Below are 54,758 nucleotides of genomic sequence, written 5' to 3'. Positions count from 1 at the left end.
GTGGAGCAGGGATCCCTGCAGGCGGCAGCCGACTGGTATGGGCGGGTGCTGGGCTGGCGGCGGCTGTACCGCTACAGCATCGGCACCGCCACCTCCGGCCTGGAAAGCGTGGTGGTGGGGGATCCGGAAGCGGGGATCCAATGGGCCATCAACGAGCCCACCTGTGCCGCTTCCCAGATTCAGGAGTTTTTGCATGCCCATGGCGGCCCGGGCATTCAGCACGCGGCGCTGCACAGCTCAGACATTGTTGCCAGCCTGCGCCGGTTGCGGCAGGGGGGAGTGGACTTTTTGCAAGTGGCGCCGCAGTACTACACCAGCCTGGAAAGGGAGCTGGGGTTGGCGCTCCGTTCTGCCCTTGGGCAGGCCATCTCCTGGCAAGACCTGGTGGAGCAGCAGATCCTTCTGGATGCTACCCTGCCCGCTTCTGATGGCCAGGATCGCCCCCTTCTGCTGCAGACCTTTACCCAGCCCCTCTTTGGTCGGCCCACCTTTTTCTTTGAAGTCATTCAACGGCTAGGCGGGGCCACGGGCTTTGGCGAGGCCAATTTTCAGGCTTTGTTCGAGGCCCTGGAACGGCAACAGCGACAGCGACACCAGGCGCTGACCCCTTAGCTACAGCCGGCAGGGATCCGGAAAACTTTTCTCGGTTCCCTGGAAGTTTTATCCCAATAGTAAATGGCTATAGCTAAGAGTTCAGAGCAGTTGGGCGGCGATTGCTCTCAACAGGTGATTTTGGTCGATGGGCTTGGTTAAGTAGGCATTAGAGCCAAGCCGCAGCCCTTCTTCCATGTCTTCTCGGCTGGTTTTCGAGGAGAGAAAGACAAAGGGGATGTGGGCAGTGGACCGATCCCATCTCACGGCATCTAACACTCCATAGCCGTTCAGCTTGGGCATGACCACATCGCACAACACCAAATCCGGCAGGAGAGCGTGCACCATCTGTAATCCTTCCTCCCCATCGCTGGCCGCGACAGTGTCGTACCCAGCTCGTTGCAACACTTTCTGCAAATAGGTGCGGATGGCGGGTTCGTCTTCAATCACCAAGATGCGTTTGGACATGTGGCTTCGTAAAAAAGCAAACAAGAAACCCCCAATCCCTTGGGCTGGCCGTCGGCTTCCTGGAACAACCGAGAGCCGAGTTGATGCGGGAACGAACAGGGAAGCTACAGAGACAGCATAGAAAAACTCTGGGGAAAAAAGCTCCGCCAAATGGCTCATTCTGGTACCCTAACCCTCTGCAAAAATCCTGATACGGTGCAGAACCCCTTTCCTCATCCGCGGATTTGCGGCTATGGTCATTTCAAATAGCAATGCAACGTTTATCCCTAACTCCCCTCTCCCAGAGGGAGAGGGGCAGGGGGGTGAGGGTCTTATTCCGAGGTGAGTTGTCGCTCCATCAGCCTGGCCAGGGCAGCAGTGGGGGTGGTCTGTCCTTGCAACAACCGATGCACCTCCTGGGTGATAGGCACCCGGATGTTGTGTTGGGCGGCGATCTTGACCACGACAGGAGCGGTGTAAACTCCTTCGGCAGTGCCCTCGATTTCAGCCAGAACCTGGGACAAAGGCCTACCTTGGCCCAACCCGTAGCCCACCTGGTAGTTGCGGCTCAGAGGACTGTGACAGGTGGCCAGCAGATCCCCCAGGCCTGAGAGGCCGTTGAAGGTCTCAGGCCGCGCCCCTAAGCGGGATCCCACCCGGATCATCTCTGCCAAGCCGCGGGTAACCAGGGCAGCCCGAGCATTGGTGCCCAGGTGCAGCGCATCACACACCCCCACGGCGATGGCGATAACATTTTTCAGGATGCCTCCCAGCTCCACCCCCAGCGGATCGCTGCTGGTGTAGAGGCGAAAGCGCTCTGAAGCCAGGGCATGCTGCACCTGCACGGCTGCCCAGAGATCCCGGCTGGCTACCACTGCTGCTGCCGGCAAACCCTGGCGGATCTCGGCGGAAAGGTTAGGCCCGGAGAGCACCACCAACGGCTGGGTGGGGAAGGCAGCCCCCCAGATTTGGGCAGGAGTCAAAAGTTGGAGCGGATCCAGTCCCTTAGTGGCTGAGACCAAAATAACCTGCGGTGGGATCCCCACCTGGCGCACAACCTCGGCCACGGGGCGCACCCCTGCCATCGAGACTGCCGAGATGAGGATTTGGGATCCCTGGAGCACCTCTTTGAGATCCAGATCTTTGCGCCGGTCCCAAACCTGCACTCGGTGCCCCTGGGCCTGGGCCAGCAGAGCCAGCGTACTTCCCCAGGCTCCCGCCCCTAGAATGGCGATCTTCTGGGGGGATGTTGTGTTAGTTTTCATCTGACCTTTGCAGCCGCAGCTTCTCTCCCAGGATGCCTTAAACTCCCCGTTAGCAAGAGAGCGACAAAGGTTAGTATGGTTGGATACCAAATCATGGGTTCGGCCAAAGAGCAGACGAGATGACAGAAGCAGGGATCCGACGCCTTCCTGCTGAGGTAGCCGCCAAGATGGGGAGCTGGCGGCACGGCTATGCCCTCACCAATGGTATTCAACTGCACTACGTCACCCAGGGGGAAGGGGAGCTGGCCATCTTGCTGCATGGTTTCCCGGAGTTTTGGTACTCCTGGCGGCACCAGATCCCGGTGTTGGCGCAGCGGTTTTGCGTGGTGGCCCCCGATCTACGCGGCTACAACGATTCCGACAAGCCGGATCACGGCTACGACCTAGATACCCTCACGGCGGATGTCCGCGGCCTCCTGGATCACTTTGGGGCCAAGAGGGCGGTAGTGGTGGCCCACGACTGGGGAGGAGCCATTGCCTGGCACTGGGCGCAATTTTTCCCCGACGAGATCCGCAAGCTGGCCGTGCTCAACTCTCCTCACCCAGCTTGCTTTCGCCGGGAGTTCCTGACCAATTTGGACCAGATGCGCCGCAGTTGGTACTTGTTTTTCTTCCAGTTGCCCTGGCTGCCGGAGTGGGTGCTCCAGTGGAACTTGGGCGATTGGGTGCAGCGCATCTTCCGAGAGACCTCGGTGCGCAAGAGTGCCTTCACCCGACACGACCTGAAGATCTACCAAGAGGCTCTCGCCAAACCCAAGGTGCTCACCTCTGCCCTTAACTACTACCGCCACCTGTTTAGCCTGCCCACTCTGCAGAACCTGTTTTTACAGCCCCTGCGGCAGATCCTCGCCCCCACCCTGCTCATTTGGGGAGAGGAAGACTTTGCCCTCAGCCGCGAGCTGACCGAGGGAATGGATCCCTTTTTCCCCAACGGCATTCGCAAAGAATACATCCCCGAGTGCGGCCACTGGGCGCAGCAGGAGGCGCCGCAAACCGTGAATCGGCTGCTGATGGAGTTCCTCTAGGTGTCAAGTTGGGAGAGCTTTACCAGCCCCAGGGGTTCACCCTAGAATAATCCACTGAATTCTAGCAGGGGAAACGGCATGGCCCTGGAGTATCCGCCCCATCTGCGCTATGTGGACACCCACGAGTACATCCGCGTTGAGGATGACATTGCGGTGATTGGGATCACGGCTTATGCCGTCGATCAGCTCGGGGATATTGTCTTTGTCGGCCTGCCCGAGGAAGGAACAGAGATTGAAAAGGGCGAAAGCTTTGGCTCGGTGGAATCCGTTAAGGCGGTCGAGGATCTCTATGCCCCTGTTTCGGGGGAAGTGGTGGCGGTAAACAAAGCGGTGGTGGACAGCCCAGAGAGCATTGCCGACGATCCCTATGGCGATGGCTGGCTGATCAAGGTGCGCATGACCAACCCGGAAGATCTCGACGACACGATGAGCGCCGAGGCCTACGCCAGCTTGGTAGAAGGATCCTAAGCCCTACAGCAACACTTCCCGGTTGCCCCCTTGCATCTTGGCCCGGTAGAGGGCTTGGTCGGCTGCCTCTAGAAAGCTTTGGACGGAAGTTTCTGCTGAAAGGCTGAGCAAAGAGGCGACGCCAATGCTACAGGTGAGGTGGATAACTTCCGCTCCCACCTGCAGAGGGAGGGATTGGACGGCCTGCCGCAGGCGCCCGGCCAACTGCAGGATCTGAGAGTCTGGGATCCCGCGCACCAGGAGAGCAAATTCGTCGCCCCCCATGCGGGCCAGCAGATCCTCTTGGCGAACCTGGTCCTGCAGTTGGCGGGCCACCTGGATCAGGGCTTGATCCCCGGCCAAATGCCCCCAGCGGTCGTTGATGAGCTTGAAGTTGTCCAAGTCCAGGTAAAGCAGGTGGAGGGGAAGGCGATGGCGCAGGGCAAAGGGGATCTCCCACTCCAGCTGTTCTAGAAAAAAACGGCGGTTGTGGAGGCCGGTGAGGGGGTCATAGAGGGCAGCGGCGGCCATCTGGGAAAAGAAAGCCTCCGCCAGCCGGTCATAGTAGGCAAACTGCAGCAGGCTATTTCCCACCTGGATGCGATCCCTATCGGCCAAGGGAAGGCGAGTTACCCTCTGCCAGTTGACATAGGTACCGTTGAGGCTGCCTAGGTCGGTGAGGATGTAGGTTCCCCCTTCTCTCTCCAGCCGACAGTGCTGCCGAGAAACGGCGTGATCCCAGAGCTGAATGTCAGCCTGGGAGCTGCGCCCCACTACCGCTGTTTCCCCCAAGGGAAAGGTCATGCCCATATTGGCCCCCCAGAGCACGGTCAAAAAGGCGCCCACAGGCTCTCTCTCCACTCCCAGCCCATAGCACTCCAGGGAGATGCAGGTGGTCGGCTCTTCGAGAGACAAAGGGTAAGTATCCAAAGTTACAGGGATCCCACCTAGGCAGAGGTTATGGAAGGCTTAAGACGGCCTCTCTCCGTATTATGACGGTTTTGTCGAGCTCTGCCCACCCTCCTGCCTGCCCCGCCAGGACAAGAGGGATCCTCTACTCCAGGCCCAGCCGGCGGCGAAAGTAGGGGATAGTCAGCTCCAGGCCAAGCTGCAGAGGAATCTGGGGATCCCAGCCCAGCAGGGCGCGGGCCTTGCCGATATCGGGCCGGCGCTGCTTGGGATCATCTGTGGGCAGAGGCCGGTGGACGATGGGAGAAGAGCTGCCGGTGAGGGCCAAAATCTGCCGAGCCAACTCTAGAATGGTGACCTCCTGCGGGTTGCCCAGGTTAAAGGGGCCGGGATAAGGGCTGTTCATCAGGCGCACCAGGCCCTCGATGAGGTCGGAGATGTAGCAGAAGCTACGGGTCTGGGAGCCATCTCCATAGACGGTGAGGGGATTCCCGCGCAGCGCCTGGACGATGAAGTTGCTGACCACACGACCATCGTCTTCCCGCATGGCCGGGCCATAGGTGTTGAAGATGCGGGCCACGCGGATCTCGGTTTGGTGTTGCCGCTGCCAGTCAAAGGTTAGGGTTTCGGCCAGGCGCTTGGACTCGTCGTAGCAGGCCCGCGGGCCGATGGGGTTGACATGGCCCCAGTAGTCCTCCGGCTGGGGATGCACCTGGGGATCCCCGTACACTTCCGAAGTGGAGGCTAGGAGGAAGCGGGCCCCCGTCTTTTGGGCCAGCTCCAGCAGGTGGTAGGTGCCCCAGACGCCGGTGCGGATGGTGCGGATGGGATCCGCCTGGTAGTGGGGCGGCGAGGCGGGACAGGCCAGGTGGTAGATTTGCTCAATTCCCGCTTTCTCCAGCTCCGGCGGCAGCGGCTCGGCCACGTCGTGCCACAGCAAGGTCAAGGCAGGGTTGTTGCAGTGGGCCTGCAGGTTCTCCTCCCGCCCCGTGTAGCCGTTGTCGAGGCAGATCACCGTGTGGCCCTCCTGCAGCAGACGGCTGACCAGATGGGAGCCGATAAACCCCAAACCACCCGTAACCAGGATCTTCACCAGCCCACTCCAATCAGGGTAATGCCCGCCTGCTGAACGGCCTGCCGGTCAAGGCAGTTGCGGCCGTCGAGGATGAGGGGCCGCCGCATCAGCTCGGCAAGGCGCCGGTAATCCAGCGACAAAAACTCCGGCCACTCGGTCACCAGCACCAGGGCGTCGCAATCCTGGGCCAGGCGGAACACGTCCGTTTCCACCACCACGTGGGCCAGGCCCTCCCGCATCCCCGAAGCCGACACAATGGGATCATAGGCTTTTACCTTGGCCCCCAGGCGGTGGAGCTGCTCGATGAGGGTCAGGGACGGCGCATCCCGCAGGTCGTCGGTGTGGGGCTTGAAGGTGAGGCCCAGAAGGCCGATGGTCTTGCCCTTGAGCACCTTGAGGGCCTGCTGCAGCTTTTCCAGCAGGCGCTGCCGCTGCTCGCGGTTGACCTCGACGGTGGCCCGCAACAGCTTGGCCTCGTAGCCGTAGTCAGCCGCCGTCTGGATCAAAGCGGCCAGATCCTTGGGAAAGCAGCTCCCTCCCCAGCCTAGACCAGCGTTGAGGAAGGCGCGGCCAATGCGCTTATCGAGGCCAATCCCTTCGGCCACCTGGGTGATGTCGGCGCCAGTGCGCTCGCAGATGTTGGCGATCTCGTTGATGAAGCTGATCTTGGTGGCCAGGAAGGCGTTGGCCGCATATTTGATCATCTCGGCCGAGGCCAGGTCGGTGACCAGCAAGGGCACGGGATCCCCGCCCAAGCCCTGCTGGCGGCTGAGGATGGGCTCGTAAAGCTGCCGCAGGATCTCGACGGCGCGGGGGCTGCTGGAGCCAATCACAATGCGATCCGGGTAGAAGGTATCCTGGATGGCGCTGCCCTCCCGCAAAAACTCGGGGTTGCTGACCACGTCGAAGGGCGGCACCCAGGGAGACTTGTCCAGGGTGGCCAGGGAGGAGGGGGTGGGATCCCCCCCAGCCAGGGCCATCTGTTGGCTGCTTAGGCGCTGCTGGACAGCCTCGGCGGCGCCGTCGAGGATGAGCATGCGCACCCAGTCGCCGGAGCCGATGGGCACGGTGGACTTGTTGACGATGACGCGGTAGCGGTTGTCCAGGTGCTGGCCGATCCCTCGCGCCACGGCCTCTACGTAGCGCAGGTCTGGCTCGCCGCTGGGCAAAGCCGGGGTGCCCACGGCAATGAAGATCACTTCGCTGGCCTTCACCCCCAGGCCCAGGTCGGTGGTAAAGTGCAGCCGGCCAGCCTCGGCGCCTTCCCGCACCAGCTCTTCCAGGCCGGGCTCGTAGATGGGCAGACGACCTCGCTGCAGGTTTTCGATTTTGACAGGGTTGTTGTCTATACAAATAACGCTGTGGCCCAGGTGGGCCAGACAGGCGCCGGTTACCAACCCCACATAGCCAGCTCCCACGACCGCCATGTCCATGGCCGCCTCCCCCTCGCGTCGGTGCTTGGTTCTAAAATACCCCGCCGGCCCGCATTTCCTATCCCCTCGAAGAAGGTCGGCCCCTAGGGGGAGTCGGTGGCAAAATAAAGCTGAACCGGCTTGGTCTGAGGCTCCCCAGCGGTGAGCTTCCCCGATTCTGCTGCCATAGCCAGCCGCCGTCAGCGCCAGGTGCAGAGGGTGCTCTATGTCACCCTGGGGCTCAATCTTTTGGTGTTTTCGGTCAAGTTGATCCTGGGATTGGCGACGGGATCCCTCAGCTTGGTGGCCGATGCCCTGCACAGTGTTACCGACAGCGCCAGCAACATTCTTGCCCTGCTGGCAGCCCGCTTTTCCTCGCCAGAGCCGGACGAAGACCATCCCTATGGCCGCAGCAAGTTTGAGGCCATTGGAGCGCTGGGGATCGCCGCCTTTTTGGGAGTGGCCAGCTTCGAGATCCTCAGCGCAGCGGTGGGGCGGTTTTTTGCACCCCAGCCGCCGCAGCTCCGGATCGAGGGGTTGACCTTGACGCTGATGCTGGGCGTGCTGGGGATCAACCTCTTCGTGGCCGTCTATGAACGTTTCTGGGGCAGGGCGCTGGCCAGCTCGCTGCTCTTGGCCGATGCCCGCCATACCCTCAGCGATGTCTGGGTAACCCTGACGGTATTGCTGGGTCTGGCCGGGATCCACTTCTGGGGGATCCCTTGGCTGGACCAGGTGCTGGCGGTGCCGGTGGGGCTGCTGGTGTTCTGGAGCGGCTGGGAAGTGCTGCGGGAAAACGTTCCCTTCTTAACCGACCGGGTGGCTATCCCCCCCAAAACCTTGCGGGAGCTGGTTCTCAGCCTGCCCGGGATCCTCGACTGCCACGACATCACCTCCCGCGGCATCCCGGGGCAGATGATCTTTATCGAAATGCACATGGTGGTGGAGCCGCTGGATGTGGAGTCGGCCCATCGCCTTACCGAAGCGGTGGAGCAACTGCTGCAGCAGCGCTACGGGCCGGTGCGGGTCACCATCCACCTGGAGCCCTACTCCCACATCGAGGGATCCCGTTCCTAGCCACAATGGGCCTTGCATTCCTTGCTCTGCGTGGGTTTAATGGGGGTAGATTTCCCCCTTCGGGGGGGTTCCTAGAAAGTGGAAAGAAAGTGGAAAGAAAGTGGAAAGCCCGTCCTCATAGCCAAAAGCTCGGTAGTAGCGGGGAAACTCTGCCAATGCCTCGGGCTGGGGCACGTCGTGGTTGCCGGGCACCACAAAAGCCGGAAAAGGTAAACGGGCCAGCCGCTCTGCCAACCAAGCGTGGTTTTCTGGCTCCCCGTGCTGGGTCAGATCCCTCGGCAGCAGCAAAAAATCCAAGAGCAACTGCATCCGGTGTTGCAAAACCTGCTCCAGAGCCGGGATGCTTAGCTTCACCAAATGAAACCGGTTGAGATGATCCCAAAGGACAGATCCGGCGCAAGGCCCGATTGCCCCTGGGGGGATTCCGGTCTTTTGGCAGAGGATCTCCGGGATAACCTCGGCAAGGCCACCTTACAGGTGACGGCTGGGGAGGCCGACGGGGAGCAAATCGAGCTGAAAAAGCCCAATCTCTAACTCTGATTACCAACTTCGGCCGCGAGCCGGAGCAGCCTCAGCAGCCGAAGCCCACCCTGCCTGGGATTAGGGCCGGCTCTAACAGCAAGGGCTAGAAAGTGCCTCGGGATCTCGATCCACCACGTCGGGATCCTGTTGTGCTGAGCCGGCAGAGGGAAGGGAACCCGAGGTTTTACCGGAGTGAAGTGGGCTACCTCGCCTCTAAAGCTGTGTTAAGATTTTGCGTAACTTCAAGAGAGCTGGCGCCTTTCAGATCCGGTAGGGGATTTCGTCAGCGGTGCGTAGCACTATGGGCAAGGTTTTGGTTTTAAATGCCTCCTACGAGCCGCTCAACATCACCAGTTGGCGCAGAGCTGTTGTCCTTTTGCTCAAGGGCAAGGCCGAGCAAATCGAGCACAATGGCAAAGTAGTCTACGGCAACATCCCTCTGCCCACCGTCATCCGCCTGCGCCACTACGTTCACGTTCCCCACAAGGAGATCCCCCTGACGCGGCGCAATGTCCTCTACCGCGATGGGCACCGCTGCCAGTACTGCGGCTGTTACGGCGAAGACCTAACCCTGGATCACGTGATCCCGCGCTCCCGCGGCGGTGAAGATACCTGGGAGAATGTAGTCAGCGCCTGTGTGCGCTGCAACGTGAAAAAAGGGAATCGCACCCCTTGGGAGGCCGGCATGCCCTTGCTCCGCCAGCCCCGCCGCCCCCACAGCACCCTTTACTTTGAAATCTCCAAAGCCGTCGGCAGCGGATCCCATCGGGAATGGCTGAAGTACGCCATCGGCCTGGAAGGGGATCCGCCGCCGGAGCTGGCAGTCAAGCCCGCCTAGCTCCCAAGGCTAAGGATGCAGGTCTGAGACCGGCGCTGCTTTGGAAAGGGGAGGAGAGGTGGTGGCCGGGATCCCCAGCTCGATCCAGCGATGGATCAGGGCGTTGACCTCTTCGGGGCGCTCATCGTGAGGGCAGTGGCCGGCCTCCAGGAAGTATTCCACCGCCTGAGGGTAGTGAGCCCGGTAGAGCTTAGAGCGCTCGCGGACCCGCATCCAGGGATCCCGTTCGCCCCAAATCAACAACAGGGGGCGCACCAAGCTGCGCAGCAGCTCGTCCACATAGCGCCCCTTCTGCCCGCCCCGCATCAGGGCCACGAACACATCGGCAGCCCCCGGATCCCGCGTGGGGCGATGAATGTCTTCCACCAGTTGATCCGTCACTGCCGCCGGGTCGTAATAGACCTGCTTCAGCTTGGAGCGAATCACCCGCGGCTGCCGCAAATACTGAAACAATAGGTAAGACACCAGGCGCTGGCGCAGGCCCCAGCCTACCAGGCCACCCAGCCATTGCCGCCAGCCAGATGGGGATCCCTTAACCGTGGAAAAGCCGCCTGCCCCGTTAAGCAGCACCACCCCCCGCACCCACTCCGGCCACTCTGCCGCCAGGCTGAGCACCACATAGCCGCCCAGGGAGTTGCCAATGGCCACCACAGGCCGCCGGATCACCTGTTGACAGAAATCCCGCAGTTGATCCCGCCAGATCTCGGCGCGATAGTCCCAGTTGGGCTTGGCCGAACGGCCAAAGCCGAGCAAATCGATGGCATAGACCTGGTAGTGTTGAGCCAATTCGGGAATGTTTTTACGCCAGTGGTCGGTGGAAGCCCCAAAGCCGTGCACCAAAAGCAAAGGCTGCCCCTGCTCGCCCTGTTTGACGTAATGGACGGATTGCCCCCGCCAAATCCAGCGTGCCGAGATAGGAGTGGCCGATGCCGATGTTGAAGCCATAGAGGTCGCTTGTAAGCTTTTGTTATTTCTTATTCTAGATTCTTTTAGATTCTGCTCGGCCGACTCTGGAGCTGTAGGCGAGCAGCGTATCCTAAACACGGATTGGACTCGCAGCATGATCGCGTTTTTGAGCGGCCACCTCGTCGCCATCGAATGGGGAGAGCGCAGTAGCCTCACCGTTGAGGTGCAGGGGATCGGCTATCGGGTCAAGGCCCCGGCGCGTTTTCTCAAGCAACTGCCCCCCATCGGAGAGCCCGTGCGGGTGTTTACCCACTTGGTGGTGCGAGAGACCGAGCTGGTGTTGTACGGGTTTGGCTCGCCAGCCGAGCGCGATGTGTTTGTGGAGCTCATCAAAGTTTCGGGGGTGGGGCCGGCTTTGGGCTTGGCTCTGCTGAATACCTTCGGCCTGCCGGAGCTGGTTCAGGCAGTGGTGACCGAAAACGTGCGCCTACTTTCCCTCACGCCAGGGGTAGGGCACAAAACGGCCCAACGGCTAGCCTTGGAGCTGAAAACCAAGCTGGCCCACTGGCGACAAGGCCTGGAGAACGCCGATCGCCCCCTGGCCGGCGGGCCGCCTCCGGCCATCCGGGAAGAGGTGGAAATGGCCTTGCTGGCCCTCGGCTACAGCCTCCAAGAAATTCAAGCGGCCCTGCAAGCTTTGCCCTCCCAACCCCGCCCAACGGAAGAGTGGCTGCGGGATGCCATCACCTACCTCAGCCGGCAGCCATGAGCCCTCCGGATCCCCAGCAGCGCCGCATTGGCATTCTGGGCGGCACCTTCAACCCCGTCCACCACGGCCATCTGATCATGGCGGAGCAGGCCCTCTGGCAGTTCAACCTGGATCAGGTGCTGTGGATGCCGGCAGGGGATCCTCCCCACAAGCCCTTGGCCGCCGGCGCCAGCAAAGCCGATCGCCTGGCCATGGTGAAGCTGGCCATTGCCGACCACGAGCGCTTTGCCTGCTCCGACCTGGAGATCCGCCGTCCCGGCCCCTCCTACACCATCGAGACGCTGCGCAGCCTGATGCAAGAGCAGCCGGATACCCAGTGGTATTGGATTATCGGCGTGGATGCCCTGCGGGATCTGCCCCAGTGGTACCAGGCGGAAGAATTGGCCCGCCTCTGCCATTGGATTGTTGCCCCCCGTATCGATGCCGGCGACGCCGCCCAAGTGCTGCGGTCGGTGGCCGCAAAGCTGCCCATCCGGGCAGCAATCCTGGACGCCCCCACCCTAACGCTCTCTTCCACCTACCTGCGCCAGCAAATCCAAAAGGGGGGATCCATCCGCTACCTGGTGCCCCCTGCTGTGGAGCACTACATTCGCCAACACCGGCTCTACCTCAACCCTTGAAGAAAAAAAGAGGAGGGATCCCTCCTCTCCGATAAACCCGTTCACTAGAGCAACAGCCCGCCCAACTTTTTCCCAGCCAGGAGGGGCTGAAGAGAGGCTGTTTCGCTGAAAGTAGGAAGGCTTGTCTCAAATGAAAATTGCAACCCAACCTGCCGATGGCTTAGTAAGCCAAGCCCATGCTGCGGGTGGTTTCGGGGCCAAGGTAGACGCGGATGCTCAAGAAGTCCGTGGGGCAGGCAGTCTCACAGCGTTTGCAGCCAACACAGTCTTCGGTGCGGGGGGCTGCGGCAATCATGCCGGCCTTGTTGTTCCCCTTCCAGGGCACCATTTCCAACACATCAGTAGGGCAGGCCCGCACACACTGAGTACAGCCGATGCAGGTGTCGTAGATCTTGACCGTGTGAGCCATTAGCGTTCTCCAGTCGAGCTGTTTGAAAGATTAAAAAAAGGTTTACCGAAGGGCGTGGCAGCAACACCACTGCACGGGTGCCTTCAGTGTACTGTAGTCCTGCCAAACCACCCCGAACTGCGATCCAAATGTTCAGACAAATTTACATCCCCAGGGATCCCTTGCCGCGCCGACGGGAAGGTCGCCCTCGCGGTTGGGCTAGGATTGCCTGAGGAAGGACAGGGCAAGGATCCTACGAATGGGACGCTCGCTGCGGAATTGGAGAAGGCAAACTCGAAGCCAAATGCACCGCCTGGGGCCCGTTTTGGCCGGCATTCTCCAGGAAATCTATGCGGAGAACATACCTCGCCTGCGCCGCTGGGATCGGCAGCTCACCGACTGGGTGTACAGGCGTGGCTGGAGGGTGGATCCTTCCTTGCCCAAGGTGGCCATCTACGTGTTGGGCGCAGTGGTGATCCTGGCGATTCCAATTCTCACCTTGGCAGTTTTAGTGGCTCTCGCGGCCTTTCTTGCCATCCAAATAGCCCAAAAGTGGCCCCAGGAAGCCCGCCGTTATCTTCCCAGCGCCGACGAGGAAGACGACTCCGATCCCCGCCAAGGGGACTGGGACTATTGACAGGCTAGCCGTCCCTGCCCTAAAGCGGGGCATCGCCCTCGGGCGGACGGGGCGAGTCTTTTTGGCTGCTAAGGCGCTGCTTCATCCGTCTGACCAGCTTTTGCTGGGAGTGGCTTTCCAGCCTGTTGAGGCCGAGGGCGCCGGCCAGGATCCCTAACTGTAAGGCCAAGCTGGGCAGGGTGGTCTCCAGATCCCGCCCTGCCAAGGCTCGAAAGAAAAATACAAATGCCCCGATGGTGGCCGAAAAACCCACCGCCAGGTAGACAAAGCGCCGCAGACTGCGGTAAGGGGCGGCCAGTTCCGTGAGCAGCCTCACCCGATCTGCCGCTGGATCCCGACCTGGGGGCAGGGGCGAGCCAGGTTTTGGGGAAGGTTTGGGCTCCGATGTTGCCACGGCTACACCTCCTCGGGCAATAGTAGGGGATCCCGGCCAGAAATCGCCGCCAAGCTTTCCTCGGCAGCCCGACAGGCAGCCAGAATATCTTGCTCTTCCCCGCCCAAGTAGACGCGGCCAAAGCTGCCAAAGGGCATCACTTCGAGGATGTTGATGCGGGCCGATTTTTCTGCCTCGTTGGCGGCCAGGGGGGCATAGCCTGCCGGCTGCACCTCCAGGATGTAGAGGGTTTGGCCGGCTAGGAGCATCTGGCCGCGGCGGAAACGGTTGATCAACTGGGTTTGGTGGGGATCGATGTTGCGAATGATCTGGCTGGAGATGATGCGCGGCCTGAGGCGCTCCTTTTCGCTCACCCCCAAAGCCGCCAGGATGGCCCGACCGGCAGTGCGGGTATCCCCCTGGTTGCTGGAGTGTACCTCCAAAAGGCCGTAGAGGCGCTCCACCACCTGCAGCCCCGGCCTTACCGAGGTGGCTTTGAGGGCGATGTCCATAACGCGGTTGATCTCGATGCCGGGGGAAATCTCGACCCAGAGGGAAGTATCCCCTGGCAGAGGCAAAAAGCCCTGGGCCACCGTGCCCAGATAAGCAGCGTACTGGGGCTGGAGCCGATCCAAAAACACGTAACTGCGCAGGTCAATCCCCAAAGGAGTTCTCCCCCCTGTCTGTTGGGCTGGGTTGGACGTCGGACGACGGGGCCGGCATTCCTCCCTTTCTAGTCTCACGCCATCTCTTGGCTTTTGGGGAGAACAGCAGTTCGGTATCCCAACTTTCCCCTGCTACAGGTCACCCTGAGCCACTACCTTCACCGTTGTCAAGGCTTCCAGGTCGATGGGCCCGCGCACGTGCAGCCGCTGGGTGGAAATGCCCAAAGACAGGTCGCGAAACGCTCCCAAGGTGGGGATCCCGGCTCCCCGGCCTGCCGAGAGGGGAGAGGTGTTGATGTGGATCAGGGCGGCATCCACCTCCTGGAGAAAGCGCTGGGCTGCCGATTGGCTGTCGGTGAGGATCGTCTCCGATTGACGACAGCCATTTTTGTTGATCCAGGCGATCGCCTCCGTCAGGTCGGCAACGGGCTGGAGGCGCAGATGAGGCCGTTCTGTGGAGTCAAAGCCTTCCCCCAGCGGCTGAAGCTGGGGGAATCGCTCCAGAATGGGGGCTGCTGCCTGTATATCGATCCCTTGACCCAGCAAGTCTTCAATCAGGGCGGTCAGATGATGGGCGGCCCAATCGGTGTGGATCAGCAGCCAAAGGGTGAGGGGCTGATAGATCGGGATCCCTTCTGGGCCATAGCGAGCCAAGGGATCCAACAAAACCGACTTCACCAAAGGCCAAGGAGCGGTGCGATCCACATAGATGTGGCCGTACCCCAGATGCGTGACCAGAGTCGGCACTTTGCTGGCCTGCAACAGGAACTCCACCCAGCCGGGGCGACCGCAGGGGATCACCAGATCCACATAGCGGGTTTGCTGCAACAACAGCAACAGTGGGGAATCGGCCTGGGGATCGGTCGCTTGGTCTTGGGCGGGGAGGGTTTGAATGGCCCCTTCCGGGATCCCGTGCTCGTAGGCGGTCTCTGCCAACAGGTTGACCAGGGCCTGATGGGTTTTCTGGATGGGGCCGCTGCCGGCCAAGATCACGCCATTGCTCGTCTTGAGACACATGCCAATGCCATTCAAGGCAAACTCGGGGTAGATCTCGTAGACCAAGGCGATCAGCCCCAAAGGGACGCGGTAGCGGCCAATAAACAGCCCGTTGTCCTGACGGCACCCCCTCTCCAGGCTCCCGATGGGATCCGGCTGTTGGGCCAGGAGAGCAAGCAACTGGGCGGATCGCTGCAGGCGCTCGGGGGTAAGCTTGAGGCCGTTGAGGATCCACTCCGGCAGGGTTTGCTCGCGGCAGCTTTCCAGGTCGAGGGTATTGGCCTCCAACAGCAGATCGGAGCGCTCCAGCAAACGGCGCGAGAGAGCCAGCAGGGCCTGGCGTTTGGTTTCGCCGCTCAAGCGCTGGAGCTGAGGCAGCAAGCGGCGCACCTGGCGCAGGGTGGTGCTGAGGTCAAAGGCTGAACCAAAATCGGTCACTCGCTTCCCTCCTGCCCGGCTGACCGACGACAGACCTGCTCCTGACCACTGCTAACAAGAAATGGCTAGATCCACAAGGGCTGAAACTAGGGATCCCTGGCAACGATCCCAAGCATCTCAAGGCCGCCGCAGCAGCAGGATCGCCGTCACCATCAACAGCGTCAGCAACAGGCAAAGAATCAGGAACCAACTGAGCAACTGGGCTTGGCTGGGGAAGAGCAACACGCCCAGAAACCCCACCGCCAAAGCAACCCCCAGGCTGAGGGTGAGGCCCAAGAGCGCAGATCCCTGGAAAGTGCTTTGCCGGTGCAACACCCACTGATGGCCGTTCCAGAACCAGATTTTACGGTAGGGGTAGGAGACGGCCAGTTGCTCAATGTGCAAACGGTCGGGGGTGATGGCGAAAATATGCTGGCAACGGCTGCAGCCAAAAGCCTCAGTCAGGGTAATCAGGCGCAACTGACCTTGGTGGCAACAGGGGCAGGGGTAAATTTTGGTGGGCTCGATGGGCTGAGCCACTCGCAGGGACGATTTCTGCCGAGGCCACTTGTGGGGAGAGGAAAACGCCACAGCTCTCAGTCGGTGAGAAGTCGGGATCCCTCACATCCTATCCTCAAGAAAGCAGGGTCAAGCCACCCAGAGATGGTGGACGTAGCGCCAGGTCAAGATCTGGTTGAGGACGAGGAAGATCAGGCCCAGAAGCCCATAGCCCAGCTTGAGAACTCTGCTTAGGTGGGGGCGCGCCCACAGGGGAAGGAAGCCGAAATCTGTGTGCTTGGCCCAGTGCAGGAGGGCCAGCACTTGCACGAGGTGAACCGGTAGGCAGTAGCGAATCATGCTTCGCTGGCCTAGGGGACTCATGCCGGCTACAGCGATGTAGAACATAGCCCAGGCAGCTAGGTGAAACCCCAGCCGCTCCTGCCAGCGCCGGCTCTTACCGGCCACGACACTCAAACCATCCAGCAAGCCTGTAACAACTAGGGATCCCAGCGTAACAGACACAAACAGTTGGCTGAGAGCATCAGACCACAGGCCAGGATCCTGCAGCGGTGCAGAAGGAGAGAGCAAGACCTGCCATCGCTCAGGGGAAAGAACATAGGTATGAGCCTGGAAAAGGGCTTGGTAATTGGCCTGGACGCCGGTAAAGTAGCGCTGCATCTCCATGTAGAGATCCCAGCGACCGAAGCGGAGCTGACAGTAGAGGAAAAAACTCAGCCCCCCCAACAAGGCCAAAACAACGGCGCCTGCCGTCCAAAACCAACGGCGGGATAGCCGCAGCAGGGGAACCAGCGCCACCGGCAAACCCACAATGCGGGTGGCACTCATCGCAAAACCGTGGATCCCGGCCAGGAGCCCTGCCTTCATCGAATTCAAGCAGGCCAACCAGTAGAAAAAACCCAACAAGCTGGCCATGAAGAGGGATTCGCTGTAGCCCACGACAAGGTAAAAACTGCTGGGATAGACCAAGATAATCAGACTTGCCAAAACTTGCCAAAGAGTGGGGATCTGCCAGCGGCGGTAAAACAGGAAAAGGTAAATCCACATCAGCCAGCAAAAGAGCTGGGCAGTGAGATAAAGCCCCAGTTCAGGGTCAACTCCCAACAGGCGGCTCATGGCGGCCACCGCCAGGGGATAGCCTGGAAAGAAGGCCACATTGCTCTGCTCGTAGGCAATCTTGTCAAAGCCCACAAACTGATACCCCCGCTCCACAATGCTCAGGTACCAGTAGCTATCGCGCTGGGTTAAACCCTTGAAGATGGAAGCATAGTCATCCTCCTGGCTCCAAAAGGAGATCAAGAAAATCTGCAGCAGCGTCAAAGCCACAGCGGGAAGCAAAACTTGGACGGCAAAAGAGACCAGATGCTGCCGGCTGTGCTGCAAGAGGTGGCTAGGAGGGAAGCTCATTGTCGCACCTTTGCGGGTGGGGATGGCACTTTAATCTCCTCTTGGTAATCGTCATCGGAGTTCACCTGCCAGAGATCGTGGCTGCCGGGTTGGAGAATGTTCTCAGCAGCCAGCAGGCCCATCAGCAAACTGTGATCTTGGTTGTTATACTTAAACGAGCCGTAGCGGCCTACCAGTTGCAGATTTTCAAACTCGCCAAGATACCTCTGCAAAATGGCCAAGTCTTCTTTGTAGCTGCCGGCGTAGATGGGATAGGTGCGGGGCAGGCGCACCACAAAGCCACCGCAGATCTTCTGATCCTGGAGCAGGCCAATTTGGCGCAGCTCCCTCTCAGCCAAAGCCAGCAATTCCTCCTCAGGGGCTTGCCACAAGGGATCCTCAAAGTTGCACCAATACTCACAGCACAAGGGGGTTTGTTCTCGGTTGGGGAGCATAGCCGGCGACCAATTGGCAAAATTGGTTACCCGACCAACTTGTACTGTTGGTTCATTGATATACAGCCAGTTATCGGGGAAAAGCTGGGATCCCTGCACAATCAAGTAAACCAAAACGGTGTTGCGAAACTTGAGCTTGCGAGCTGCCTGCAGCACTTGGGGGGGAGGCAGTTCCCGCAGGCTCTGCACCAACACTGTCAAAGGGATGGAAGAAATGACGTGGGAGGGGGAGACCCAAGTTTCCCTTCCATCCTGGAGATGGCGCAATTGCAGCTCGACAATCCGGGATCCCTGATGTCTAAGGGCGATGACTTCTGTATTTAGCCAAACCTTTTGACCCTCAGCCAGCAAAAACTCCTGCATTTTTTCGTAGAGCTGTCCGGATCCCAGGCGGGGAAACTGAAACTGGTCGATCAGGGATTTGACCGAACCGCGCTTCCAGCCCAAGGCCTTGCGGATGGCTTGCCCAAGGCTGAGACCTTTGATGCGCTGGGCAGCCCAATCGGCGCTGATTTCGGTACAAGGGATCCCCCAGAGCTTTTCCGTGTAGCTCTTGAAGAACATCTGAAAAAGCCGGCTACCAAATTTTCCCTTGACCCAGTCGGCAAAGTTCTGGGGAGCTGGGTGCGGGATAAGTTGGGCCCAGAGGTAGGAAAGAACAATGAGCAGGCTTTCCCACCAGCCAACTTTGCGCAGGACTTCCCAGGCTTGAATGGGGTACTGAAAATAGTGCTTGCGGTAGTAGATGCGGGTAAGCCGCCGGACAGTCACTTGTTCGGATCCCAAAACCTGGTTCCACAGCTCCAGCACCGCTGGGATCTTGGTAAAAAAGCGGTGCGGGCCATAGTCGAGAATGAACCCCCGGTAGCAAATGCTTTTGGCCAAGCCCCCAACCCTGTCTTCCCGTTCCACTACCACCACAGGGAAGCCCAGTTGGGTCAAGCGGTAGGCAGCCGCCATGCCCGCCGGCCCTGCTCCCAGAATGTAGATGGGATCCCGCACGCCGCCCCTTCCCCACGATCGTCTTCAAGCGTTGCCGACATTGTACGGTAGTGCGAGAAACCCTTTCCTACACAACCCTGGGAAAATGGGTAGAGGTTAGACTGAGGAGGCTGCGGCTGGAGGCTGGCCTGTGCTGTTGACCAAGGGCTTTGAGGTAGAGATGTACACCGGCACCGCCGCCGGAGAAGTGGTGGGGTTGTCGGATCGCATCTGCCAGGCTTTGCCGGGGTTTGTGCGAGAACCAGATCGGCGCAACGTCGAGTACATCACTCCGCCCCTTCGCCGCTACGAGGATCTGCTCTGTGCCCTGCTGCGGCCTCGGCTGCAACTGCGGCAATTTTTGCGCCGCCTTGGCCCCTACACCCTGTTGCCGGGGAGCACGCTGGCTTTGGGCGGCAGCGACCACTTTGAGCGCTCGGATCCGGACAACCCCTACCACGACTACATCGAGCGCACCTACGGCACGCGGGTGGTGACCGCCAGCATTCACATCAATGTTGGCCTGCCGGATAGCGAGGCCATTTTTCTTGCCTGCCGTTTGCTGCGGGCGGAAGCTCCCCTGTACTTGGCCCTGAGCGCTTCTTCTCCGTTTCTGGACGGCCAGGTGACAGGCTACCATTCCAGCCGTTGGCAGGTGTTTCCCAAAACGCCGGCCCAGGTGCCCTTCTTCCGGGATCACGCCCATTACATCGCCTGGATGCGGGAGCAACTGGCCCTGGGCACGATGCAGAATGTGCGCCACCTCTGGGCCTCTGTGCGGCCCAACGGCCCAGAGCGGCCCTACCATCTCAACCGGGTGGAGCTGCGCATCTGCGACCTGGTGGCAGATCCGGTGATGACCCTGGCCATCACTGCCTTGGTAGAGGCCCGTCTCTGGCAGTTGCTGGCCCAGCCAGAAGCGCTGGATCCCTTGCGGGGGCCTTTGACACCGACGGAGCTGGAGAGCCTTTGCGAGGCCAACGAGCAGGCCGCTGCTCGCGAGTCCTTGCGAGCCCGTCTGGTCGATTGGCGCACGGGCCGAGAACGGGTGGCCCAGGAGTGGATTGAAGAGCTGCTGACCGAAGCGTGGCGCCTCGGCCAACCCCAGGGCCTGGGCTGCTTTTTGGCTCCCCTGCAAACTCTGCTCCAACAGGGCAACGAGGCCCAGCGCTGGCTGAAGCAGGTCGACCAGGGATCCACACCCGCCCAGGTGTACCAACGGGCCATTCAGGAGCTGGCCGAACAAGACCGAGAAAGACAAGAGACCCTCTGCCAGCTTGTTGGCTAAGCCTTTGCCCAACGGTGGGCGCTTCTCAGTCCGGTGCCTGCCCCCCACCAGATCCCCAGTTCAAACCTGACTTAGATTCGCCTAGACAGGCTCCACCACTTCCCCTAGGGCTTGCCGAGCCACACAAAAGGATAGTTTGGTAGCCCCGCACTTGAGTGCGCGCCGGAAAAGCCCGCTAGCGACTTTGGTCGCTTACCCATGATGGGGGTCGTTGATATAGTTTCATAGCTCAAACAACCTCTTCCTGACTTCTCCTACCAAGACCTCTTTCCTTCTCTTTAGCCAAAAAATAAGATAAACAACCGCTAGCCCCACACCATGGTTGTAGTGATTGTACCGTTGACTTTCCTCTCGCACTATCGCTTGCCCATGTCAGACTGCGGTTGTCATGCCGCTTGCCAACAATGATGGAGTACGGCTGTCAGCAGGTTATAGTCAGGAACAGAGAGCTAGTCCCCCTATTAGTGTGTCAACAGTCTAATAAGCAACTGTGCTTTGTACTATGCGAGACAAGTCTATTTCAAAACGAAGCGATGGGCAAGCTATGGTGAGCTTTGCGCTGAGATGGGGAGAACCCAAAGCAAGCACTTCATCGCAATGTATGTTTCCGCCGCGCAACAGACCTGCAAGTCTGTAGCTGAAGTGGGTCTATGCCAAGCCTGCTCGACCTCAATCGCTGGATCCGAGAAAAGCTTTAGCAATTGACCACGGAGTCAACAACTGGCTTACGTGCGTTAGCAACTTAGGACATAGCTTCATCATTGACGGCCGCAAAGTCAAGTCCTTTAACCAGGGGTACAACAAGGAGCTGGCTAGGCTCAAGACTCACAAACTGCCGGGGTTTTGATTGCAAAAGCTTGGTCGAATTACGGAAAAAAGAAACCGGCGGATGCGGGATGCAATCCACAAAGCTGCGCGCAAGGTCATTGACTTCTGTTTACACCACTCAATTGGGAGAATCGTCTTTGGTTGGAACAAAGAACAAAAACAAGAATGCGGCTTTAACCAAAACTTTGTTTTCATTCCAACAGGTCGGTTCAAGGAGCGTATTGCGCAATTATGTCAGCATTATGGCATGGAGTTTATTGAGGTAGAGGAGGCGTACAGCTCGCAGGCAAGCTTCCTAGATGGAGATGAGCTACCTAATTATGGTGAAAAACCCGACGGGTGGAGACCCTCTAGGCTGAGGCGAATGCTGCCACCAACCTACTTAAGAAAGTCAGCAGAACCTTGGGGCTTTGCGTGAAGGAACTGTCTAGAGGCGCTTTGACAACGCCGTTACGGGTTCTTTTGTGGACTGCGTAAGAATCCCCCGCCTTTAGGCGGTGGGAGTGTCAATTCTGGCTTTCCCGAACTCCTCTTCTTCCACCAAAATCACCGGGATGGGGCTGGTCTCCAACACCGCTTGCGAAGTGGATCCCAGCAATACTTGCTCCCAGCCGCGCTGGCCCCGCTTGCCCATGACTATATCGGTAACCTGACGCTCCTGGGCTAGGCCCACGATGGTCTCTGCCAAAGGCCCGGAGGCCAGGCAAAATTCGTGGCGAATGTCGGCCAAGAGGCGCTGGGCCAGCTGCCGCAACTGTTCTACTCTCTTCCCCTGCGGCTCGTCGGTAACATGGAGCACAATCACTTCCCCGTCCAGCCGCCGCGCCAGATCCGCTGCCTTGCGCAGCACTGCCTCGGCCAAGGGAGAAGTATCGACGGCTGCCAAGAAGCTCACCTTGCCCTGGCTGCCCACCTTGGTGGGATCCACCTCCCCTTTTTCCAGCAGGCGAGGGGCAAAGACCTGGGTCAGCCAAGCCCCTAGGGGTGCTGTGGCCAGAATCGACAAGGCCGCTATGGCCAGGATGGTCTCTCCGCCAGGGATCCCTTGGGCCAAGGGGATGCCGCCGATGGCCGCCTGCACCGTGGCCTTGGCCATGTTGCCCGGCAGCAAAAAGAGCCGCTCCCGCCAGTTCCAGTTGCTCCCTACCGTGGAAAGCCACCAGCCCAGGCCCCGGCCCAACAGCAGGCTCAGGGTCAAAAGCAGCAAGCCGGGCAAGAGCAGGGATCCCAGTACCTGCAGATCCAAAGAGGCCCCCAGCAGGACAAACAGCACGATCTCCGCCACCGTCCAGAGGGCGTCGAACCCAAGCCGCAGCCGCCGCGCCAGCGGCCCATCCAGTTGGACGAGAAAAAACCCCAGGGCCATCACCGCCGGGTAGCCGGAAAAATAGGGCCACACCTGCGACGCCAACACCAGGCCCAGCGCCAGGCAGGCTGCCAGCAACACCTCTTGCGTGCTGTTGCGCGTCCAGTTCTGCTGCACCAGGAGCGCCACCAAAAGCCGCGCCCCCAGGTAGCCGATGGCCACCCCCAGCAGGATCTCCATCCCCACCTGGAACGGCAGCCACTGCAGCGGCGACAGCTCCAGGCCGAACAGGCGAAGGCCCTCTGGAGATCCCTGCCCCAAAAAGCTCAGCAACAGGCTAAAGCCCAACAGCAGCAGCACGTCGGAAAGGGCGCTGCCGGTCAAAATGGCGTCCGGGATCCCTTTGGCCACCCCCCAGCCCAAGCTCTTGAGGCGCAACATCCCCGGCACGATCACCGCCGGCGACTCCGCCCCGATTACACAGCCCAAAAGCAGCCCCGTCGCCCAGTCCAACCCCAGGATCCAGCGGCTCAAGAGCGCCACCGCCAGCGCCTCACAGGCTGCCGGCAAAAACCCCAGCCGCAGCGCCACGGATCCCTGCTGGGCCAGCTTTTCCCGATCCAGCCCCAGCCCGGCCTTCATCAGGATAATCGTGACGGCCACCAAGCGCAGATCCCCGGCTGCCGCCAACAGCTCTGGGGACAAGACCTCTTGCAACAGGATCCCGACCAGGATCATCCCCACTAGCGGCGGCATTCCCAGCCGGCCCAGGATCTGGCCGACAAAAAAGCCCATCCCCAAGATCCACAGCCAACTGCCCAGCATCACCAGATCCTCATCTCCTTGTCGTCAGGGTGTTGAAGGGCAGCCCAGGGAGAAAAAGCCGTTCGCGTTTCTGCGGGGTGAGAACTCAACATCAAAGACTCCCACCCCCTGGATCTGCCCAGAAGAGTAGGAGTCATCAGCCCCAGCTCTAAGTCTTAGAGAAACTTTATCCCTAGGATCTGCCTGAGGCGGTTGCGGCGAACCCCATCGCCCGTTGCCGGGAAGGACCAAGCAGCCTGCCCGCAACACATGTGCCCCTTACCATATCACGCCCCATCTTCCACCGCAACCAAGCGATAGGGGTGATGGGAACGGCCAATGGAGCCATAGAAATCGCTGCAGACATTGTGGGTAAAGCGATCGCTGAGGCCGCGGGTAACCTGCTGCACCACCTGGCTGCCCACTTTCTGAACCAACTTGCGCGGCAGAACCTGCAAAAACTTGGGCAAATGCAGCCGGATATTCAGCTGGAGATCCCAGTGGACGCGGGTGGTGGCCAGGGATCCCGGTAGTTCTTCCAGCCGGAAGCTGGCCCGACAATCCACCCAGTAGGGCAGGGCGGCATCCCCCGGCAGCTCAATGGAAGTCAGCCGAAACAGGTAATCTTCCTCTGGCCAGATCTTCACCCCAAAGCTGGGCTCCAGCTCAAACCCCAGCCCGCCCATGCGGAAAAACTGCAGCCTATAGATTTCGGCAGAGAGGGGCTCCACCTGGAGTGGCCGGAAGCAGCGCTGGATCCACTGGCCATGGCCGCGCAGGTAACGGGCCAAAGTCTCCCGGTCGGTTTCCAGATCCACCTGGCCCCGTCGCGCAGCCTGTAAATCTAGGTAGGTCTTGGCGGGGGGTTGCTCCATCTCCTCCAAAGGCAGCTCCCCCTCCTCGGACAGAGCACCTTCACTGAGGGGAACGGCGGGCTTGGAGCTGGCGATAGACATCCCGAATATCCACCTGATGATGAGCAAGAGCCACGAGGCAGTGGTACCAGAGATCCGCCACCTCGCGGGCCAGGGCTGCCTTGTCTCCCTCTTTTGCCGCCATCACCACTTCAGCCGTCTCCTCGCCGAGTTTTTTCAGGATGGCGTTGTCTCCCTTGGCCAGCAGGCTGCTGGTGTAGGAATCGGGCCGGGGATCCGCCTGGCGGGCCTTGACCACGGCAAACACCTGCGACAGGGTATCGGCGGCCGGCATGGGATCCCCTTCCTTCTCGGGGAGAGTGCGGAAGAAGCAGCTTCGCGCCCCTGTGTGGCAGGCCGCCTCTCCCACCTGCTCCACCAAGATAACCAGCGCGTCGCTGTCGCAGTCGTAGCGGATTTGCTTGACCCACTGCACGTGGCCAGAAGTTTCCCCCTTGGGCCACAGCGCCTGGCGGGAGCGGCTCCAGAACCAGGTGCGGCCCGTTTCCAGAGTCTTCTGCAGCGACTCGCGGTTCATCCAGGCCATCATCAGCACCGTCCCGTCCAGGTAGTCCTGCACGATGGCCGGGATCAAACCCTGTTCGTTGTAGCTGAGGTTGTCTAGATGGGCGATCTCCGCCGGCAGAAGAGTGCGGGGCAGATTTGCTGAAGCAAGAGAGGCCGAAGCAACAACCATCAAAGGCGGCAGAAAATCAGAAAGGTTAAAGATTCCTGAAAGCAGGATAGCAGAACTCGCCCCAGAAAGGATATCTCTCACTCCCCCCAGATCCCAACCCCGCTCGGCCACTTTCACGCGCAACAGTCGCGACCAGCCTGGCTTCTGCCGGGAGAAACTTCACCCTGCAAACCAGGGGGGCCTAGCCTGGCTTTGGCCTCAGCTTGAGGTTAAATCGCTGCGCTCACCAACTCTTTGCAGCTATGGCTGTGGGGAGTATGTCAATCCAGAGCCGCTCTCGGCAGCAGCTTCCGGGTCGGCTTGCGCTCCAGAGGCCAAGTTGGCCGCTCCAGACGGGTATCCACCAACACAGAGGCTGGGGCGAGATTAACCCGCTCCAGTAAGCGTTGCAGCAGTTGAGCATCGATGGCATCCACCCTAAGGACTCCGTCCCACGGACGCGATCGGGACAGGGTTGCCGTTCCCGCCACCAGGGGAGTGGGGGTTGTTTGCGGGGATCCCGTCTCACCGCCCCCAGCTAAGGACTCCGTCCCGCTGACGCGATCGGTCAACAGCAACTCTGCCACTGCCTGGGCCACCTCATTGCCATACACCCCATCGGGGCCAGAGGGGAGCAGATCCAGCCCTCCCTGCTGAGCGGCCAGGCGGCTTAAGCCCAGTTGCACCGCCACCACGGCCGGGCCCCGCTCCCCCCGCTTGAGGGTGCGCTGGCCGGCCAGGATGCTCTCCAGCTGCGCCTTGGCCACTTCCTGGTCGCCGCTGGGGAGCAACTGCACCAGCCCCTCCAGCCGGCTGCCGGGAGAGTTGGCGCTTGCCTGCTGCTGGGGATCCTCCCTCCACAAACGGGTTAGGTCGTAGAGCAAAATGGCATGGGGCACCGGGCGGCTGGGCTGGTTGGGGCCGGCATGGCCAGTGGCCAGAATTTCTCCTCGGTAAACCAACGAAGTGCTAAAGCCAGAGTCCAGCAGCACCGCCTCGCGGATCCCGATTTTGGGCAATAGGCTAGCCAGGATGGCGGCGTTGACGTGGGTTTTGGTAACTCCGATTACCACCTGATCCTGGTCGTCCACCCCAAAAAAGGCGCGGGGTCGGAACTCGGCGGCGCTAGAGAGGCGAAACGAGTCAATCTCCGCTGGCGAAAGGGCCCGGCCATCCTTGACCAGCCACAAGCCCGCCACAAACAGGTCCGTGACATCCGGCATGAGCTGGCGAAGGTTGTCGAGCTGAGTCATCGTGTCGGGATCAAAAGGCACAAAGCGCAGCCGATCCCTGCCCAGCAGCACCAGGGGGCGACCGCGCACCACCTTGTCGTCTTCGGGGCGACCGGGGATGAACGTCTTGTGGTTGGCGGCCATCACCGGTCCCACCATGACGTTGCTGGCGGAGTTGATCCAAGGAATGGAGAAGAAGCTGCCGTTGATGCCGGCATCGGCCTGGTAGCGCTGGGCCAAGGTTCTCACCTCGTAGCGCCGCTCCGCGTGCACCGTGGCTGCCCGTCCGCCGCGGATGGTGAGGATCCTCACCCCGTCAATGACCTCATCGGTCGGGGCCAGGGGCTGAGTCACATCCAGCCAGTAGTCGGGGCTGCGGCTGAGGGTGAAGGTGCGGGCGCCGATGATGGCCTCGGTGATGCGAAACTGGTTAAAGCGCCGTACCTCCAGCAAGTTGGGCGACTGTCCCGTAAAGCCGGGATCCATCGTAAAGGCCATCCAGTAACCCGCCTCGGCCAGGTATTGCTTTACCCGCTCGTCCCGATTGCCTTCCGGATAGGCGAAGTAGTGGATGGGGTGGCCCAGCTCCTCTTCCAGCTTGGTCTTGCAGTCAAACACCTCTCGCCGCAGGCGGGCATCGTCTAGCACCCGTAGGTCAGGGGGATGGTTGACGGTGTGGGCAGCAAAGTCGATCAACCCGCTGGCATCCATCTCCCGCATCTGATCCCAGGTGAAGTGATCTTTGCTGGTGGGCACGCCGACAAAGCCGGTCTGCACAAAGTAGGTGGCGGGGTAGTTGTACTCCTTCAAAAGCGGGTAGGCGTTTTCGTAAAGCCCAAGGTAGGCGTCGTCAAAGGTGAGCAAAATGGCCTTTTCCGGCAAGGGATCCCCATCTCGCAGGTGTTTGTAAAGCTGGTCGATGTGGATGGGAATCAGCCCCGCCTGCTTGATGGCTTCAAAGTGCTGTCGCAGCTCCGCCGCCGTGGTGTCAAACCAAACCTCTTTGCGGCCGGCCACCACATCGTGATACATGATGGCGGGCACGTAGGAGAGGCTGGCCAAGGGATCCAACGCAAAGGGATCCCGCTGCAGTTGCGGCTGTTGGGGGAGGGGCGGGCGCTGTCGGGCTGCCTTGGCCTCGGCCCGAGGCGCTGGCAACTCGGCTGGGGGTGGCAGCAGCCCCGACAGGCGGCTCACCCAACCAGGATGGGCAGTGGCCCAGGCCACCAGGGCTCCCGTCCCAAATCCCAGCACTGTGGTCAACAAAGCCAAGAAGCGGAGCAGCCGGAAGCGCAACTGGGTTGGCGGTCGCTGCGCAGAGCTAGAAAGACTTCGGCCCAGGAAGGGGGATCCCCTTTTTGCCCTAGGAACTGGATGGCCGCCCCGGCGCGTCGGCGGCTGTCGAGACGTCATGTCCTCCTCCTCACCGGCAAAACCAACGTCAGCCTACCACCCCCATCTCCTGGTTGGGGATAGGGAAGCCCTTGCCCGTGGTTCCCTCCAAAACGCCCAGGGATCCCTTTCCTCGCCCAGGTAGCACCCCAGCCCATAGAAGTGGCAGCAGAGCCAAAGCCCACCGCCCCAGATGCCTTCCAGGCAAGTTAGTCGAGGTTGCTCAACAAATTGGACTCCGTAATGCTGACGATCTTGCCCCCCCTTTGGGTAATCCGCTTTACTTCTTGAGAAAGGCGGCTGAAGGGCACTTTGTACTCGACAACGCTTTTGCGCACGCCCCCTCCCACCAGACCGGCTACCTTGATGGTGAAGATCTTGTCGCTGTTGGGCAGGGACGAGGCTGCCGAAGGGGCAACCTGAGCAGGTTTGGTCGCTGGAGCCGCTTCCGCTTGCGGTGCAGCGGCACTCTCCCGCTCCAGAAGCAGCCGCCAACTGCGAGGATAGGCGGGAGCCAGACGATAAACCACCTTGTAAGAGCCGGTTACATGGTCATCTTCCGACTCCACCCTCACCACTGTTCCTGCTGGGATATCCAGTTTGGCGCCCTTGGACATGACTTTAATTCCAGGCCAATTGGTGGGCACATCCGTCAGCAGCTCAACTTCAAAGGACTGATCCCCCAACAACAACTTGGCCATGTGAATAACTCCGTTTTGCTCATCAGCAGGCGGCAGCCGAAGATCTGTGGCCGACCACGGCTTCACCGCTAGACATTTTACCGTTGCGGCTGTACCCCCTGAAGCTTCCCGCCGGCATCTGTCATCGAAAGTGGGTTTGTTGTAGATTTGTTAAGAAGTTGTAGTTGTCCCGAAGGTGGAGGGATCCCTATGCTGAGTGTGGCTCTGCCCGATCTGTCGGCAACTTCGGAGAGGTTGACGGCTGCCTTGCAGCCGGTGGCCCAGTTTTTTGCCGGCTTCAACCTGCCCCAGCCAATCGTGCAATGGGGACATCCTTTGATGATGGGCATTGTGGTAGTGGTCATGGGCAGCTTTGTCGGCCTGACCGGCTGGCGGGGGCGGGTCTTGCGCCTAGCAGCCGAGGGATCCCTGCCGGAATCGGCCCAAAAGCCGCTTTGGGATCACCGCAAGCTGGCCCCTTGGATGGCCACCTTCATTGCCCTAGGCTACACCGGCGGCCTTCTCTCCTTGGTCATGCAGGGCCAGCCCCTGCTGAGCAGCCCCCATTTTTGGACGGGATCCCTGGTGTTGCTGCTGTTGGCAGCCAACGGTGCCCTGTCCCTAAGTGGCTTTGGGGGCAACCGCGAGGCCCTGCGCACCACCCATGCCTACTTAGGCAGCCTCATCCTCTGCGTGCTCTTCGCCCATGCTTTGCTGGGACTGAAGCTGGGCCTATCTCTGTAGGCGATCCCGGCTTTCTTCCTTCCAGTGCCTGGGGTGGGGGCGTTGCTCAGCGAAGTAAGCAGAACCTTAGGGCTTTGCCCTAGAGAACTGTGTAGGGGCGTCTTGACAACGACTTGATGAGTCCGCTTGTGGACTGCGTAGGAATCCCCCGACTTTAGTCGGGGGAGTGTTTCGGGACAAAGAGACGGCCCCAGAAGTTGTAGCCGAGGGATTTTTCTGGAACTTCAAGCGAGATGAGGCTCTGTTCCCGCTGGTTTCCGAAGCCTAACGAATTCGTCTAGCCCACTTTTCAATCCCCTACTTCCAGTTCATACCTCCCTGGCGGAACCTCTGCCCTACCAGATTAGCGCCGTCTATGAAAAAATGCTGACGCGGCAGCCGCTGCGCTTTTTGCTGGCTGAAGATCCCGGCGCCGGCAAGAGAGTTATGGCGGGGCTCTTGATTCGCGGCAATCTGCACCGTTGTCTCATTGTCTGTCCTGGCAGCCTAGTGCTGCAGCGGATTGAAGCTGCGCGAACGGGAAATTTGTTTCAAGAGATCCCTTTGCTGATTGCCCGGCTGGATAAACTGAGCCGAGATGAGGCGCTGCAAGAAAAGCTGAAGGCAACAGATTGGGATTTGATTGCTGTCAATGAGGCTCACAAGCTCTCGGCCTCTTTTTTCGGCGGAGAAGTCAAGGAAACCAAGCGCTATAAGCTAGGTAAGTTGCTCTCCCAGCTAACGCGCCATTTCTTGCTAATGACAGCTACCTCCCACAATGGTAGGGAAGAGGATTTTCAGCTCTTCCTAGCCCTTCCGGGCGGGGATCGCTTTGAGGGAAGATTCTCAAGAAAGTGATGGCAATTATTGCGGAACAACCAGACTTCTACCTGTGGCAGTATCAAGAACTCTTGCGGGAGGGCTTAGCGATTGATGTGAGTACCGTCACGATACACAATCTCTTGAAAAAGCAAGGAATGACTCTAAAAAAAGACTTACCGCAGTGCGAGAGACCAAGAAGAAGAGGTGCAAAGAGAACGACTAGCTTATAGTCAAGAAGTCAGGGATATTCCAGCGGAGGATTTGATTGCCCTCGACCAGACAGGGGTGTGGGAGGGAATGAAACGGGGAGTAGCTCGGAAAAGAGGGCCTATGAGCAGGAGACAGGCACTGGCTAGAGCAGTTCTGGGCGGCTTAGCTTGTGTCGGCTTAGGTTTTGGGTGTGGTCGCGGCCCTTGGCTGCGCCAGTTGGGCACCCCTTCCTCTGACGAAGCCCGCGCCATCGCGATTGATGCCCAGGGAAATGTTTGGGTGGCAGGGGTAACCGAGGGAAACTTTTTTGGCCAAAGCTCGGCGGGGAGCAGCGATGTTTTCTTGCGCAAGTACACAAGAGGATAGCTTGGTAGCCCCGTACTTGAGTGCGGGGCGGAAAAGCCCTTGAGCAACTTTAGTTGCTTCTTTGTTATAGTTAGTACAGAGCTTCTCCAGGAAAACAACCTACTGCGGTGCAAAACCCGCGCGGCAATAACTAACCTGGAGGAACTTAAGTCCGAAGTAAGCAGAACTTTGAGGTTATGCCTCAAAGGACTGTCTAGGGGCGTCTTGACAGCGCCTTCGCGAGTCCATTTTGGGCTGCGTAAGAATCCCCTGGGTGGGAGTGTCAACCAGGGAACTTTCCCCGGCCAGACCAGCGCCGGCGGGCAGGCTGCTTTTGTGCTTAAGTACGGTCGCTAAGCTGAGGTGTACGCTGAGGAGAAGTTACTGGCGGAGCGCTTGGCGCTGGCTCTATGCATCGGATAGCCGCTTTGCCAGGGGGATGGGATCCTTCGCAAGGCGGGGTCGTTTTCCTGGAGCAGGATCCGGCCCCCATCGTTGTCCTGTCGGCAGCCGACACGGATCTGACGGCCTTGAGCGCGGCGATGCGGCTGCTGCCGGCTGATTTTCCAGCGGTGCGGGCGGCCAATTTGCTGCAGTTGCAACAGCCCCTGAGCATCGACGACTACGCCGAGAAAGTGTTGCGGCGGGCCCAGGTGGTGCTCCTTCGCCTTTTGGGGGGAAGGGCCTACTGGAGCTATGGCCTGGAGGTGGCCAAAGAGGTAGCGGCAGCAGCGGGATCCACCCTGATTGTGATCCCTGGGGATGACCGCCCCGACTGGGATTTGGTCAGCCACTCCACCGTGCCCCTAGCGGTGGCAGACCGGGTGTGGCAGTACTGGCTGGAAGGGGGGGCGGCCAATGTGGCGGCCTGCTTGAAACTCTTGGCCAGGGAGTTCCTGGGGCAGGAGTACGCCGTGCCGGAGCCGCAGGTGCTGCCCCGCCTGGGGATCTACCATCCCCCCCTGCCCAGGGATCCCCACGCCCCCAAGGTAGGGATCCTGCTCTACCGGGCCCATGTTTTGGCGGGGAATACGCAGCCCATAGATGCCCTGGCCGAAGCCCTGCAGGAGCGGGGGTTGCAGCCGCTGTGTCTTTATACCTACAGCCTGCAGGAGCCGGACTTGCCCCAGGCCATGCGGGAGCACTTCGGCGGCCAAATTGAACTTTTGTTGAACACCACCAGTTTTTCCCTCGCTCGGCTGGAGAGCGAGCAGCCCGATGTTCGCCTTTGGCAGGAGCTGGATGTGCCGGTTGTGCAGGTGGTCTTGAGCAGCGGGTCGCGGGAGCGCTGGGAGAACGCCACGCGAGGCTTGGGGGCGCGGGATCTGGCCATGAACGTGGTGCTGCCAGAGGTGGACGGGCGCATCCTCAGCCGGGCCATCTCGTTCAAGACGGTTCAACAGTGGGATCCCCGCCTGCAGACGGAGATCATGGCCTATGAGGCCGTGCCGGATCGGGTGGCGTTTGTGGCCGAGCTGGCGGCCAACTGGGTAAAGCTGCGGCGCACCCCTGCCGAGCAGCGCCGTCTGGCCTTGATTTTGGCCAACTACCCCAGCCGGGATGGGCGGCTGGCCAATGGGGTAGGGTTGGATACACCGGCAAGCTGCGTCGAGATCCTCAAAGCCCTGGCGCAAGCCGGCTACCGCGCCTGTCCACTGCCCCAGAGCGGAGATGAGCTCATCCGCTGGCTAACCCAGGGCCAAACCTATGATCCGCTGGGATCCCTACGCCCGGCGCGGCAGGTGCTGCCGGCTGCCCTCTATCGGGAGTGGTTTGCCCAGTTGCCTGCCGCTGTCCAAGGCGATCTGCTGCGGCAGTGGGGGGATCCGCCTGCCCACGACATCCCCATTGTCGGCCTGCAGTTGGAGCACGTTTTTGTCGGGATCCAGCCGCCGCGGGGCTACGACCGGGATCCCTCTTTGAACTACCACGCTCCGGATCTGGTGCCACCCCACGAGTACCTGGCCTTTTACCTGTGGCTGCGCCAGGTGTTCGGCGTCCACGCGGTGGTGCATGTGGGCAAGCACGGCAACCTGGAGTGGCTGCCCGGCAAGGGATCCGCCCTTTCCGCCACCTGCTACCCAGAAATTGCCCTAGGGCCTCTGCCCCACTTCTATCCTTTCATCGTCAACGACCCCGGCGAAGGATCCCAGGCCAAGCGGCGGGCCCAAGCGGTGATCCTCGACCACCTCACCCCGCCCCTGACCCGCGCCGAGCTCTACGGCCCCTTGGCAGAGTTGGAGCGGCTGATGGACGAGTACTACGAGGCCCAGCAGATGGATCCGGGCCGCTGCCCCCTGATTCGCGCCCAGATCCAAGAGCTGGTTCGCCGAGAGCAGCTGGACTGGCAGTTCAACCTGGAGAAAGAGGAAGACTGGGGCCGCCTCGATGGCTACCTCTGCGAGCTCAAAGAATCCCAGATCCGGGATGGGCTGCACATTTTTGGCCGCACCCCCACTGGCGAGCAACTGGTGGATCTCCTGTTGGCCCTGGCCCGCTACCCGGGCGCTGGCCAGTTGGGCCTCACCCAGGCCATTGCCCGCGACTGGGGCTGGGACTGGGATCCCCTAGCCGTTGACCTGACAGAGCCCTGGCCGGACAAACCGCCGGCTTAGTTGCAAGAAAAGGCTCGTTGTCTCGATCCCCAACCCCCCTCTCCCTCTGGGAGAGGGGCCGGGGGTGAGGGGTTGACGTTTTAATAGCGAGTTAATAGCGAGATTGGAAGTTGCGCCGCCGCTCGCCGCCGTTACCAGAGCGGAAACCGGAGGTGGGGCGTTCTTCCCGCGGGCGAGCCTTGTTGACCTTGAGGTCGCGGCCCATCCATTCCGCGCCATCCAGAGCGGCAATGGCAGCCTGCTCTTCGGCCTCAGAGCTCATTTCCACAAACCCAAAGCCGCGGATGCGGCCCGTCTCGCGGTCGGTGGGGATCTGCACCCGCTTCACAGAACCGTACTCGGCAAACACAGCGGTCAATTCCGCTTCCGTCACCTTAAAGGAAAGGTTACCTACATAAATCGACATCGACGATCTCCGAAAGAGAGAGGAACAAGCGAGATATTCGGAGAGCCGTCTGCCAATACAAAACGTGAAAACCCGTCCAGACCGGAAGAACCGAACGCTACAACCGACATTTATCTCGAGCTAAGCCTTATCGTAACACAGAGATGGGGAATGGCCACTGCAATTTCGCAAAAATAGCCGGTGCCATTAAGCTCGAGGCTACGAAAGTCGGCTGCCCAGGGCAAGAGCCGCCAAGGAGAGCGCTCCCCACTGCTCTAGCCCAACTTTTCCATGCGGGCTTGCAAAAGCTGCATCTGGGCCTCCAGCTCCGCCAGTTGCTCGCGGCTGGCCTGCACCACTTCGGGGTTGGCCCGGCTGAGGAAATTGGGGTTCTCCAGGCGGGCGCGGATCCCTTGGGCTTCTTTTTCCAGCTTGGCCAGATCTTTTTGCACCTTGGCCCGCAGCGCCTCCACATCCACCAGCCCTGCCAGGGGCACCAGCACCTGCACTGTGCCCACTACGGCAGCCGCCACCTGCTTGGGATCCCTGGCCAGGGATCCCGTGATTTCTAAGGACTCCACCTTGGCCAGCTCGCGGATGTAGGCCTGGGCGGTGGTGAGGATCCGCTGCTCGTCCGGATCGGCGGTAACCAGAAAGGCGGCGATGGTCTGATGCGGCTTAAGGCCAGCCTCTGCCCGCAGGTTGCGCAGGCTGCTGATGGTCTGGATCACCAGGCCAAACTCCCGCTCCAGTTGCGGGTTAACCCAGCTGGGGTCGGGGGTGGGATAGGGCTGGACGGAGATGGAGGTGGCTTGGTTGGCCTGGGTGAGGAGCTGCCAGACTTCTTCGGTGATATGGGGCATCCAGGGGTGCAGCAGCCGCAGAATGGTCTCCAGCACGGTGGCCAATACCTGCTGCGCCGTGCGCTTGGAAGCGAGGTCTTCTCCCCGCAGCCGGGGTTTAGCCAGCTCGATGTACCAGTCACAAAAGTCGTCCCAAATCAGGGAGTACAAGAGCCGCGCCCCCTCGCCCAGGCCGTAGGCTTCCAGCTCTTCAATAACCTGGGTGGCCGTGGAGTGCAGCCGCGACAGGATCCAGCGATCGGCCAGCTCCAGCGCCTCCGGAGCCGGGGATCCCAGTTGGGCGGGGGTTTGCCCCTCTAGGTTCAGCAGCACAAAGCGGGAGGCGTTCCAGATCTTGTTGGCAAAGTTGCGGGCCGCCTCGACGCTGGCGCTCTCGCCAGTCTTGCGGTCGTAGGCCAGGCGGATATCCTGGCCGGCCCCCACCACTTCTTTAACCAAAGCGTAGCGCAGGGCGTCGGTGCCGTACTTGTCCAAAAGCTCGATGGGATCGATGCCGTTGCCCTTGGACTTGGACATTTTCGCCCCGTGCTCGTCCCGCACCAGGCCGTTGATGTAGACATCTTTGAAGGGGATCTGGCCGGTAAACTGCACTCCCATCATGGCCATGCGGGCCACCCAGAAGAAGATGATGTCGAAGCCCGTAGACATCAGGGAGGTGGGGTAGTAGCGCTTGAAGTCCTCCGTCTCCTCCGGCCAGCCCAGCGTGGAAAAAGGCCACAGCGCCGAGCTAAACCAGGTGTCCAACACATCGGGATCCCGCTCCAGCCGCTCCACGTCGGGGCCGAACTTCTCCCGCGCCTTGGCCCACGCCTCTTCGGCGTTGCGGGCCACCACAAAAGCCTGCGGATCCTCAGGGAGCTGGCCGTCGATGACCGGATACCAGGCCGGGATCTGGTGCCCCCACCACAGTTGCCGCGAGATACACCAGGGGCGCAGCTTCTCCAGCCAGCCCGTGTAAACCTTGGTCCAGCGCTCCGGAATAAAGCGGGGGTTGTGGTGTTCCCGCTCCTCCTGCAAGCAGCGGGCCGCCATCCCGGAAACATCGCAAAACCACTGAATGGAGAGCAGCGGCTCAATGGGCACACCCCCGCGGTCGCTGTAGGGCACGCTGTGGGTGTACTCCTCCACCTTCTCCAGCAGGCCGTGCTCAGCAAACCACTGCACCACCTTCTCGCGGGCCACAAAGCGATCCAGGCCGGTGAAGGGATCCCCGTTCTCGTTGAGGGTGCCGTCCTTGTTGAGAATGTTGATCAAGGGCAACTGGTGGCGCCGGCCCATCTCAAAGTCGTTGGGGTCGTGGGCCGGGGTGACCTTGACACAGCCAGACCCAAAGGTGGGATCCACATACTCGTCGGCGATGATGGGGATGAGGCGATCCTTGATGGGCAGCCGCACAAACTGGCCGATGAGATGGCGGTAGCGCTCGTCTTGGGGGTGGACCGCCACGGCTGTATCCCCCAGCATCGTCTCCGGGCGGGTGGTGGCCACCACCAGGTACTGGCCGGGATCGGCGGCCAAGGGGTAGCGGAAATGCCAGAGGTGGCCCTTGACCTCTTTGTTGTCCACCTCGATGTCGGAGACTGCTGACTGGGTGGCCGGACACCAGTTGACCAAATACTCGCCCCGATAGATCAGCCCTGCTTCGTAGAGGCGGACAAAGGCTTCCGTAACTGCCCGGCTCAGGCCCTCGTCGAGGGTAAAGCGATCCCGCGTCCAGTCCAGCGACAGGCCCAGCCGCCGCAGTTGGCTTTTGATGGTGCCCTGGGATTGCTCCTTCCAGGCCCAGGCCCGCTCCAGAAAAGCCTCGCGGCCCAGCTCAAAGCGGCTCTTGCCCTCCTGGCGCAGTTGGTTTTCCAGGATGGTGTGCACGGCAATGCTGGCGTGATCCGTGCCCGGCAGCCAGAGGACGTTGTAGCCGCGCATGCGCTTGTAGCGCACCACCACATCGGGCAGGGTAAAGGCAAAGGCATGGCCCATGTGTAGGCTGCCGGTGACATTGGGCGGGGGCAGCACCATGCTGAAGGCTTCTCCCGGCGCCTTGGGATCCGCTACGTAAAACCCCTTTTCCTCCCAAAAGCGCTGCCACTTCGGCTCGGTCTCAAAGGGGTTGTACTGGCTGGGCAGGTGGGCGAGGGAAGGTGCAGCAGTCATGCAGAATCCAGGCCAGGCTTGTTAAAGGACTACCCTATAGGTTAGCAGGCTTACTTTAAGCCGGCGGGCTCTTGCTAGGGATCCCTCTTGACCTTGTAGTTAGCTATAGGGTTTAGGCTGAGAGAGCTTCTGGAGAGAGGGAATCAACCGGGCATGTCTGAACTGCTGCGGGTGGGTCAGGTAGCCGAGAAACTGGGCATCACCCCCCAAACCCTCTACTTCTACGAGCGCCTGGGGCTCATTCCCAAGCCGCGCAGGACGGAGGGGGGCTATCGCCTCTACGGGGAGCCTGAGCTGGAGCGGCTGGCTTTCATCGCCCGCGCCAAGGCTTTGGGACTTACCCTAGCCGAGATCAAGGAACTGCTCTTGCTTCAGGAGAATGGGCAGGCTTTGCCCTGTTGGCAGGTGTACGTAAAGCTAACCGAAAAGCTCAGACAAATCGATAAGTCAATTGCCCATCTGCAGGAACTCAGAGGGGAGTTGTCAACACTCATTGAAAAGTGTCAACAAAAATTTTCTGAGCAAGAGAAAAGCTCTTCTTGCGCCATCTTTCAACAACAGCTTGATAACTCATGACAAGAGAACCCCTTGTACCATTTTCTGCTAGTGCTTGGCAGCCCTTGTGCCCAAGAAGTGGGGAGCAGGGGATCTCAATTCAACTGATTACCCTGAAGAGCCTGCTATCTCCTCCAGCTTTGGCACAATTGGATGCCGACAGCAGCTATGCGTTTTGTCGGGATCCCATTTGTCCTGTTGTTTATTTTTCTGAGCAAGGTCAGAGCTTTGGGGTTGACGACCTCAAGGTTCCAGTCTTTCAAAAAGAAAGTGGCGAGGACGTGCCCGTCTGCTACTGTTTTGGCTGGACGCGCCAGCGCATCCGGCAAGAGCTGAAGGGATCCAAAACGCCCCAGGCCATTCTGGAGGAAATTGCCGCCCACATCAAAGCCAAGCGCTGCGGCTGCCAGGTCAACAACCCGCAGGGGTTTTGCTGTCTGGAAAATGTTAGGCAGTTTATCTCTGAAGTGCAACAATGAAAAGCTCAGGAACAAAATAACTCGGACCTCTGCCCGCAACTCTAGCTATCTCAAACCCAGTTGAGAGTTTTGCCGCCGACCCACAGCTCCGCGCTGCTATCGCAATACCCTCAGCCCTGAGAGATGCGGCTAAAGTATGTCAACGATTGAAATAGGCGCTAAGCCACTCCAGGCATTGCATAAAGTAAAACACCAGGGGCCCGGTAAAGACGTAGCTATCTCCCCGATCCAAAATGCCGCCGTGGCCGGGGATGAGATCCCCGGAATCCTTGACGCCGGCATCTCGCTTCATCAGCGATTCGGTCAGATCCCCCAGCAGGCTGGTCAGCCCAATTAAAAACCCCAACACCCCGCCGCTCAGCCAGCTCCACGGCCACTTGAGGTAGTAGGCTCCCGCCACAGCCAGGGCCATGCTGGCGGCAATCCCCGCTACGGCCCCTTCCACCGTCTTCTTGGGGCTGAGGATGGAGAGCTTGGTGCGCCCAAAGGTCCGCCCACAGAGATAGGCGGCCACATCCGCTGCTATGACACAGCCGATGGCCAGCAGCGTAATCCACAGTCCTTCCCCAAGCTCTTGGGAAAAAGACAGGGCCCTGACCCGGATCCAAAAGCTGGGCAACAGCGCACAGTAAAACAACCCCAAAATCGAAGTGGCAATGTCGGCAATGGTGGCCACCTTGGGCTTAAAGAGCAAATAAAAACAGATGATGGATCCCGCCACAATAAAAGCAGGGCTGGTCCATTCCGGCTTTGCCTGCTGCAAAAACACCAGCACCTGGCTAGACAACATGGTGGTGCGCATGGCCGGCGCATTGCCCTTGGCCTGCACCAGGCGGAAGAACTCCAGTTGGGCCAGGAAAATGATCAGCCCCATGGCTGCTGTGAAGTACCAGCCCCCCAGCAGGGTGACCGTCAGGGCAAACAGGACCGCCGCAAAACCGCTAACCCAACGGGCTCCCATAGGCACACCCCGTCACGTTGGTTGGCCAAAGACCTCCTGCCCGCGGCTCCAGGTCAAAGTCCACGCCGAAGGCAGAAGCAGCCCTCAGCCTTGCGCTCTTGGTGTTTAGGATTTGCGTCTGCGCGATGAAGTCCTGCTGCGGCTGCTGCAACGAAAATGCCTCTTGCCCTAGCCTTCCAGTTTACTCTTCTTGATCCCAGAGGAACCCCTCTCTGGAACTGGGATCCCTACCTATCCCTGGGTTGGGGGCTTCAGATGTCGCGGAGCATGGGATAATTGAAAAGCTGCAAAAATTGGTTACCCTCGACCCGATTCCAGCATGGTTCAGGAACTGACGTCCCCCGTGGCTAGCGCTCGCATCTCTGCCGAAGAAGCCCGCATGCTCTACGAAGACATGGTGCTGGGCCGCCTGTTTGAGGACAAGTGCGCCGAGATGTACTACAAGGGCAAGATGTTCGGCTTTGTGCACCTGTACAACGGGCAGGAGGCTGTGTCCACGGGGGTGATCAAGGCGCTCAAGCCCACCGACTACGTCTGCAGCACCTACCGGGATCACGTGCATGCCCTTAGCACCGGGATTCCCCCACGAGCAGTGATGGCGGAGCTCTTTGGCAAGGCTACCGGCTGCAGCAAGGGCCGCGGCGGCTCGATGCACCTGTTTTCGGCAGAGCACAACTTTTTGGGGGGCTATGCCTTTGTGGCCGAAGGGATCCCGGTGGCGACGGGAGCAGCGTTTTCGGCCAAGTACCGCGGCACCGACCAGGTGACCGTCTGCTTTTTTGGGGATGGGGCCTGCAACAACGGCCAGTTCTATGAATGCCTCAACATGGCCGCCCTCTGGAAGTTGCCCATCGTCTACGTGGTGGAGAACAACTTCTGGGCTATTGGCATGGCCCACAGGCGTGCCACTTCGGTAACCGACATCTACCTCAAGGGCCCCGCCTTTGGCATGCCCGGCTACCAAGTAGACGGTATGGACGTGCTGGCGGTGCGGGAGGCAGCTCAACAGGCCATCGCCCGCGCCCGTGCCGGAGAAGGCCCCACTCTCCTGGAGTGCCTCACTTACCGCTTCCGCGGCCACTCTCTGGCCGACCCCGACGAGCTGCGCAGCCCGGAAGAAAAAGAATTCTGGCGGCAGCGGGATCCCATCAAACGACTGGAGCGCTACGCCTTGGAACACAACTTGATGACTGAAGCGGACTTCCAGGCCATTCAGGAAAAGGTGAGCGCCGTGATTGAGGATGCCGTCCTTTTCGCGCTGGAAAGCCCTGAGCCTACCCTGGACGAGTTGCACCGCTTCGTTTTCGCTGAAGACGAGTAGATCCTGCTTGGTTCCCAGTGTCGAGGGAGTGCGGGGGCCCAACTCCGCGCAACTTTCCACCCGGGCTGCCATCGCCGCTCCCTTGGCAATCCTCCCGGCTTAGCCTCAGAGAAACCTTCTCCAGATCTGCGCAAGAGCGCAGATCTGTAAAAATCGCTTTCCATTTGTTTACATAGCTTCATATCATTGGGGTATCGAGCATGAGTATTTATTCCCGGTCATGAGCAATTCTCTTGAGTTTCCCTGGCTGTCGGCCCTGGTGCTCTTGCCGCTGCTGGCAGCCTTTGGGATCCCCCTGCTCCCCCAGAGCCGCTGGGCGCGTTGGTATGCCCTCGCTGTGGGGGCTTTGGATTTGGGCCTGATGGTCTATGTCTTCGGGCAGCGCTACGACCTGCGGGATTTTTCGCTGCAACTGGCGGAGCGCTACGCCTGGGTTCCCCAGATTGGGTTCCACTGGTCGCTGGCGGTGGATGGCCTCTCCTTCCCGCTGGTGCTGCTGTCGGGCTTGATTACGACTTTGGCGATCGTGGCGGCTTGGAATCTCACCCACAAGCCGCGTTTGTTTTTCTTCCTGCTGCTGCTGATGTACGGCGCCCAGGTGGGCGTGTTCTTGGCGCAGGATCTGCTCCTGTTTTTCTTGATGTGGGAGATCGAGCTGGTGCCCGTTTATCTCCTGATTGCCATCTGGGGTGGGCCACAGCGCCAGTACGCCGCCACCAAGTTTATCCTCTACACCGCTGCCGCCTCTATTTTCATTCTGGTGGGATCCCTGGCGATGGCCTTTGGCAGCGAGGGCTTTAGCTTGGAGATGGCAGAGCTGGGGGCCAAGTCCTATCCGCTGGCTCTCCAGATCTTGGCGTATGCAGCTTTCCTAATTGCCTTTGGGGTGAAGCTGCCGGTCTTTCCGCTGCACACCTGGCTGCCGGATGCTCATAGCGAAGCCTCGGCGCCCATTTCCATGATCCTGGCCGGGGTGCTGCTCAAGATGGGGGGCTACGGCCTGATCCGCCTAAACGTGGGCATCTTGTCGGAGGCGCATGTGTACTTCGCGCCAGTGCTGGCGGTGCTGGGGGCAGTGAACATCGTCTACGGAGCCCTGGCCGCCCTGGGGCAAAACTACCTCAAGCGGCGCTTGGCCTATTCCTCCATTGCCCATATGGGCTTTGTCTTGATCGGCATTGCCGCTTTTACGGAGCTAGGTCTCAACGGCGCCCTCTTGCAGATGATCTCCCACGGTCTGATCGCTGCGGTTTTGTTCTTCCTGACGGGGATCACCTACGAGCGCACCCACACCCTTGCCCTCGACAAGTTGGGCGGGTTGGCTAAGCAAATGCCGAAGGCCTTTGCCCTGTTTACAGCAGGATCCCTGGCCTCGTTGGCGCTACCCGGAATGAGCGGATTTGTGGGCGAGCTGACGGTGTTCTTGGGCTTGATCACCAGCGATGCCTATGCGCCGACCTTCAAGGCAGGAATTGCTCTGCTGGCGGCAGTGGGCATTATTCTGACGCCCATTTACTTGCTCTCTATGCTGCGGCAGGTGTTCTATGGGGCTCAGGATCCCGGCTTGGTGTTGGAAGACTACCTGGGCGATCTGCGCCCGCGAGAAATGGCGGTGGCTCTCTGTCTGCTGTTGCCGATTCTCGGCATTGGCCTCTACCCGCGGCTGGCTACCCAAACCTACGACGTTACAACGGTGGCGGTAGCTGCTCAGTTGCGCAGTGCCCTGCCGACGGAAATTGTGCAACGGCCCCTCCTGCCGGTGCAACCGGCTCAGGTGGCGGCTTTGCCCCCGACAGATTAGGGAGCATCGGGATCCCCGCTTCTCTCTATTGGTCTCGCCTTGAACGGAAGAGCTGTTGCTTGAGAAGTTGCTTACCTCAAGTTTCAGCTCTTCTTTTGTTTTTTTAGCTTGCTTTAACTTTCGAGTTGGACTCGTGAGTGAGGATGTTTTGGGCTGGAATTCCCTTCTAACCGACTCTCCTTGGGCTGTCAATCCTAGCGAGGATCAGAATGAATGGAGTTGTGCTCGCTCAGATTGAGCTGCACCACCAGCCACCAAAGGGTAACGTCGGAGTAAGTTGCCCGCCGCTTCAGCCGGGAAATGGAATGAACCGGATTTTGGCTGTCGATCATCCACTCCGAAGCGATGATTTGGCTCCGTTGCTGAGCATTCATTGCCTCTCCCCCTTCGCAACTGCTCAAGACTTGGAATAGCTAATATTTAGGATGGCGAATTTGTAGGGGAGCGTGTGAAAAAATATATTACGCAGGGATCCCTAAGGACAGCTAACTTTCTTAGCAATTGGGATCTCGACGGCTGCTCAGTTGAGGACCTACTGGCCGAGGAGCCCAAAAAACTTTGCAAAAGATGAAAGATTGAGCAGGGAGATTTGTCTTTGTCTTTACAAGTCTTAAGACCCAGAAAAATTCAATTCTCTCCTTCTCTGCCAGCCTGGAAACATGGGTCTTCAGCAGGGATCCCTCCCTAGGAACCGGCGGCCAGCCGATCCCAAATCTCCTCGTGGGAGAAGCCTTTGCGCACCCATTCTTCACAATTGTGCAGGCGCTGGGCGGTGCCGATGAGGAAGCGGTTGAGGTCGGCCCCCAGGGACTCGCAGGTGGTCTGCACACAGACTAGATCCCGTTCCGAGAGCAAGGAGAAGAGGCCGGCCAGCATGCCCGCCTCCAGATGGCCAGCCGGCTCCCGCCGCGCAGACAGTTCCTCCGGCCTAAGGCTGGCACGAGCAGCCAGGGCAAAGCCGGAGTTGCGGATCTTGGCTTGAACCAGGCCGCGGTCGGCGGCGGAAAAATCCAGCTCCAGGCGGCCCCAGCCGTGGGTGGCCCAGAGATCGCTGAGGGCATCGAGGAAGATCCCCATCGGCAATTCCTGCAACGGCTGTTGGTAGTAGCGGGAGAGTTCGTCTTCAATGCGGCGGAAAAACGCCTCTCCCCACTCGCGACCACAGTTGTAGAGGATGACGCGGGTGGCTTGGCCGGTTTCGTAGCGCAAGCCGGCGTAGATGGCTTCCAAGAGGGGCATGGGAAAGGCCGCCAGGCGGTATCCTCCCCGGCTGTAGAGCAGGCCGCTGTGGATGTCGGGGCGGATGTAGTAGGCAGGGCTGAAGCAGTGGCCGGGCAGGATCTGGTCTTGCAGGAGCTCTTGCAGGGTGGTCATGGCTGTCCTCTGGACTCTAGTTGACCAGCATCGACTTGGCCAAGAGCACGTAGGGGCGGATGGACTCGCTCTCTTCGGGGCCGAAAACAGCGCTGAGGGAGTCGAGCATCAACTTGTAGGCGGGCTGGCACTGGTCGCGCATCTTGAAAGATTTCAGGATCGTCTCCAGCCAGTAGAGCAACTTATCCCGCAGGTAATCCTCGTCATTGAGCAGCATAGCCAGGCAGCAGTAGCGCCACACCATGATCAGGTCGCGGCGGCAGCGCTCCCAGGCCAGGTGCCCATGTTGGCGGGGCAAATTCGGCATCATCTGTTGGAACTTTTCCATCACCCAATCCACCAGCTCCTGCTCCTTGGCCTGCAGGACTTGATACAGGCGGACTCGTTTGGGGATCCCTTCCACGTAGGCGTGTAGGGTTTTCAACTCATCTGGGCGCAGATAGCGACCCTCGCTTTGCTGCATCAGCTCGGCCACGCTTGAATTCATCAGCATCATCGGGAGCCTCCGTTGGCTGGTCTTACGCGAACATTTCCATCAGGGTAGGTGCCGGTTCCGAGGCCCCTTCTGCCTTGGCTTTAGGCAAAGGGGCAGAAGAGGGATCCCCAGTAGCCCGCAGGAGTTGCCAGTAGGGGGCAAGCAGTTCCCATTGCTCTGCTGACAGGGATCCCTGCACCACTGCACCTAGTTGATCCAGCGCCTGCGGCAGCCCCAAATACTGTTCCATCGCGCCAAGGGTCCCCTGCTGCAGAGGGGTGGGATCCCCCAGCAACAGGCTCAAGCCCAGGGAGCGCAGGCAGAAGGCCAGTTGCCGGGCCAAGAGGCGCTGAGCGGGGGTAAGAGAGGATTCTGCCCCGCCGGTGTACCCGTGCTGTTGCAGAACCTGCTCGATCCACGCCCGCTCTTGTTGTTGCAAGACTTGGTAGAGATCCAGCCGCTCTGGAAACGAGAGGGCGTAGCGGATGAGATCTTGCAGATCGTCGGGTGTCAGGTAATCCCCTTCTCGATCGGCAATGCGCTCCGGCCAAGGGCGAAGGTCGTTCATGGGTGAGGTCTCCTTAAAAAACGCGATACGAGTCAAAAGATCGAGCGGCTCGAGGAAGCAAGGCCTAAGTTGGGGCCAAGCAGGGCTAAAGCAAAGCTCCGCCAAACAAAGCGGCAAAATCCTCAAGGGTAAAGGGATCCTCTGGCGGCAGCTCTGGGCGCAGGCAGATGCCCGACCAATTGCAGCCGGCAAAAACACCGACTGGGCCAAAAGCAGGGACGCGCCGAACTCCGGCAACACTTCTGAGGAGAAAAAGGTCTGGACTGAGGGACGGTTATCCCAATTCAACCCTTGCAAAAAAACTGCTAGCGGTTGCCCTAAGTCCAGATTGGGGTTGAGGTTGGAAGTAAGCATAGGCATCCTCCCCACAATGCCGAAGAGAGGGACTGCAAAAGCCACAGGCAGGCCTCACAGTTGGCGCAAACGCTGCTCGATCTCACGGGCGCTGGCCCCTTCGCTCATCCAGAAATTGGCGGCATCGATGCGCTCTTGGCTGCCCAGCAAAAACTTGCAGTAGGTTTCGCCCATTGCGTAGCACTGGATCTCGATGCAGGCCAGCTCACGGGAGGTCATGGCAGAGAAAAATCCGGCAAACAGCCCGGCATAGAGGTGACAAACCGGTTTGCCCACGTCGCCCAGGGTGCGGGCCACCATCGAGTCAAACAGGTTGATGAACAAGAACCCTTTTTGTTTGGATTCGGTTTCCACCTCCCACTTGCCCCACCCTTGCGCCGTAAAGGGCCACCACCAGGTCTCCAGCAAAAACAAAAGGTTGGACTGCTTGACCCCAACCCCGTACTCCCGCTCGTACCACTGGGAAAAGTGCTGGGCATCGCGGACGCCCCACTCCTTGCCGATGGTGTACATCACCGCCGCAGAGGCATCGCCCACTTCCCGCTCTAGGCCGGCCTGCAGGCCGACAATGAAGTCTTCGCTAAGCAGCAGGTTTTGGGTGTTATTCCAGTCGATAATCGTGCCTTGCTCTCGGTTAAAGCGGAAGAAATCGCGGTAGCTGTAGTGAGCGTGCTTGTCGCGGCCCACCGGCATGGTGACTGCGGGACGGGGATCCGATCGAGTGGTGGTGCTAACCATGGCTTTCTCCTAAGGAGCAATCTAGACGGCAAAGTAATCGGAAAAGTCCCTAGCTTTGATGGGCTGCCTTCTTGTTGAAATTCAATCTATTGAGCCTCTAGCCTGGCCTTTTTTGCCTGTGAGCCACGGGGATTGCGCCCCCGCAGCGGCCTAGCTAAGCTGCCGCGATCCCTTAGGCCTCGCTGGTCTGGGCAAGGGTGCTGCCGATGATGCGAAAATCTTCGTTTTCCAGTTGCTTGACGGTGGAGCGAGTGATGATCTTGCCCTGCTCCACCAAAACGCGCCCCGTCCGCGGGTGGAGCAGATCTTGTTCGGCCCGCCGACCGATGAGCACTTCGATATCCCTGAGCGAGTTCACGTACATCCCCGGCGGCAGCTCCACCACCACCCCATCGGCCACCACCCGCGCCTGACAGGCCAGCCGGGAATTGCTGCGGGCGCTGGTGATTGTCTCCAGGGTTTTCGCCTCGCGGGGGGTGATGGGAGTGAGGCTTTCCATTCCCTCTTTGACGTAAACATGACAGGTGGCGCAGAGGCCGCGACCGTTACATTCCCGCGAAACCTGCAGCTCCTCCGACAAAATGGCCGACAGAAGATTGCTGTAGGTATCGACCTCCGAGACACGAGATAAAGGCTCTAGCCGGATTTGTTTAACCATAGACGGGATCCACATTAAGGGCAGACAAAAAACCCCGGCGGGCAGGATCTACTGCATAAGCAACGCAAACCAATCACAAAAATTGATTGATCCCTTCCCCTGCAGCCCCCTTGCAGGTCTACAGCAACACCTGAGTCCCCAGTCAATCAAACCAGAGCACTTCACCAGAGCACTTCAAATGATGAGCCCTGCACCTGTGACCCTGGGAGAGACTGCATTCTTTACTTAACTTATATTCTGGATCTATCTGGAGCAGGTTATTCTGGATGGAAGTGTCATAATACTTATGGAAGTGTCATAATACTTAACTACGAATAAACACGGAATTTTTTTTATCGGCTAGAAAGTTACAAAGTGAAATCACGTAAATTGGAGAAAATGACAACCCTTTCGTAAATATTTATCGCAGATCTCCCCCGGTCGTTCTGTCGGCAAGGTAAATCTTAAGTAGAACCTTCACGGTCTTTTATTGGCAATTTTGTTACAGAAGGATGTGCTGAAGTTTGCCGTAAAAGCGTATTGAGCCATTCGCTACTCTCTTGGCCATTTCTTTAAAGTAGCCCCTCGTTTTGTCTGTTTTTGTCAGTTCTGTCGATTGGGAGCTATTGCCATGGAACCACGCCAGCGGGATCCGCAAACGTTGCAAAACCTGTTGCGGGCTGCCTACCAACAGCTTTTGGAACGCCAGCCCTACCAGCACGAGAAGGCGGGAGAGCTGGAGAAGATCGAGCAGGACTTCTTGCGGGGCCGAATTGGGATCAAGCGCTTGGTTCGCCAAATTGGGGGATCCCGGCTCTACCGGCAGCTCTTTTTCAGTGCCGGCTGCAACACCCGCTGTGTGGAGCAGGCTTTTAAGCACTTTTTGGGACGGGCGCCGGCCAGCAGGGAGGAGGTGGCGGCCTATCACAACATTCTGGTGCGCCAGGGCTTTCAAGCCATGGTCAATGCCTTTATCGACTCGGAGGAATACCGCCACCAGTTCGGCAACGACCATCTGCCCCACCCCCGCCAACGGCTGAGCGGCCACCCACCTTTGGCCTACTTGCTGACAAACCAAATGCACCGGCGCCATGAGCTGGGGATGCAGGGATCCCCGCTTTTGCACAGTTTGGCGGCGATGGAAGTGGGGATCCCTTAGGCAGTGGGGCCGGGGAGGAAGTCGAGGGTATAGGCTTGGCGAACCTCCAGACCCGCTGCGCCGATCCCCAGGGCCACCATCTCCTGAAAGTAGGTTTGCCAGCGCTGGTGGGTCATGGCGCCGATCCCCAGCGTGGCGGCGTCGCCGCCGGTGAGGAGGTTGTAGTCTTGCAGGGCTTGGTGGGCATAGGCCAGAAGGGCCTCGCTCATGTTGGGGTTGTCTTGGCGGATGAGGCGATTGCCGGGGCGGGGATCCTCTAGGTAGCTCTGCCAGCCCTGGATGGAGGCAGCTACAAATTTTCGCACCTCCTCAGGGTGTCGTTCGGCAAAGGGGCGGGTGGTCTCCAGGGTGGTGGCGTAGGGGGAATAGCCGTAGTCGGCCAGCAGAAAAACGACGGGATCAAAGCCCCCCTCCTGGCGCACGCGGAAGGGCTCGGAGGTCACATAGCCCTGCTGGGCAGAAGACTTGTCCAGCAAGAAGGGCGTGAGGCTGAGGTTGTAGGGGCGCTTCTGCTCGTCGGTAAAGCCAAATTTGGCCCGCAAAAAAGGCCAGTAGGTGAGGTTGGCCCCTGGAGAGACCCAGATGGGCTTGCCCCGCAGGTCTTCTAGGCGCTCGATGCCCACCCCCGGATGGGCCAAAAGACACTGGGGATCCTTCTGGAAAAAGGCGGCCACGGTGAGCACGGGGATCCCAGCTTGCAGAGCCGCCAGAGCGTCGGGGCTGCCGCCGAGCACAAAATCTGCCGCTCCCCCGGCTAGCAGTTGCAGCACGTTAACCGCCGTTCCCCCCATGCGGATTTCCACCTGCAGACCGTAGTCGGCGTAGATGCCGGTGGCCAGGGCTTGGTAAAAGCCGCCGTGTTCGGCCTGGGCGTACCAGTTGGTGACCAGTCGCAAGGGCCGGGATCTGGCCGAAGAGGGGCGGGAGCCCGCTCCTACTGCTAGCAGAGCAGCTCCACTGGCCAAAAAACGCCGCCGCGGCCAAGGCTCTGGAGTTACACCGGACATAGGCAGGGATCCTCAGGCGGCCACGCTTTCAGTATCTCGCAAGTAGACCAGTTTTTCCTCAGGCTGGCCACCCCTTGGAAGAGGAGCTGTTGGGAGGCGTCTTCGATTTATATTTGCAAAGCAAGCGGGATCCCCTTCTTACAAGGGGCAAGATCGACATTCCAAGGGGTAGGGCATGGGCAAGGTGTATCTAGTGGGGGCAGGGCTGGGCGGGCGGGCGGGCCTGACGCAGGGAGCACTGGAGATCCTACGGCAGGCTGAGGCTATCTGGATCGACGAGCTGGTGGATGAGCGCTTGTTGGCAGAGTTGCCGCCGCAGGCGCAGGTGTGGCGACGCTCTGGGCCAGGAAGCCTCCAGGAGGGCATCCACTGGCTCATCCAGCGCTGCCGAGAAGGCAAACAGGTGGTTCACCTCAAGTCAGGGGATCCCTTGATCTTTGGCCGCGCTCGCGAGGAGATCCAAGCCCTTAGGGAGGCGGGCTGTCCGTTTGAGATTTGGCCGGGGCTGTCTTCGGCGCTGGCTGGCCCCTTTTGGGCAGGGATCCCCCTGACCGATAAGCACTTAAGCCGCGTTTTTGCCGTGCTGACTGCCCACGAGCTGGAGGCCTTGCCCTGGAGCGCCCTGGCCCAGTTGGATACTTTGGTGATTTTGATGGGATCCCGGCAGCGACAGCACATTGGCGCACGGCTGGTGGAGTCTGGGATCCCGGCAGACCGACCGGTGGCTGTGATCTGGGGAGCGGGGCAGGCAGAGCAACAGGTGTGGGTGGGCACCTTGGCGGAGCTGCAGCAGGAGGCGGGTCAGGCGAAGTTGCCGGGTCTGCTGGTGGTCGGGGAGGTGATCCGGCTGCGGCAGGACTTTTTGCCGGGGATCCCTCCTTTGCCTCCGCCGGCTCCCCTGGCAGGCAAGACGGTGCTGGTTACCCGTTCTGAGGGGCAATCACCAGCTTTTTGTGAGTTGCTGCAGGCCCAGGGGGCGCGGGTGCTGGAGATGCCGACCCTGGTGATCCAGCCGCCCACGAGCTGGGATCCCTTGGATACAGCCATTGCCAACCTGGAACAATTCGACTGGCTGCTGCTGACCTCTGCCAATGGAGTGCAGGCTTTCTTTGAGCGGCTGCAGCGGCAGGGGCGAGATAGCCGAGCACTCCACTCCCTGCAAGTGGCGGTGGTGGGATCCAAAACCGCTTCCGTGCTGGCCCAGTACGGCATTCGCCCGGATCTGATGCCCTCCGAGTTTGTGGCCGAAGCCCTGCTACCCATTTGGCCGCAGCCAGTGCAGGGGCAGCGCATCCTCTTTCCCCGCGTTGAGTCAGGAGGGCGGGAGGAGCTGGTACAGGGGTTGCGGCAGCGAGGAGCAGAGGTGGTGGAGGTGGCCGCCTATCAGTCCGCCTGTCCAGCAGCAGCGGATCCCCAGGTCCTGGAAGCTCTTAAAGCCCACCAGGTGGACATCCTCACCTTTGCCAGCTCCAAGACAGTACAGCATTTTGCCCACTTGATCCAGCAGGCAGGGCTAGGCCCTGAGATCTGGGATCCACCCGTGCAGATTGCCGCCATTGGCCCCAAGACGGCCGCAACCTGCAAGGCTGCATTTGGTCGAGTGGACATCGCAGCCCAGGAGTATACTTTGGAAGGATTGGTGGAAGCCCTCATCCAAGCGACCAACCGTTCTACCTAGCCTTTTCAGGCCGTTCGCGGTAGCGGTGCAGAGTACCCAGGTGCTCCTCATAGTGAGCCCCCATCAGCCAAACGGAACTCTCCTGGCCCGGCATCCCAATAGATACACCCAGACACCATGTGGCAGACGGCCAAGCTCTACGAAGACATTCTTTACGAAAAAACGGATGGCATTGCCAAGATCACCATCAACCGTCCCCACAAGCGCAACGCCTTCCGCCCCAAGACCATTGCCGAGCTGATTGATGCGTTTGCCGATGTGCGAGAGGATCCCAGGATTGGAGTAGTGCTCTTAACAGGCGCCGGGCCCCATACCGATGGGAAGTATGCCTTCTGCGCCGGCGGGGATCAAAGCGTACGGGGCGAGGCCGGTTACCTGGATGAGGCCGGGATCCCTCGTCTCAATGTGCTGGATCTGCAGCGCATCATCCGCTCTTTGCCCAAGGTGGTGATTGCCCTAGTGGCAGGCTACGCCATTGGGGGTGGCCATGTTTTGCATCTCATCTGCGACCTGACCATTGCCGCCGATAATGCCATCTTTGGGCAAACCGGCCCTAGGGTGGGCAGCTTCGATGGGGGCTTTGGGGCCGCCTACCTGGCGCGAGTGGTGGGGCAAAAAAAAGCCCGCGAGATTTGGTTCCTCTGCCGCCAATACACCGCAGCCCAAGCCCTGGAGATGGGTCTGGTCAATGCCGTGGTGCCGGTGGAAGAGCTGGAAGCTGAAGGGATCCGCTGGGCGCAAGAGATTCTCCAGCACAGCCCCTTGGCCATCCGCTGCCTCAAAGCCGCCTTCAATGCCGACTGCGATGGGCAGGTGGGGCTGCAGGAGCTGGCCGGAGATGCGACGTTGCTGTTCTACATGACCGAAGAAGCTGCTGAGGGCAAACGCGCCTTTTTGGAAAAGCGCCCACCTAACTTTCGCCAGTTTCCCTGGCTGCCATAGTTTGTTTGTTTTCATTAATTCCACTTCCCCGAAGGGAAGCGACTTGCCCCCAATTTTGTTGTTCTGGGGGAAACAGGAGGGTTTCCATTAATTCCACTTCCCCGAAGGGAAGCGACCCGCCTGTGCTGTGCGATTCAGCGGCTGTACGACCAGAGTTTCCATTAATTCCACTTCCCCGAAGGGAAGCGACTGCCTATCTACTCTTTTTACTCCTGCTCTTAGCCTTCCCGTTTCTCTGGTTGGTGGTTACCCTAGATGCGGTTCAAGTTGCTGTTGCAAAGCTCGAATTTTCTCCTAACCTATCTCTTGTGCTGCTGACCCTAGTAATTATTGAGAGTACGATTAATATCCCCCTTTATGAGAGAGTTTCCAAAGTAGCTATGGTACCTGATTTGGATCGATTGTGGACGATGCGCTTCTTTTGGGGTATTCCCTTAAGGCGAATTGAACAGAAAACGATTGTGGCGTTGAATGTCGGGGGTGGTCTGATTCCAACCCTATTGGCCATTTATCAGTTTACCTGTGTTTCGCCAATTTTGATTGTGCTTGTCACGGCTGTGGTGACAATAGTTAGTTATTATTCTGTCCAGGTGGTGCCGGGGATTGGGATTCAAATGAATGCCTTGATTGCTCCCCTAACGGCGGCGATGACTTCTGTGCTATTAACGGCGGGGTCTGATGTTGTGGCAGCACCGATTGCCTTTGCTGGCGGTGTATTGGCAACACTAATTGGGGCTGACCTGTTACACCTGCCCCAAATTGAGCGGATGACTCCAGGCATTCTTAGTATTGGTGGGGCTGGGGTTTTTGATGGTATTGCGCTGTGCGGTTTATTCGCCGTTTTGCTGACTTAGAAATTACTCAGAAATTCCAACAATTCACTTAATTGGTACATTCGGTTGGCTCGTAATTTATTCTGAAAAACGTTCTGAACAACACGACTTATCCCTAAAATTGATCCCCCATTAAGATGGTTTTTCTACCCACTCGTACAGTTCTAAATCCGTTGAGGCGCAGGAGTGACAGCCCCCACACTTCCGCTGGTGTACGGGGCGCACCCGCCCTTTGCGAATTAATACATCCAGGATCGGACGCAGGGCATCCGCATCCATTTGCCAGTGTTGACATAATTTGGTCAACGAAACTTGCCGGTGCGTTTGCAGATAACGTTGTAGGTCTTGCAAGAGCATCCCTTACCTCCCGGAGGGTACCCGCCGCAAACGGGGGCTACTGACGGCACGCAATCCCCACAAAACCCCCAACTGTACCAGCATGAGTCCCAATACCCACAACAGGGAACGTGCGGGGTGTTCATTAAAAGTCATGAACTGGTAATAAAAGGTGGCAACCCAATAGGCTAGCCCGGTTGTCCAACAAGCGATAAACACCGTCCAGCCCAGATTGGTTTCCCGATAAACCGCCGCCGTTGCCGACACACAGGGGAAATACAGCAGGACAAACAGCAGAAACGCAATCGCCGCCGTAGTACTGCCAAAGCGGGAAGCCATCTGCCCAAAGGTAGTCGTCTGCACCCCCAACTCCTCCGCCACTGCCTCCTCATCCCCACTCCTGCGGACTACCCCCATCCCCAGCGGGTCCAGCAACTGCTCCCCTAGGGCGGCAAAATTTTGGGGAATGCTGGCAACTGCTTCCTGGAGACCACCCCACAGGTCAAATGCCGCCGGTGGTTCCCCACTATCTGCCGCTTCCGCCTGCGCCAACTGCCCATAGAGGGAATTCATGGTTCCCACCATCACCTCCTTGGCAAACGTCCCGGTAAATATCCCCACCGTTGCCGGCCAATTCTCCGGTTGCACGCCCATCGGTGCAAATACCGGCGTAATCTGCCGCCCAACCGCACTGAGCAGGGAATCGGTACTGTCCTGTTTCCCAAAGGAACCATCCGTTCCCACCGAATTTAAAAAGCCCAAAATCACCACCATCACGATAATCATCCGCCCCGCTTTGGTAATAAACGCTTGCAACCGTCCCCAGGCGTGGATGGCTACCCCCTTGAGCGTGGGCAAATGGTAGGGCGGCAATTCCATAATGAAGGGAGCCGCTATCCCCTGTAGCAGGGTGCTTTTCATCACCAAACCCGTAAACACCGCCGCCCCAATACCAATCAGGTAAAGCAGAAACACCACATTTTGGGCATTTTTCGGAAAAAACGCCGCCCCAAACAGGGCATACACGGACAGCCGCGCCCCGCAGGACATAAACGGGTTCATCAGAATCGTCATCAACCGATCCCGCCGATTTTCCAGGGTACGGGTCGCCATAATGGCGGGGATATTGCACCCAAACCCCAGCAGCATCGGCACAAAGGACTTCCCCGGCAAGCCAATCCACCGCATCAGCCGGTCCATCACAAACGCCGCCCGCGCCAAATACCCGGAATCCTCCAACACTGATAAAAAGACAAACAATAAGCCAATTTGGGGAATGAAGGTCGCCGTCGTTTGAATGCCACCCCCCACCCCGTCCGCCAACAGCCCAATCAACCAGCCGGGTGCATGGAGTTGGGTCAACAGATGCGCCGTGCCCTTCACCGCAATCGTGCCCACCCCTATATCAAAAAAATCCACAAAGGCTCCCCCCACATTCATCGCCACGAAGAACATGAGGTACATCACCCCGAGGAAGATGGGAATCCCCAGCCACCGGTGCAGCACCCAGCGGTCAATCCGATCCGAAAGCGTTTGGCTAACCTGCCCAGCGAAAGTGACCGTCGCCCCCATCACCTCCCGAATCCAGGTGTAACGGACATCGGCAACCAAGAGGTCAATGTCTTCCCCCAAGGTTTGAAAAATCTCCTGCCGATGGGTTTCTAACACCGGTGCAACGTTCGCCCCATCCACCGCTTGCAACCCGTACAGCACCGCCCAAGGGGAACCCAGACCTGCTGTATGGGAAAGTTCGGTAAAGGCTTGCTCGATCACCGGGGGATAAACAGGGCGCACCCCCGCCCCCTGCGGCTGGGTCAATGCCTGCCGGATGACTGCCTTAAGTTCTGCCACCCCCCGCCCCCGATGGGCACACAAAGGCACGACCGGACAGCCCAACCGCTGTTGCAAACCAGCCACGTCAATCCGTATCCCCCGCCCTTCCGCTTGATCCATCATGTTCAGGGCAATTACCAGCGGCACCCCCATTTCCAAAAGCTGGGTCGTCAGGTAAAGATTCCGCTCCAGATTGCTGGCATCCAGGATATTCACCACCAGGTTGGCTTCACCGCTGAGCAGGTAATCCCGTGCCACCTGTTCATCCAGCCCCGTGCCCCCCGCTGCCACATCCAGGGAATAAATCCCCGGCAAATCCACCACCGTCACCGTTTGCCCCTGATCCCGGTAGGTGCCCTCCTTGCGTTCCACCGTCACCCCGGGCCAATTCCCCACCCGTTGGCGCGCCCCCGTCAAGGCATTGAATAGGGTCGTTTTCCCACAGTTGGGATTTCCCAGTAAGGCAATCGTCCGCTTGCTCATTGCCCATCGCTCCCTAAATTTGCTTCTCCCTCCACCGGCACTACCTGTAATGCCGCTGCTTCCCCTTTGCGCAGACTCAGGGCAAACCCCCGCACCTCAATTTCCGTCGGGTCTCCCAAGGGCGCATGGCGTTTCACCTGCAGGATCGTCCCCGGCGTTAAGCCCATCCCCAGCAATTTCCGCTTGTAATCCCCCGCTCCCGGCGCATAGCCCACCACCCGCACCCGACTGCCAATAGTCGCCTCCCCCAAGGTCATCCTGGGCATTGCCGCCTCCCATCGCTCGACACCAATCCGTTCCGCCATACCCGCCCCCAACCCCCACCGCTGACCTTGACATTCCACCAGCACCGACCCGGAATCCAGATGGCTCAGCACCGTCAGCACCGCCCCCTGGGTAATGCCCATGCCCACCAACCGGGGATTGGCATCATCACAATCCACCCGCACCACCCGCACCCGTTCCCCTGCCCGCATTTGAGATAGGGGCATTATTTGCAAATTACCTTCACTAGCAATTCCCGGCTTAGCCCGGCTCACTGCCGCCTCGTTGACATAGGTAAAACCCAGTTTTTGACCGTTATTTCCCGGCTGACTCCCTGAATGTGGCACCAGAACCTCCTTGATTATTAGTGGCGTTTGTAATAACTTTAGACCTGAACATAATAAATATTATTCTCAGCAAAGGCAACCCGACGGCGCCCCTGCCTTAAGCAAGTTTTAATGCTCAGGACGCCAAATTGTTATCAAATATTACGGATGGGATGGATTATAACTGGTCTGCAGCGCCTCATCCGCTCCTTGCCCAAGGTGGTGATTGCCCTAGTGGCCGGCTACGCCATTGGGGGAGGCCATGTTTTGCATCTCCTCTGCGATCTCACCATTGCCGCCGACAACGCCATCTTTGGCCAGACCGGGCCTCGCGTGGGCAGCTTCGACGGCGGCTTTGGGGCCAGCTACCTGGCGCGGGTGGTGGGGCAGAAGAAAGCGCGCGAAATCTGGTTTCTCTGCCGCCAGTACACAGCCGCCCAGGCGCTGGAGATGGGCCTGGTCAATGCGGTGGTGCCCGTGGAGGAACTAGAGGCAGAAGGGATCCGCTGGGCGCGGGAGATCCTCCAGCACAGCCCCCTGGCCATCCGCTGCCTCAAGGCCGCCTTCAACGCCGATTGCGACGGCCAGGTGGGGCTGCAGGAGCTGGCCGGAGATGCGACGTTGCTGTTCTACATGACCGAAGAAGCTGCTGAGGGCAAACGCGCCTTTTTGGAAAAGCG

54 protein-coding genes, 3 pseudogenes, 1 CRISPR repeat array and 1 riboswitch (1 of these 59 cut by a window edge) are annotated in these 54,758 nt (G+C 59.6%); of the genes and pseudogenes, 25 read left to right on the top strand and 32 right to left on the bottom strand.

The window, feature by feature from the left end; all coding sequences use genetic code 11:
* Window positions 1–612, top strand: the 3' portion of a protein-coding gene (locus tag SYN60AY4M2_RS05505) for a VOC family protein (protein ID WP_240527741.1). Its footprint begins 453 nt before the window's first position; the window shows 612 of its 1,065 coding nt (coding positions 454–1,065); its start codon lies off the left edge, out of view; it ends in the stop codon at window positions 610–612.
* A gap of 81 nt (window positions 613–693) precedes the next feature.
* Here SYN60AY4M2_RS05505 and SYN60AY4M2_RS05500 read toward each other — a convergent pair whose 3' ends face one another.
* Window positions 694–1,059, bottom strand: coding sequence for a response regulator (locus tag SYN60AY4M2_RS05500; protein ID WP_099812459.1), 366 nt, complete (start codon window positions 1,057–1,059; stop codon window positions 694–696).
* Window positions 1,060–1,370: 311 nt separating this feature from the next.
* Window positions 1,371–2,303, bottom strand: a complete 933-nt coding sequence (locus tag SYN60AY4M2_RS05495) for an NAD(P)H-dependent glycerol-3-phosphate dehydrogenase (protein WP_099812458.1) — start codon at window positions 2,301–2,303, stop codon at window positions 1,371–1,373.
* A 119-nt stretch (window positions 2,304–2,422) separates the two neighbouring features.
* Here SYN60AY4M2_RS05495 and SYN60AY4M2_RS05490 point away from each other — a divergent pair, with 119 nt between their 5' ends.
* Window positions 2,423–3,328, top strand: coding sequence for an alpha/beta hydrolase (locus SYN60AY4M2_RS05490; RefSeq protein WP_099812457.1), 906 nt, complete (start codon window positions 2,423–2,425; stop codon window positions 3,326–3,328).
* A 78-nt stretch (window positions 3,329–3,406) separates the two neighbouring features.
* Window positions 3,407–3,796: a glycine cleavage system protein GcvH gene (gene gcvH, locus SYN60AY4M2_RS05485; RefSeq protein ID WP_099812456.1), complete on the top strand. Its 390-nt coding sequence runs from the start codon at window positions 3,407–3,409 to the stop codon at window positions 3,794–3,796.
* 3 nt (window positions 3,797–3,799) lie between these two features.
* Here the strand turns inward: gcvH and SYN60AY4M2_RS05480 are convergent, their stop codons facing one another.
* From SYN60AY4M2_RS05480 to SYN60AY4M2_RS05470, 3 genes are all read right to left on the bottom strand, one after another.
* Window positions 3,800–4,690, bottom strand: coding sequence for a GGDEF domain-containing protein (locus tag SYN60AY4M2_RS05480; protein WP_240527740.1), 891 nt, complete (start codon window positions 4,688–4,690; stop codon window positions 3,800–3,802).
* A gap of 139 nt (window positions 4,691–4,829) precedes the next feature.
* A complete protein-coding gene (locus tag SYN60AY4M2_RS05475) occupies window positions 4,830–5,777 on the bottom strand; it encodes a UDP-glucuronic acid decarboxylase family protein (protein WP_099812455.1) in 948 nt (315 codons plus the stop codon).
* The gene (locus SYN60AY4M2_RS05470; protein WP_099812454.1) at window positions 5,774–7,192 is read right to left on the bottom strand and encodes a UDP-glucose/GDP-mannose dehydrogenase family protein; all 1,419 of its coding nucleotides are present in this window, start codon (window positions 7,190–7,192) and stop codon (window positions 5,774–5,776) included. The genes SYN60AY4M2_RS05475 and SYN60AY4M2_RS05470 overlap by 4 nt, the downstream gene beginning before the upstream one ends.
* Window positions 7,193–7,333: 141 nt before the next feature.
* Here SYN60AY4M2_RS05470 and SYN60AY4M2_RS05465 point away from each other — a divergent pair, with 141 nt between their 5' ends.
* Entirely contained in the window at window positions 7,334–8,248 is a 915-nt protein-coding gene (locus SYN60AY4M2_RS05465) for a cation diffusion facilitator family transporter (protein ID WP_011429393.1), read from the top strand.
* 36 nt (window positions 8,249–8,284) lie between these two features.
* Here the strand turns inward: SYN60AY4M2_RS05465 and SYN60AY4M2_RS05460 are convergent, their stop codons facing one another.
* Window positions 8,285–8,602, bottom strand: a complete 318-nt coding sequence (locus SYN60AY4M2_RS05460) for a metallophosphoesterase (RefSeq protein WP_240527739.1) — start codon at window positions 8,600–8,602, stop codon at window positions 8,285–8,287.
* Between the two features lie 469 nt (window positions 8,603–9,071).
* Here SYN60AY4M2_RS05460 and SYN60AY4M2_RS05455 point away from each other — a divergent pair, with 469 nt between their 5' ends.
* Window positions 9,072–9,608 (top strand): HNH endonuclease, encoded by a 537-nt coding sequence (locus SYN60AY4M2_RS05455; protein ID WP_099812453.1) that lies wholly within the window; start codon window positions 9,072–9,074, stop codon window positions 9,606–9,608.
* Window positions 9,609–9,617: 9 nt separating this feature from the next.
* Here SYN60AY4M2_RS05455 and SYN60AY4M2_RS05450 read toward each other — a convergent pair whose 3' ends face one another.
* The gene (locus tag SYN60AY4M2_RS05450; protein WP_011429396.1) at window positions 9,618–10,553 is read right to left on the bottom strand and encodes an alpha/beta fold hydrolase; all 936 of its coding nucleotides are present in this window, start codon (window positions 10,551–10,553) and stop codon (window positions 9,618–9,620) included.
* A gap of 115 nt (window positions 10,554–10,668) precedes the next feature.
* Between SYN60AY4M2_RS05450 and ruvA the strand changes: the two genes are divergently transcribed.
* Window positions 10,669–11,283: a Holliday junction branch migration protein RuvA gene (gene ruvA / locus SYN60AY4M2_RS05445; RefSeq protein WP_011429397.1), complete on the top strand. Its 615-nt coding sequence runs from the start codon at window positions 10,669–10,671 to the stop codon at window positions 11,281–11,283.
* Window positions 11,280–11,903, top strand: a complete 624-nt coding sequence (gene nadD / locus SYN60AY4M2_RS05440) for a nicotinate-nucleotide adenylyltransferase (RefSeq protein WP_099812452.1) — start codon at window positions 11,280–11,282, stop codon at window positions 11,901–11,903. Before ruvA ends, nadD begins: the two co-directional genes overlap by 4 nt.
* A gap of 160 nt (window positions 11,904–12,063) precedes the next feature.
* On the opposite strand, the gene psaC is transcribed toward nadD, so the two are convergent.
* A complete protein-coding gene (gene psaC / locus SYN60AY4M2_RS05435; protein WP_011429399.1) occupies window positions 12,064–12,312 on the bottom strand; it encodes a photosystem I iron-sulfur center protein PsaC in 249 nt (82 codons plus the stop codon).
* A 238-nt stretch (window positions 12,313–12,550) separates the two neighbouring features.
* On the opposite strand from psaC, the gene SYN60AY4M2_RS05430 reads away from it, so the two are divergent.
* Window positions 12,551–12,928, top strand: coding sequence for a hypothetical protein (locus tag SYN60AY4M2_RS05430; RefSeq protein WP_011429400.1), 378 nt, complete (start codon window positions 12,551–12,553; stop codon window positions 12,926–12,928).
* 19 nt (window positions 12,929–12,947) lie between these two features.
* Here the strand turns inward: SYN60AY4M2_RS05430 and SYN60AY4M2_RS05425 are convergent, their stop codons facing one another.
* The 6 genes from SYN60AY4M2_RS05425 to SYN60AY4M2_RS05400 all read right to left on the bottom strand — a co-directional run bounded on the left by SYN60AY4M2_RS05425 (window position 12,948) and on the right by SYN60AY4M2_RS05400 (window position 18,741).
* Entirely contained in the window at window positions 12,948–13,322 is a 375-nt protein-coding gene (locus tag SYN60AY4M2_RS05425) for a DUF3493 domain-containing protein (RefSeq protein ID WP_011429401.1), read from the bottom strand.
* Window positions 13,323–13,324: 2 nt separating this feature from the next.
* On the bottom strand, window positions 13,325–13,966 hold the full coding sequence (locus SYN60AY4M2_RS05420) for a hypothetical protein (protein WP_011429402.1): 642 nt from the start codon (window positions 13,964–13,966) through the stop codon (window positions 13,325–13,327).
* 132 nt (window positions 13,967–14,098) lie between these two features.
* Window positions 14,099–15,400: a gamma-glutamyl-phosphate reductase gene (locus SYN60AY4M2_RS05415; protein WP_011429403.1), complete on the bottom strand. Its 1,302-nt coding sequence runs from the start codon at window positions 15,398–15,400 to the stop codon at window positions 14,099–14,101.
* A gap of 117 nt (window positions 15,401–15,517) precedes the next feature.
* Window positions 15,518–15,970, bottom strand: coding sequence for a hypothetical protein (locus SYN60AY4M2_RS05410; RefSeq protein ID WP_011429404.1), 453 nt, complete (start codon window positions 15,968–15,970; stop codon window positions 15,518–15,520).
* Between the two features lie 57 nt (window positions 15,971–16,027).
* Window positions 16,028–17,305 carry a hypothetical protein gene (locus tag SYN60AY4M2_RS05405; protein WP_011429405.1) on the bottom strand — a complete coding sequence of 426 codons (1,278 nt, stop codon included), beginning with the start codon at window positions 17,303–17,305 and terminating at the stop codon, window positions 16,028–16,030.
* Entirely contained in the window at window positions 17,302–18,741 is a 1,440-nt protein-coding gene (locus SYN60AY4M2_RS05400) for an NAD(P)/FAD-dependent oxidoreductase (RefSeq protein ID WP_011429406.1), read from the bottom strand. The genes SYN60AY4M2_RS05405 and SYN60AY4M2_RS05400 overlap by 4 nt, the downstream gene beginning before the upstream one ends.
* 130 nt (window positions 18,742–18,871) lie before the next feature.
* Here SYN60AY4M2_RS05400 and gshA point away from each other — a divergent pair, with 130 nt between their 5' ends.
* Window positions 18,872–20,008: a glutamate--cysteine ligase gene (gene gshA / locus SYN60AY4M2_RS05395; protein WP_041438083.1), complete on the top strand. Its 1,137-nt coding sequence runs from the start codon at window positions 18,872–18,874 to the stop codon at window positions 20,006–20,008.
* 225 nt (window positions 20,009–20,233) lie between these two features.
* On the opposite strand, the pseudogene SYN60AY4M2_RS05390 reads toward gshA, so the two are convergent.
* A pseudogene (locus SYN60AY4M2_RS05390) lies at window positions 20,234–20,365 on the bottom strand (IS200/IS605 family transposase); the annotation flags it as partial.
* A gap of 280 nt (window positions 20,366–20,645) precedes the next feature.
* Here SYN60AY4M2_RS05390 and SYN60AY4M2_RS14735 point away from each other — a divergent pair.
* Together SYN60AY4M2_RS14735 and SYN60AY4M2_RS14210 are read left to right on the top strand one after the other, a co-directional pair.
* Entirely contained in the window at window positions 20,646–20,855 is a 210-nt protein-coding gene (locus tag SYN60AY4M2_RS14735; RefSeq protein WP_206336864.1) for a transposase, read from the top strand.
* Window positions 20,856–20,897: 42 nt separating this feature from the next.
* Window positions 20,898–21,254: an IS200/IS605 family accessory protein TnpB-related protein gene (locus tag SYN60AY4M2_RS14210; RefSeq protein WP_049749708.1), complete on the top strand. Its 357-nt coding sequence runs from the start codon at window positions 20,898–20,900 to the stop codon at window positions 21,252–21,254.
* A gap of 72 nt (window positions 21,255–21,326) precedes the next feature.
* Here SYN60AY4M2_RS14210 and SYN60AY4M2_RS05380 read toward each other — a convergent pair whose 3' ends face one another.
* The 5 genes from SYN60AY4M2_RS05380 to SYN60AY4M2_RS05360 all read right to left on the bottom strand — a co-directional run bounded on the left by SYN60AY4M2_RS05380 (window position 21,327) and on the right by SYN60AY4M2_RS05360 (window position 27,861).
* Entirely contained in the window at window positions 21,327–22,967 is a 1,641-nt protein-coding gene (locus SYN60AY4M2_RS05380; RefSeq protein WP_099812450.1) for a cation:proton antiporter, read from the bottom strand.
* Between the two features lie 120 nt (window positions 22,968–23,087).
* Window positions 23,088–23,188: riboswitch (Fluoride riboswitch) on the bottom strand.
* A 45-nt stretch (window positions 23,189–23,233) separates the two neighbouring features.
* Window positions 23,234–23,902 (bottom strand): DUF1997 domain-containing protein, encoded by a 669-nt coding sequence (locus SYN60AY4M2_RS05375; RefSeq protein ID WP_228375414.1) that lies wholly within the window; start codon window positions 23,900–23,902, stop codon window positions 23,234–23,236.
* A complete protein-coding gene (hisIE, locus tag SYN60AY4M2_RS05370; protein ID WP_240527738.1) occupies window positions 23,862–24,557 on the bottom strand; it encodes a bifunctional phosphoribosyl-AMP cyclohydrolase/phosphoribosyl-ATP diphosphatase HisIE in 696 nt (231 codons plus the stop codon). The genes SYN60AY4M2_RS05375 and hisIE overlap by 41 nt, the downstream gene beginning before the upstream one ends.
* A 260-nt stretch (window positions 24,558–24,817) precedes the next feature.
* Complete coding sequence (locus SYN60AY4M2_RS05365) at window positions 24,818–27,181, bottom strand: polysaccharide deacetylase family protein (RefSeq protein ID WP_240527737.1); 2,364 nt, start codon at window positions 27,179–27,181, stop codon at window positions 24,818–24,820.
* Window positions 27,182–27,369: 188 nt separating this feature from the next.
* On the bottom strand, window positions 27,370–27,861 hold the full coding sequence (locus SYN60AY4M2_RS05360) for a phycobilisome linker polypeptide (protein WP_099812449.1): 492 nt from the start codon (window positions 27,859–27,861) through the stop codon (window positions 27,370–27,372).
* A gap of 189 nt (window positions 27,862–28,050) precedes the next feature.
* Between SYN60AY4M2_RS05360 and SYN60AY4M2_RS05355 the strand changes: the two genes are divergently transcribed.
* The 5 genes and pseudogenes from SYN60AY4M2_RS05355 to cobN all read left to right on the top strand — a co-directional run bounded on the left by SYN60AY4M2_RS05355 (window position 28,051) and on the right by cobN (window position 32,555).
* Window positions 28,051–28,584, top strand: coding sequence for a DUF4079 domain-containing protein (locus SYN60AY4M2_RS05355; RefSeq protein WP_011429413.1), 534 nt, complete (start codon window positions 28,051–28,053; stop codon window positions 28,582–28,584).
* Window positions 28,585–29,073: 489 nt separating this feature from the next.
* Window positions 29,074–29,421 (top strand): hypothetical protein, encoded by a 348-nt coding sequence (locus SYN60AY4M2_RS14205; RefSeq protein ID WP_206336911.1) that lies wholly within the window; start codon window positions 29,074–29,076, stop codon window positions 29,419–29,421.
* Window positions 29,412–29,787: pseudogene (locus SYN60AY4M2_RS05345) on the top strand (hypothetical protein); the annotation flags it as partial. The gene SYN60AY4M2_RS14205 and the pseudogene SYN60AY4M2_RS05345, both read left to right, overlap by 10 nt.
* A gap of 24 nt (window positions 29,788–29,811) precedes the next feature.
* Window positions 29,812–29,961: an SBBP repeat-containing protein gene (locus SYN60AY4M2_RS14395; RefSeq protein WP_228375497.1), complete on the top strand. Its 150-nt coding sequence runs from the start codon at window positions 29,812–29,814 to the stop codon at window positions 29,959–29,961.
* 389 nt (window positions 29,962–30,350) lie between these two features.
* On the top strand, window positions 30,351–32,555 hold the full coding sequence (gene cobN / locus SYN60AY4M2_RS05340) for a cobaltochelatase subunit CobN (protein WP_099812448.1): 2,205 nt from the start codon (window positions 30,351–30,353) through the stop codon (window positions 32,553–32,555).
* Between the two features lie 91 nt (window positions 32,556–32,646).
* Here the strand turns inward: cobN and SYN60AY4M2_RS05335 are convergent, their stop codons facing one another.
* Window positions 32,647–32,961 (bottom strand): RNA-binding protein, encoded by a 315-nt coding sequence (locus SYN60AY4M2_RS05335; protein ID WP_011429415.1) that lies wholly within the window; start codon window positions 32,959–32,961, stop codon window positions 32,647–32,649.
* 254 nt (window positions 32,962–33,215) lie between these two features.
* Window positions 33,216–35,954, bottom strand: coding sequence for a valine--tRNA ligase (locus SYN60AY4M2_RS05330; protein ID WP_099812447.1), 2,739 nt, complete (start codon window positions 35,952–35,954; stop codon window positions 33,216–33,218).
* A gap of 153 nt (window positions 35,955–36,107) precedes the next feature.
* Here SYN60AY4M2_RS05330 and SYN60AY4M2_RS05325 point away from each other — a divergent pair, with 153 nt between their 5' ends.
* Both SYN60AY4M2_RS05325 and SYN60AY4M2_RS05320 read left to right on the top strand, forming a co-directional pair.
* Complete coding sequence (locus SYN60AY4M2_RS05325; RefSeq protein ID WP_011429417.1) at window positions 36,108–36,530, top strand: heavy metal-responsive transcriptional regulator; 423 nt, start codon at window positions 36,108–36,110, stop codon at window positions 36,528–36,530.
* Window positions 36,527–36,988: a copper chaperone Copz family protein gene (locus SYN60AY4M2_RS05320; protein ID WP_049749709.1), complete on the top strand. Its 462-nt coding sequence runs from the start codon at window positions 36,527–36,529 to the stop codon at window positions 36,986–36,988. The genes SYN60AY4M2_RS05325 and SYN60AY4M2_RS05320 overlap by 4 nt, the downstream gene beginning before the upstream one ends.
* A 139-nt stretch (window positions 36,989–37,127) precedes the next feature.
* On the opposite strand, the gene SYN60AY4M2_RS05315 is transcribed toward SYN60AY4M2_RS05320, so the two are convergent.
* Window positions 37,128–37,949 carry a phosphatidate cytidylyltransferase gene (locus tag SYN60AY4M2_RS05315; RefSeq protein ID WP_011429420.1) on the bottom strand — a complete coding sequence of 274 codons (822 nt, stop codon included), beginning with the start codon at window positions 37,947–37,949 and terminating at the stop codon, window positions 37,128–37,130.
* 319 nt (window positions 37,950–38,268) lie between these two features.
* Here SYN60AY4M2_RS05315 and pdhA point away from each other — a divergent pair, with 319 nt between their 5' ends.
* The gene (gene pdhA / locus SYN60AY4M2_RS05310) at window positions 38,269–39,270 is read left to right on the top strand and encodes a pyruvate dehydrogenase (acetyl-transferring) E1 component subunit alpha (RefSeq protein ID WP_099812446.1); all 1,002 of its coding nucleotides are present in this window, start codon (window positions 38,269–38,271) and stop codon (window positions 39,268–39,270) included.
* A 220-nt stretch (window positions 39,271–39,490) separates the two neighbouring features.
* Window positions 39,491–41,071, top strand: a complete 1,581-nt coding sequence (locus SYN60AY4M2_RS05305) for an NAD(P)H-quinone oxidoreductase subunit 4 (RefSeq protein ID WP_099812445.1) — start codon at window positions 39,491–39,493, stop codon at window positions 41,069–41,071.
* Between the two features lie 194 nt (window positions 41,072–41,265).
* Here SYN60AY4M2_RS05305 and SYN60AY4M2_RS05300 read toward each other — a convergent pair whose 3' ends face one another.
* From SYN60AY4M2_RS05300 to SYN60AY4M2_RS05275, 6 genes are all read right to left on the bottom strand, one after another.
* Window positions 41,266–41,445, bottom strand: a complete 180-nt coding sequence (locus tag SYN60AY4M2_RS05300) for a hypothetical protein (protein ID WP_011429425.1) — start codon at window positions 41,443–41,445, stop codon at window positions 41,266–41,268.
* Between the two features lie 310 nt (window positions 41,446–41,755).
* Window positions 41,756–42,445, bottom strand: coding sequence for a V4R domain-containing protein (locus SYN60AY4M2_RS05295; protein ID WP_099812444.1), 690 nt, complete (start codon window positions 42,443–42,445; stop codon window positions 41,756–41,758).
* A 16-nt stretch (window positions 42,446–42,461) separates the two neighbouring features.
* The gene (locus SYN60AY4M2_RS05290; protein ID WP_240527736.1) at window positions 42,462–42,932 is read right to left on the bottom strand and encodes a phycobilisome protein; all 471 of its coding nucleotides are present in this window, start codon (window positions 42,930–42,932) and stop codon (window positions 42,462–42,464) included.
* 31 nt (window positions 42,933–42,963) lie between these two features.
* The gene (locus SYN60AY4M2_RS14050) at window positions 42,964–43,488 is read right to left on the bottom strand and encodes a hypothetical protein (protein ID WP_168173316.1); all 525 of its coding nucleotides are present in this window, start codon (window positions 43,486–43,488) and stop codon (window positions 42,964–42,966) included.
* Between the two features lie 408 nt (window positions 43,489–43,896).
* A complete protein-coding gene (locus tag SYN60AY4M2_RS05280) occupies window positions 43,897–44,580 on the bottom strand; it encodes a V4R domain-containing protein (protein WP_011429429.1) in 684 nt (227 codons plus the stop codon).
* Between the two features lie 172 nt (window positions 44,581–44,752).
* Window positions 44,753–45,238, bottom strand: a complete 486-nt coding sequence (locus SYN60AY4M2_RS05275; RefSeq protein WP_099812441.1) for a 2Fe-2S iron-sulfur cluster-binding protein — start codon at window positions 45,236–45,238, stop codon at window positions 44,753–44,755.
* Window positions 45,239–45,848: 610 nt separating this feature from the next.
* On the opposite strand from SYN60AY4M2_RS05275, the gene SYN60AY4M2_RS05270 reads away from it, so the two are divergent.
* On the top strand, window positions 45,849–46,376 hold the full coding sequence (locus SYN60AY4M2_RS05270) for a phycobilisome rod-core linker polypeptide (protein ID WP_099812440.1): 528 nt from the start codon (window positions 45,849–45,851) through the stop codon (window positions 46,374–46,376).
* Here SYN60AY4M2_RS05270 and SYN60AY4M2_RS05265 read toward each other — a convergent pair.
* Window positions 46,373–47,383 (bottom strand): ABC transporter substrate-binding protein, encoded by a 1,011-nt coding sequence (locus SYN60AY4M2_RS05265; protein WP_099812436.1) that lies wholly within the window; start codon window positions 47,381–47,383, stop codon window positions 46,373–46,375. The two genes, SYN60AY4M2_RS05270 and SYN60AY4M2_RS05265, sit on opposite strands and share 4 nt — an antisense overlap.
* Before the next feature lie 175 nt (window positions 47,384–47,558).
* Here SYN60AY4M2_RS05265 and cobA point away from each other — a divergent pair, with 175 nt between their 5' ends.
* From cobA to SYN60AY4M2_RS05250, 3 genes are all read left to right on the top strand, one after another.
* Entirely contained in the window at window positions 47,559–49,061 is a 1,503-nt protein-coding gene (cobA, locus tag SYN60AY4M2_RS05260) for a uroporphyrinogen-III C-methyltransferase (RefSeq protein ID WP_099812435.1), read from the top strand.
* 117 nt (window positions 49,062–49,178) lie between these two features.
* Complete coding sequence (menB, locus tag SYN60AY4M2_RS05255; RefSeq protein ID WP_011432215.1) at window positions 49,179–50,003, top strand: 1,4-dihydroxy-2-naphthoyl-CoA synthase; 825 nt, start codon at window positions 49,179–49,181, stop codon at window positions 50,001–50,003.
* Between the two features lie 7 nt (window positions 50,004–50,010).
* Window positions 50,011–50,194: direct repeats of the CRISPR family, unit length 31 nt; unit sequence CATTAATTCCACTTCCCCGAAGGGAAGCGAC.
* A gap of 51 nt (window positions 50,195–50,245) precedes the next feature.
* The gene (locus tag SYN60AY4M2_RS05250; RefSeq protein ID WP_240527735.1) at window positions 50,246–50,857 is read left to right on the top strand and encodes a DUF1614 domain-containing protein; all 612 of its coding nucleotides are present in this window, start codon (window positions 50,246–50,248) and stop codon (window positions 50,855–50,857) included.
* Window positions 50,858–51,196: 339 nt separating this feature from the next.
* Here the strand turns inward: SYN60AY4M2_RS05250 and feoB are convergent, their stop codons facing one another.
* On the bottom strand, window positions 51,197–53,488 hold the full coding sequence (feoB, locus tag SYN60AY4M2_RS05240) for a Fe(2+) transporter permease subunit FeoB (RefSeq protein ID WP_099812438.1): 2,292 nt from the start codon (window positions 53,486–53,488) through the stop codon (window positions 51,197–51,199).
* Complete coding sequence (locus tag SYN60AY4M2_RS05235) at window positions 53,485–53,979, bottom strand: FeoA family protein (RefSeq protein ID WP_099812437.1); 495 nt, start codon at window positions 53,977–53,979, stop codon at window positions 53,485–53,487. The genes feoB and SYN60AY4M2_RS05235 overlap by 4 nt, the downstream gene beginning before the upstream one ends.
* A 288-nt stretch (window positions 53,980–54,267) precedes the next feature.
* Between SYN60AY4M2_RS05235 and SYN60AY4M2_RS05230 the strand changes: the two are divergent.
* A pseudogene (locus tag SYN60AY4M2_RS05230) lies at window positions 54,268–54,758 on the top strand (enoyl-CoA hydratase-related protein); the annotation flags it as partial.

The organism is Synechococcus sp. 60AY4M2 (genome assembly GCF_002760375.1).
In the GTDB taxonomy this organism is placed as follows: Bacteria; Cyanobacteriota; Cyanobacteriia; order Thermostichales; family Thermostichaceae; genus Thermostichus.
Note: the sequence above shows the minus strand (reverse complement) of the source record. Positions and strands in the feature narration are given on the sequence as shown.

Coding starts and splice junctions, on each gene's coding strand:
- SYN60AY4M2_RS05470 (WP_099812454.1), bottom strand. CDS start 7,192: ATGGACATGGCGGTCGTGGGAGCTGGCTATGTGGGGTTGGTAACCGGC.
- SYN60AY4M2_RS05315 (WP_011429420.1), bottom strand. CDS start 37,949: ATGGGAGCCCGTTGGGTTAGCGGTTTTGCGGCGGTCCTGTTTGCCCTG.
- SYN60AY4M2_RS05490 (WP_099812457.1), top strand. CDS start 2,423: ATGACAGAAGCAGGGATCCGACGCCTTCCTGCTGAGGTAGCCGCCAAG.
- SYN60AY4M2_RS05265 (WP_099812436.1), bottom strand. CDS start 47,383: ATGTCCGGTGTAACTCCAGAGCCTTGGCCGCGGCGGCGTTTTTTGGCC.
- SYN60AY4M2_RS05405 (WP_011429405.1), bottom strand. CDS start 17,305: ATGAGCTTCCCTCCTAGCCACCTCTTGCAGCACAGCCGGCAGCATCTG.
- SYN60AY4M2_RS05450 (WP_011429396.1), bottom strand. CDS start 10,553: ATGGCTTCAACATCGGCATCGGCCACTCCTATCTCGGCACGCTGGATT.
- SYN60AY4M2_RS05280 (WP_011429429.1), bottom strand. CDS start 44,580: ATGGTTAGCACCACCACTCGATCGGATCCCCGTCCCGCAGTCACCATG.
- nadD (WP_099812452.1), top strand. CDS start 11,280: ATGAGCCCTCCGGATCCCCAGCAGCGCCGCATTGGCATTCTGGGCGGC.
- SYN60AY4M2_RS05455 (WP_099812453.1), top strand. CDS start 9,072: ATGGGCAAGGTTTTGGTTTTAAATGCCTCCTACGAGCCGCTCAACATC.
- SYN60AY4M2_RS05325 (WP_011429417.1), top strand. CDS start 36,108: ATGTCTGAACTGCTGCGGGTGGGTCAGGTAGCCGAGAAACTGGGCATC.
- SYN60AY4M2_RS05275 (WP_099812441.1), bottom strand. CDS start 45,238: ATGGTTAAACAAATCCGGCTAGAGCCTTTATCTCGTGTCTCGGAGGTC.
- SYN60AY4M2_RS14050 (WP_168173316.1), bottom strand. CDS start 43,488: ATGAACGACCTTCGCCCTTGGCCGGAGCGCATTGCCGATCGAGAAGGG.
- psaC (WP_011429399.1), bottom strand. CDS start 12,312: ATGGCTCACACGGTCAAGATCTACGACACCTGCATCGGCTGTACTCAG.
- SYN60AY4M2_RS05330 (WP_099812447.1), bottom strand. CDS start 35,954: ATGACTGCTGCACCTTCCCTCGCCCACCTGCCCAGCCAGTACAACCCC.
- cobN (WP_099812448.1), top strand. CDS start 30,351: ATGCATCGGATAGCCGCTTTGCCAGGGGGATGGGATCCTTCGCAAGGC.
- SYN60AY4M2_RS05375 (WP_228375414.1), bottom strand. CDS start 23,902: ATGTCTATCGCCAGCTCCAAGCCCGCCGTTCCCCTCAGTGAAGGTGCT.
- SYN60AY4M2_RS14210 (WP_049749708.1), top strand. CDS start 20,898: ATGCGGGATGCAATCCACAAAGCTGCGCGCAAGGTCATTGACTTCTGT.
- SYN60AY4M2_RS05295 (WP_099812444.1), bottom strand. CDS start 42,445: ATGACCACCCTGCAAGAGCTCCTGCAAGACCAGATCCTGCCCGGCCAC.
- SYN60AY4M2_RS05235 (WP_099812437.1), bottom strand. CDS start 53,979: ATGCCCCTATCTCAAATGCGGGCAGGGGAACGGGTGCGGGTGGTGCGG.
- SYN60AY4M2_RS05290 (WP_240527736.1), bottom strand. CDS start 42,932: ATGAATTCAAGCGTGGCCGAGCTGATGCAGCAAAGCGAGGGTCGCTAT.
- gcvH (WP_099812456.1), top strand. CDS start 3,407: ATGGCCCTGGAGTATCCGCCCCATCTGCGCTATGTGGACACCCACGAG.
- ruvA (WP_011429397.1), top strand. CDS start 10,669: ATGATCGCGTTTTTGAGCGGCCACCTCGTCGCCATCGAATGGGGAGAG.
- cobA (WP_099812435.1), top strand. CDS start 47,559: ATGGGCAAGGTGTATCTAGTGGGGGCAGGGCTGGGCGGGCGGGCGGGC.
- pdhA (WP_099812446.1), top strand. CDS start 38,269: ATGGTTCAGGAACTGACGTCCCCCGTGGCTAGCGCTCGCATCTCTGCC.
- SYN60AY4M2_RS05300 (WP_011429425.1), bottom strand. CDS start 41,445: ATGAATGCTCAGCAACGGAGCCAAATCATCGCTTCGGAGTGGATGATC.
- SYN60AY4M2_RS05335 (WP_011429415.1), bottom strand. CDS start 32,961: ATGTCGATTTATGTAGGTAACCTTTCCTTTAAGGTGACGGAAGCGGAA.
- SYN60AY4M2_RS05495 (WP_099812458.1), bottom strand. CDS start 2,303: ATGAAAACTAACACAACATCCCCCCAGAAGATCGCCATTCTAGGGGCG.
- SYN60AY4M2_RS05305 (WP_099812445.1), top strand. CDS start 39,491: ATGAGCAATTCTCTTGAGTTTCCCTGGCTGTCGGCCCTGGTGCTCTTG.
- SYN60AY4M2_RS05430 (WP_011429400.1), top strand. CDS start 12,551: ATGGGACGCTCGCTGCGGAATTGGAGAAGGCAAACTCGAAGCCAAATG.
- SYN60AY4M2_RS05320 (WP_049749709.1), top strand. CDS start 36,527: ATGACAAGAGAACCCCTTGTACCATTTTCTGCTAGTGCTTGGCAGCCC.
- SYN60AY4M2_RS05355 (WP_011429413.1), top strand. CDS start 28,051: ATGCTGAGTGTGGCTCTGCCCGATCTGTCGGCAACTTCGGAGAGGTTG.
- SYN60AY4M2_RS05500 (WP_099812459.1), bottom strand. CDS start 1,059: ATGTCCAAACGCATCTTGGTGATTGAAGACGAACCCGCCATCCGCACC.
- SYN60AY4M2_RS05380 (WP_099812450.1), bottom strand. CDS start 22,967: ATGCTGGGCAGTTGGCTGTGGATCTTGGGGATGGGCTTTTTTGTCGGC.
- feoB (WP_099812438.1), bottom strand. CDS start 53,488: ATGAGCAAGCGGACGATTGCCTTACTGGGAAATCCCAACTGTGGGAAA.
- menB (WP_011432215.1), top strand. CDS start 49,179: ATGTGGCAGACGGCCAAGCTCTACGAAGACATTCTTTACGAAAAAACG.
- SYN60AY4M2_RS05360 (WP_099812449.1), bottom strand. CDS start 27,861: ATGGCCAAGTTGTTGTTGGGGGATCAGTCCTTTGAAGTTGAGCTGCTG.
- SYN60AY4M2_RS05365 (WP_240527737.1), bottom strand. CDS start 27,181: ATGACGTCTCGACAGCCGCCGACGCGCCGGGGCGGCCATCCAGTTCCT.
- SYN60AY4M2_RS05270 (WP_099812440.1), top strand. CDS start 45,849: ATGGAACCACGCCAGCGGGATCCGCAAACGTTGCAAAACCTGTTGCGG.
- hisIE (WP_240527738.1), bottom strand. CDS start 24,557: ATGGTTGTTGCTTCGGCCTCTCTTGCTTCAGCAAATCTGCCCCGCACT.